50 protein-coding genes and 2 pseudogenes (1 of these 52 only partly in view) are annotated in these 57,333 nt (G+C 64.3%); 21 read left to right on the forward strand and 31 right to left on the reverse strand.

Annotated elements, in window-relative coordinates; translation table 11 throughout:
• Positions 1-1,657, reverse strand: a pseudogene (locus tag FJ426_RS24680) (autotransporter outer membrane beta-barrel domain-containing protein); the annotation flags it as partial.
• Positions 1,658-2,112: 455 nt separating this feature from the next.
• Between FJ426_RS24680 and xylB the strand changes: the two are divergent.
• Positions 2,113-3,567, forward strand: coding sequence for a xylulokinase (gene xylB, locus FJ426_RS24685; RefSeq protein ID WP_140561831.1), 1,455 nt, complete (start codon positions 2,113-2,115; stop codon positions 3,565-3,567).
• 197 nt (positions 3,568-3,764) lie between these two features.
• Here the strand turns inward: xylB and FJ426_RS24695 are convergent, their stop codons facing one another.
• Positions 3,765-4,127: a nuclear transport factor 2 family protein gene (locus FJ426_RS24695; protein WP_140517777.1), complete on the reverse strand. Its 363-nt coding sequence runs from the start codon at positions 4,125-4,127 to the stop codon at positions 3,765-3,767.
• A gap of 110 nt (positions 4,128-4,237) precedes the next feature.
• Between FJ426_RS24695 and xylA the strand changes: the two genes are divergently transcribed.
• Together xylA and FJ426_RS24705 are read left to right on the forward strand one after the other, a co-directional pair.
• A complete protein-coding gene (gene xylA / locus FJ426_RS24700; protein ID WP_140561821.1) occupies positions 4,238-5,563 on the forward strand; it encodes a xylose isomerase in 1,326 nt (441 codons plus the stop codon).
• Positions 5,564-5,871: 308 nt separating this feature from the next.
• Positions 5,872-6,081, forward strand: a complete 210-nt coding sequence (locus tag FJ426_RS24705) for a hypothetical protein (RefSeq protein WP_140491096.1) — start codon at positions 5,872-5,874, stop codon at positions 6,079-6,081.
• A gap of 32 nt (positions 6,082-6,113) precedes the next feature.
• Here FJ426_RS24705 and FJ426_RS24710 read toward each other — a convergent pair whose 3' ends face one another.
• Positions 6,114-7,094 (reverse strand): GlxA family transcriptional regulator, encoded by a 981-nt coding sequence (locus tag FJ426_RS24710; protein ID WP_140554542.1) that lies wholly within the window; start codon positions 7,092-7,094, stop codon positions 6,114-6,116.
• A gap of 79 nt (positions 7,095-7,173) precedes the next feature.
• Between FJ426_RS24710 and FJ426_RS24715 the strand changes: the two genes are divergently transcribed.
• The 7 genes from FJ426_RS24715 to FJ426_RS24750 all read left to right on the forward strand — a co-directional run bounded on the left by FJ426_RS24715 (position 7,174) and on the right by FJ426_RS24750 (position 15,007).
• Positions 7,174-8,091 (forward strand): 3-keto-5-aminohexanoate cleavage protein, encoded by a 918-nt coding sequence (locus FJ426_RS24715; RefSeq protein WP_140491102.1) that lies wholly within the window; start codon positions 7,174-7,176, stop codon positions 8,089-8,091.
• A 15-nt stretch (positions 8,092-8,106) separates the two neighbouring features.
• Positions 8,107-8,730: an HD domain-containing protein gene (locus FJ426_RS24720; RefSeq protein WP_140676580.1), complete on the forward strand. Its 624-nt coding sequence runs from the start codon at positions 8,107-8,109 to the stop codon at positions 8,728-8,730.
• Between the two features lie 2 nt (positions 8,731-8,732).
• Positions 8,733-9,827, forward strand: a complete 1,095-nt coding sequence (locus FJ426_RS24725) for a carnitine 3-dehydrogenase (RefSeq protein ID WP_140676577.1) — start codon at positions 8,733-8,735, stop codon at positions 9,825-9,827.
• 4 nt (positions 9,828-9,831) lie between these two features.
• Positions 9,832-10,995 (forward strand): acyl-CoA dehydrogenase, encoded by a 1,164-nt coding sequence (locus FJ426_RS24730; protein WP_140662300.1) that lies wholly within the window; start codon positions 9,832-9,834, stop codon positions 10,993-10,995.
• 3 nt (positions 10,996-10,998) lie between these two features.
• Positions 10,999-13,077: an acetate--CoA ligase family protein gene (locus FJ426_RS24735; protein WP_140676574.1), complete on the forward strand. Its 2,079-nt coding sequence runs from the start codon at positions 10,999-11,001 to the stop codon at positions 13,075-13,077.
• Complete coding sequence (locus tag FJ426_RS24740; RefSeq protein WP_140517770.1) at positions 13,070-13,852, forward strand: carnitinyl-CoA dehydratase; 783 nt, start codon at positions 13,070-13,072, stop codon at positions 13,850-13,852. The genes FJ426_RS24735 and FJ426_RS24740 overlap by 8 nt, the downstream gene beginning before the upstream one ends.
• Positions 13,853-14,068: 216 nt before the next feature.
• Positions 14,069-15,007: an alpha/beta hydrolase gene (locus FJ426_RS24750; protein WP_140561809.1), complete on the forward strand. Its 939-nt coding sequence runs from the start codon at positions 14,069-14,071 to the stop codon at positions 15,005-15,007.
• Between the two features lie 64 nt (positions 15,008-15,071).
• Here the strand turns inward: FJ426_RS24750 and FJ426_RS24755 are convergent, their stop codons facing one another.
• The 5 genes from FJ426_RS24755 to FJ426_RS24775 form a co-directional block, all read right to left on the reverse strand.
• Positions 15,072-16,730, reverse strand: coding sequence for an FAD-binding dehydrogenase (locus FJ426_RS24755; RefSeq protein ID WP_140491118.1), 1,659 nt, complete (start codon positions 16,728-16,730; stop codon positions 15,072-15,074).
• 59 nt (positions 16,731-16,789) lie between these two features.
• Entirely contained in the window at positions 16,790-17,776 is a 987-nt protein-coding gene (locus FJ426_RS24760) for a Gfo/Idh/MocA family oxidoreductase (RefSeq protein ID WP_140561808.1), read from the reverse strand.
• 102 nt (positions 17,777-17,878) lie between these two features.
• Positions 17,879-18,454 carry a YceI family protein gene (locus tag FJ426_RS24765; RefSeq protein WP_140491123.1) on the reverse strand — a complete coding sequence of 192 codons (576 nt, stop codon included), beginning with the start codon at positions 18,452-18,454 and terminating at the stop codon, positions 17,879-17,881.
• A gap of 68 nt (positions 18,455-18,522) precedes the next feature.
• Entirely contained in the window at positions 18,523-19,095 is a 573-nt protein-coding gene (locus FJ426_RS24770; RefSeq protein WP_140561806.1) for a cytochrome b, read from the reverse strand.
• Between the two features lie 59 nt (positions 19,096-19,154).
• Positions 19,155-20,045 carry a LysR family transcriptional regulator gene (locus tag FJ426_RS24775; RefSeq protein ID WP_140561804.1) on the reverse strand — a complete coding sequence of 297 codons (891 nt, stop codon included), beginning with the start codon at positions 20,043-20,045 and terminating at the stop codon, positions 19,155-19,157.
• Positions 20,046-20,141: 96 nt separating this feature from the next.
• Between FJ426_RS24775 and FJ426_RS24780 the strand changes: the two genes are divergently transcribed.
• Positions 20,142-21,137, forward strand: a complete 996-nt coding sequence (locus FJ426_RS24780; RefSeq protein ID WP_140561802.1) for an aldo/keto reductase — start codon at positions 20,142-20,144, stop codon at positions 21,135-21,137.
• A gap of 136 nt (positions 21,138-21,273) precedes the next feature.
• On the opposite strand, the gene FJ426_RS24785 is transcribed toward FJ426_RS24780, so the two are convergent.
• The 7 genes from FJ426_RS24785 to infC form a co-directional block, all read right to left on the reverse strand.
• Positions 21,274-21,870 carry a nucleotidyltransferase family protein gene (locus FJ426_RS24785; protein ID WP_140561800.1) on the reverse strand — a complete coding sequence of 199 codons (597 nt, stop codon included), beginning with the start codon at positions 21,868-21,870 and terminating at the stop codon, positions 21,274-21,276.
• A gap of 48 nt (positions 21,871-21,918) precedes the next feature.
• On the reverse strand, positions 21,919-24,327 hold the full coding sequence (gene pheT, locus FJ426_RS24790; protein WP_140561799.1) for a phenylalanine--tRNA ligase subunit beta: 2,409 nt from the start codon (positions 24,325-24,327) through the stop codon (positions 21,919-21,921).
• Between the two features lie 43 nt (positions 24,328-24,370).
• Positions 24,371-25,468, reverse strand: a complete 1,098-nt coding sequence (gene pheS / locus FJ426_RS24795) for a phenylalanine--tRNA ligase subunit alpha (RefSeq protein WP_140491135.1) — start codon at positions 25,466-25,468, stop codon at positions 24,371-24,373.
• A gap of 142 nt (positions 25,469-25,610) precedes the next feature.
• Positions 25,611-26,012 (reverse strand): 50S ribosomal protein L20, encoded by a 402-nt coding sequence (gene rplT / locus FJ426_RS24800; RefSeq protein ID WP_006201247.1) that lies wholly within the window; start codon positions 26,010-26,012, stop codon positions 25,611-25,613.
• Between the two features lie 91 nt (positions 26,013-26,103).
• Complete coding sequence (gene rpmI, locus FJ426_RS24805; RefSeq protein WP_006201248.1) at positions 26,104-26,307, reverse strand: 50S ribosomal protein L35; 204 nt, start codon at positions 26,305-26,307, stop codon at positions 26,104-26,106.
• A gap of 206 nt (positions 26,308-26,513) precedes the next feature.
• Positions 26,514-27,140, reverse strand: a complete 627-nt coding sequence (locus tag FJ426_RS24810; RefSeq protein ID WP_140517762.1) for an isoprenylcysteine carboxylmethyltransferase family protein — start codon at positions 27,138-27,140, stop codon at positions 26,514-26,516.
• Positions 27,141-27,280: 140 nt separating this feature from the next.
• Positions 27,281-27,817 (reverse strand): translation initiation factor IF-3, encoded by a 537-nt coding sequence (gene infC / locus FJ426_RS24815; RefSeq protein WP_140491142.1) that lies wholly within the window; start codon positions 27,815-27,817, stop codon positions 27,281-27,283.
• A gap of 217 nt (positions 27,818-28,034) precedes the next feature.
• Here infC and FJ426_RS24820 point away from each other — a divergent pair, with 217 nt between their 5' ends.
• The 4 genes from FJ426_RS24820 to FJ426_RS24835 all read left to right on the forward strand — a co-directional run bounded on the left by FJ426_RS24820 (position 28,035) and on the right by FJ426_RS24835 (position 31,403).
• Entirely contained in the window at positions 28,035-28,799 is a 765-nt protein-coding gene (locus tag FJ426_RS24820; RefSeq protein WP_140561797.1) for an alpha/beta hydrolase, read from the forward strand.
• A gap of 2 nt (positions 28,800-28,801) precedes the next feature.
• Entirely contained in the window at positions 28,802-29,944 is a 1,143-nt protein-coding gene (locus FJ426_RS24825; RefSeq protein ID WP_140561796.1) for a benzoate/H(+) symporter BenE family transporter, read from the forward strand.
• A gap of 117 nt (positions 29,945-30,061) precedes the next feature.
• The gene (locus tag FJ426_RS24830) at positions 30,062-30,544 is read left to right on the forward strand and encodes a DUF2852 domain-containing protein (protein ID WP_140491148.1); all 483 of its coding nucleotides are present in this window, start codon (positions 30,062-30,064) and stop codon (positions 30,542-30,544) included.
• A 100-nt stretch (positions 30,545-30,644) separates the two neighbouring features.
• Positions 30,645-31,403 (forward strand): M48 family metallopeptidase, encoded by a 759-nt coding sequence (locus tag FJ426_RS24835; protein ID WP_140561794.1) that lies wholly within the window; start codon positions 30,645-30,647, stop codon positions 31,401-31,403.
• A 103-nt stretch (positions 31,404-31,506) separates the two neighbouring features.
• Here FJ426_RS24835 and FJ426_RS24840 read toward each other — a convergent pair whose 3' ends face one another.
• The gene (locus tag FJ426_RS24840) at positions 31,507-31,725 is read right to left on the reverse strand and encodes a hypothetical protein (protein WP_140491152.1); all 219 of its coding nucleotides are present in this window, start codon (positions 31,723-31,725) and stop codon (positions 31,507-31,509) included.
• Between the two features lie 111 nt (positions 31,726-31,836).
• Here FJ426_RS24840 and FJ426_RS24845 point away from each other — a divergent pair, with 111 nt between their 5' ends.
• The 5 genes from FJ426_RS24845 (at position 31,837) to FJ426_RS24865 (ending at position 37,174) form a co-directional block, all read left to right on the forward strand.
• A complete protein-coding gene (locus FJ426_RS24845) occupies positions 31,837-32,496 on the forward strand; it encodes a phosphoribosylanthranilate isomerase (RefSeq protein ID WP_140825552.1) in 660 nt (219 codons plus the stop codon).
• Between the two features lie 89 nt (positions 32,497-32,585).
• Positions 32,586-33,836, forward strand: a complete 1,251-nt coding sequence (trpB, locus tag FJ426_RS24850) for a tryptophan synthase subunit beta (RefSeq protein WP_140554554.1) — start codon at positions 32,586-32,588, stop codon at positions 33,834-33,836.
• Between the two features lie 2 nt (positions 33,837-33,838).
• Entirely contained in the window at positions 33,839-34,678 is an 840-nt protein-coding gene (gene trpA, locus FJ426_RS24855) for a tryptophan synthase subunit alpha (protein WP_140561789.1), read from the forward strand.
• Between the two features lie 181 nt (positions 34,679-34,859).
• Positions 34,860-35,786 (forward strand): acetyl-CoA carboxylase, carboxyltransferase subunit beta, encoded by a 927-nt coding sequence (accD, locus tag FJ426_RS24860; RefSeq protein WP_140491161.1) that lies wholly within the window; start codon positions 34,860-34,862, stop codon positions 35,784-35,786.
• Positions 35,787-35,848: 62 nt separating this feature from the next.
• Positions 35,849-37,174, forward strand: coding sequence for a folylpolyglutamate synthase/dihydrofolate synthase family protein (locus FJ426_RS24865; protein ID WP_140561788.1), 1,326 nt, complete (start codon positions 35,849-35,851; stop codon positions 37,172-37,174).
• A gap of 109 nt (positions 37,175-37,283) precedes the next feature.
• Here FJ426_RS24865 and FJ426_RS24870 read toward each other — a convergent pair.
• The 15 genes and pseudogenes from FJ426_RS24870 to FJ426_RS24945 all read right to left on the reverse strand — a co-directional run bounded on the left by FJ426_RS24870 (position 37,284) and on the right by FJ426_RS24945 (position 56,207).
• Positions 37,284-37,707: pseudogene (locus FJ426_RS24870) on the reverse strand (PIN domain-containing protein).
• Complete coding sequence (locus FJ426_RS24875; protein WP_140524091.1) at positions 37,688-37,936, reverse strand: type II toxin-antitoxin system VapB family antitoxin; 249 nt, start codon at positions 37,934-37,936, stop codon at positions 37,688-37,690. The pseudogene FJ426_RS24870 and the gene FJ426_RS24875 overlap by 20 nt, the downstream one beginning before the upstream one ends.
• A 64-nt stretch (positions 37,937-38,000) precedes the next feature.
• The gene (locus FJ426_RS24880) at positions 38,001-38,282 is read right to left on the reverse strand and encodes a cupin domain-containing protein (protein WP_140491165.1); all 282 of its coding nucleotides are present in this window, start codon (positions 38,280-38,282) and stop codon (positions 38,001-38,003) included.
• Between the two features lie 134 nt (positions 38,283-38,416).
• On the reverse strand, positions 38,417-38,740 hold the full coding sequence (trxA, locus tag FJ426_RS24885) for a thioredoxin (protein ID WP_140491167.1): 324 nt from the start codon (positions 38,738-38,740) through the stop codon (positions 38,417-38,419).
• A 74-nt stretch (positions 38,741-38,814) separates the two neighbouring features.
• Complete coding sequence (addA, locus tag FJ426_RS24890) at positions 38,815-42,336, reverse strand: double-strand break repair helicase AddA (protein WP_140561785.1); 3,522 nt, start codon at positions 42,334-42,336, stop codon at positions 38,815-38,817.
• The gene (gene addB, locus FJ426_RS24895) at positions 42,333-45,467 is read right to left on the reverse strand and encodes a double-strand break repair protein AddB (protein WP_140561783.1); all 3,135 of its coding nucleotides are present in this window, start codon (positions 45,465-45,467) and stop codon (positions 42,333-42,335) included. Before addB ends, addA begins: the two co-directional genes overlap by 4 nt.
• On the reverse strand, positions 45,464-46,228 hold the full coding sequence (locus FJ426_RS24900; RefSeq protein ID WP_281405500.1) for a nucleotidyltransferase family protein: 765 nt from the start codon (positions 46,226-46,228) through the stop codon (positions 45,464-45,466). The genes addB and FJ426_RS24900 overlap by 4 nt, the downstream gene beginning before the upstream one ends.
• Positions 46,225-47,736, reverse strand: coding sequence for a tRNA (adenosine(37)-N6)-threonylcarbamoyltransferase complex ATPase subunit type 1 TsaE (gene tsaE, locus FJ426_RS24905; protein WP_140561780.1), 1,512 nt, complete (start codon positions 47,734-47,736; stop codon positions 46,225-46,227). The genes FJ426_RS24900 and tsaE overlap by 4 nt, the downstream gene beginning before the upstream one ends.
• A gap of 8 nt (positions 47,737-47,744) precedes the next feature.
• Positions 47,745-50,300 (reverse strand): PAS domain-containing sensor histidine kinase, encoded by a 2,556-nt coding sequence (locus FJ426_RS24910; RefSeq protein WP_140561778.1) that lies wholly within the window; start codon positions 50,298-50,300, stop codon positions 47,745-47,747.
• A 187-nt stretch (positions 50,301-50,487) separates the two neighbouring features.
• On the reverse strand, positions 50,488-51,888 hold the full coding sequence (ahcY, locus tag FJ426_RS24915; RefSeq protein ID WP_140517752.1) for an adenosylhomocysteinase: 1,401 nt from the start codon (positions 51,886-51,888) through the stop codon (positions 50,488-50,490).
• Between the two features lie 173 nt (positions 51,889-52,061).
• Entirely contained in the window at positions 52,062-52,358 is a 297-nt protein-coding gene (locus FJ426_RS24920) for an HPr family phosphocarrier protein (RefSeq protein ID WP_140491179.1), read from the reverse strand.
• Complete coding sequence (locus FJ426_RS24925) at positions 52,355-52,756, reverse strand: PTS sugar transporter subunit IIA (protein WP_027032585.1); 402 nt, start codon at positions 52,754-52,756, stop codon at positions 52,355-52,357. The genes FJ426_RS24920 and FJ426_RS24925 overlap by 4 nt, the downstream gene beginning before the upstream one ends.
• Before the next feature lie 164 nt (positions 52,757-52,920).
• On the reverse strand, positions 52,921-53,367 hold the full coding sequence (locus tag FJ426_RS24935; protein ID WP_140491183.1) for an HPr kinase/phosphorylase: 447 nt from the start codon (positions 53,365-53,367) through the stop codon (positions 52,921-52,923).
• 210 nt (positions 53,368-53,577) lie between these two features.
• Positions 53,578-55,362, reverse strand: a complete 1,785-nt coding sequence (locus FJ426_RS24940) for a sensor histidine kinase (RefSeq protein ID WP_140491185.1) — start codon at positions 55,360-55,362, stop codon at positions 53,578-53,580.
• A gap of 143 nt (positions 55,363-55,505) precedes the next feature.
• Positions 55,506-56,207 (reverse strand): response regulator transcription factor, encoded by a 702-nt coding sequence (locus FJ426_RS24945; protein WP_010912942.1) that lies wholly within the window; start codon positions 56,205-56,207, stop codon positions 55,506-55,508.
• Positions 56,208-56,549: 342 nt separating this feature from the next.
• Here FJ426_RS24945 and FJ426_RS24950 point away from each other — a divergent pair, with 342 nt between their 5' ends.
• Positions 56,550-57,333 carry the 5' end (the start) of a phosphoenolpyruvate carboxykinase gene (locus FJ426_RS24950; protein WP_140561776.1) on the forward strand. It continues 827 nt past the right edge of the window, so 784 of the gene's 1,611 nt are visible here — the first part of the coding sequence; it begins with the start codon at positions 56,550-56,552; its stop codon lies off the right edge, out of view.

Genomic DNA, 57,333 nt, shown 5'->3' on the forward strand with positions numbered 1-57,333 from the left:
CCGCCGGTGCCGCCGGCGGGGGTGGCGGGGGCTGGAGCTCCGGATCGCCGGCCTGCACCGGCGGCGTCGGATAGACCGGCGGATTGTTGACGTCGCCTTCGGACGGCACGGGCACGTGCGGCAGTTGGGAAGGCGGCGGCGGCGGCTCGGTTGCCGGAGGTTCGGGCTCGGGCGCCGCCGTCGGTCCGATCCCCGGCGGCGCCGCGGCCGGCGATGTCGGCGTTATCAACGACGAGCGCAGATACCAGTTCTCCGCGCTGCCTGCGGTGACGCCACCCTTGAACAGATAATATTCGAAGGCGCCCGCCGCGACCGGCGCGTCGAGCGCGAAGGCGCTGGCGCTGGAGGTGGCGCCATTGACCGCCTGGACGACCATGATGCCGTCCTGCGTCGTCTCGGCACCCGTGCCGCCGACATTGACCACCCCGATGCCGGTCGAGCCGGAAGCCGTGCCGCCCGACAGCACCAGCCTGTCCGAGGCCGAGGAATCATCGCCGAGTTCCGTCTGGATGAGCAGCAGGCCGCCAAGCCCGGTGTAATTGCCCGAAATCGTCAGCCGATCCGTCGCGCCTGTACTGCCATTGGTCAGGTCGATGCGGCCGGCATTGACGACGTCCGCAAGCTGGCCCGCCGTAAAGGCCTGTATCGACGCGTTGAAGCCGCCGCCATAGAGCGTGCTTGCCGCATCGACGCTGAGCGAGCCCGTGCCGGTGCCGCTGTCTCCCAGCACCAGATTGCCGTCCAGCGTGAGTTCGGTGTCATTGGTGGCGTCGATGCTCTCCCAGTTCTGCACCCGGCTGATGCCTTTGAGCTTGACATTGTCGAAACTCAGCGTGTCGGTGCCGAGGCCGCCATTCAGCGCGTCGGCGCCGCCCAGATTGGAATTGGTCAGGTTGCTCAGCTTTGCCGTGTCGTTGTCGGCGCCGAGGTCGACGGCGCCATAGATGATGCCGCCGCTATCCCAGACGAAACTGTCGGCGCCGAAGCTCATCAGCACGTCGCCGCCGACCGTGCCGCCGGTAATCGTCACGCTGTCATTGCCGCCGCTGACACTGATGTTGCCGCCGATCGTGCCGCCCGAAAGAATGATCGTGTCCTTGTCGAAGCCGGTGACCAGGTTGCGGTCGATGGTGCCGCCGGACATGTTGAAGTAGTTCTGGTCGAGCTTCATGTTGACGCGGCCGATGCGGCCGCCGGTCATCACCGCATGGTCGCCGTCGTCGAAGAAATCGACGATGCGTCCGTCCGTCATGGTGAAGGTGTCGAGGCCATCACCCTGGTTAAGTGAACCGATCTGGCCGCCGCTCATGTTGAAGTCGTCGATGCCCGAGCCTTGCTGCACATTGCCGACGACGGTGCCAGCGCCGGTGGTGAAATCGGCGCCACCGCCCTGGTCGACCGTGCCGGTGATGGTACCGGACCGCATGTCGATGCGGTCCGAACCGGCGCCGAAGGTGACATTGCCGCTCACCTGGCCGGTGCCGCCGGAGGGAAAGGTGAGCGTGTTGTCGCCGTTCAGATCGTTGAGGCTGCCGCCCGAATCGCCGCTGTCGCAGATGAAGGTGTCGTTTCCGGCGGTCGGAACGAGCAGGCATGCGGCGAAGGCCGCGGAATTGGGCAGCAACGCCAGCGACGTCGCGGCAAGAACGCCAAGCATCCGAGGATGAAACATCAACGGCATATGCCGTTTCAGAACAACTAATTTAGCGATGTCTTCCGAACCGCCATTCGAAAGTCTGTTTTCAAAGCGCCGCACCGCGTCCCTCCAAGATTCGCGATTGCAAGCCCCCACCCTACGCCGCAATGAAGACACAATTCGTTCCGTTTTACAAAACCTAATCTGCCCGTCATGGTTGATGAACTGGAAAACGGGCCGGACAGAGCTGTGCTTTGATTGAGCCAGAATTGGTGCTTGGCGTGCGTCTCGCCAACCCTCCAAAGCGTGTTGGTGGCGGCGCGTACGCTGGCGCGGCCACACAGTCCGCCGTCGGCGTTGTTTTCGTGATGCGCGGCCGATTGTCAGAGAATTGACCCGCAGCGGATCTTGGCTTAAAAACGGCCTCGGCCAGATTTTTTCGAGATCCGAAAAAAATAATGGCAGGGGAGGAAAACATGTATCTCGGCCTCGACCTGGGCACGTCGGGCGTCAAGGCGCTGCTGATCGATGCCGAACAGACCGTCATCGGTTCCGGCCATGGCGCGCTCGACGTTTCGCGGCCGCATCCCGGCTGGTCCGAACAGGATCCAGCCCACTGGCTACGCGCCTGCGAAGACGCGATTGCCGAACTGAAGGCCTCCCATCCCCGGCAGTTCGCGGCGGTGAAAGGCATTGGCCTATCCGGTCAGATGCATGGCGCCACCTTGCTCGATGCCTCTGACAAGGTGCTGCGCCCCTGCATTCTGTGGAACGATACGCGCAGCCATGCCGAGGCAGCCGCGCTCGACGCCGATCCGCGGTTTCGCGAGCTGACCGGCAACATCGTCTTTCCCGGTTTCACCGCGCCGAAGCTCGCCTGGGTGAAGAACAACGAACCCGCCATTTTCGCCAAAGTGGCCAAGGTGCTGCTGCCCAAGGATTTCCTGCGGCTGTGGCTGACCGGCGAACATATTTCGGAAATGTCGGACTCGGCGGGCACTTCCTGGCTCGACGTTGGGAAGCGGCGCTGGTCCGCCGACCTGCTCGCGGCCACGTCGCTCGACGAAAAGCACATGCCATCCCTGGTCGAGGGTACGCAGAAGGCCGGTGGGCTGCGCGGCGAGCTGGCGTCAAAATGGGGCGTCGAAGCCGGCATCCCGATTGCCGGCGGCGCCGGCGACAATGCGGCTTCCGCCTGCGGCATGGGCACGGTCCGTGCCGGCCATGCGTTCGTGTCTCTGGGCACGTCGGGCGTGCTGTTTGCCGCCAATGCCTCCTATCTGCCCAACCCGGCAAGCGCGGTCCACACTTTCTGCCATGCGCTGCCCAACACCTGGCACCAGATGGGCGTCATCCTGTCGGCCACCGATTCGCTCAATTGGCTGTCCGAGATCACCGGCAAGGGCGCAGGCGAGTTGACATCGGAACTGGGCGATACACTGAAGGCGCCGACCGGCATGTCCTTCCTGCCCTATCTCTCGGGCGAGCGCACGCCGCACAATGATTCCGTCATTCGCGGCTCCTTTACCGGACTGGCGCATGAATCGAGCCGCGCCGTCCTGACCCAGGCCGTGCTGGAAGGCGTGGCCTTCGCCTTTCGCGACAGCCTCGAGGCGTTGAAGACTGCGGGCACGAGCTTGATGCGTGTGACGGCGATCGGCGGCGGCTCGCGCTCGCGCTACTGGCTGAAGGCCATCGCCACCGCGCTTCAGCTGCCTGTCGACATTCCCGCCGACGGCGATTTCGGCGCCGCCTTCGGCGCCGCCCGGCTCGGCCTGATCGCAGCGACGGACACTGATCCGCTCGATGTCTGCACGGCGCCGAGGACCGATGCAACGATCGAACCGGATGCCGGCTTGGATGGTGCGTTTGCCGATGCCTACCAGCGCTACCGCGGGCTTTATCCGGCGATCAGGGCGGCAACGGCGTGAGCAGGCGCCATGCGCCCCCCTCTGCCCTGCCGGGCATCTCCCCCTCTAGGGGGAAGATCGGCAGCTTTGGCGGCTACGCCAGCCTTGCAAGGCCGGAGGTTGGCGAAGGTATAAAAATCAGCCAATCTCCCCCCTTGAGGGGGAGATGGCCGGCAGGCCAGAGGGGGGCGCCTGGCGCCCACCTTAGCCGTGAAGCCTCACTGCGCCGGCACCTTGTCGAGGAAGCCGGTGATGCTCTTCAGGCGGCCGTTCTCGATGACGCCGATATCGGTGCCTTCGATGACGGACGGTGTGCCCTCCGGGCCGAGGTTCCAGGAAAAGCGGATTTTGTCGGCAAACCCGTCCGGTGTGCCTTTCAGCGAGAAGCGGAAGCCGGCAAAGCGCTGCTGCACGCCGTCGATCAGCGCCGCGACGCCTTCATGGCCGTCGCCCTGCATGATGGGATCGCGATAGCTGACGTCTTCGGTGAAAGTCGCCTTGAGCAGCGCCTGACGGCGCGCGGCGTCGCTCTCGTTCCAGGCGGTGATGTAGCTTTCGGCGATCTTGTTGAGATCGGTCATGATCTGTCTCCTTCGTTGGCTTTGACATGACCCTTTTCATCCAACGGACGAACGGAACCAATTACGCCTGAGGTAATCAGGCGGAGCCATTTCGGAGAGGAAGGAAATCCATGAGCAGCGGCTTTTTCGGCGACATCAAGAAGATCAAATATGAGGGGCCGGATTCGGCCAATCCGCTGGCTTACCGGTTCTACAACCCGGACGAGCTGGTGGCCGGCAAGCGGCTGGAAGACCATCTGCGCTTCGCCGTCGCCTACTGGCATTCCTTCGCCTGGCCGGGCGGCGATCCGTTCGGCGGCCAGACCTTCGATCGGCCGTGGTTCCCCAAGGCCGGCGGCATCGACACGATGGAACTGGCAAAACTGAAAGCAGACGTCGCCTTCGAGATGTTCTCGCTGCTCGGCGCGCCCTATTTCTGCTTCCACGATGCCGACGTGCGGCCCGAAGGCAAGGATTTTTCGGAAAGTTCCGCGCGCCTCGACGAGATCGCGGACTATTTCGCCACCAAGATGAAGCAGACTGGCGTCAAGCTCTTGTGGGGCACGGCGAACCTGTTCTCGCACCGCCGTTTCATGTCGGGTGCCGCGACAAACCCCGATCCGGATGTGTTTGCCTATGCGGCGGCGACGGTGAAGAGCTGCATCGACGTCACCAAGCGGCTGAAGGGCGAGAATTACGTGCTTTGGGGCGGACGCGAGGGCTATGAGACGCTGCTCAACACCGACCTTGCCCGCGAGCAGGAGCAGGCCGGCCGTTTCCTCAACCTCGTCGTCGACTACAAGCACAAAATCGGCTTCAAAGGCACGATCCTGATCGAGCCGAAGCCGCAGGAACCCACAAAACACCAGTACGACTACGATGTCGCGACCGTCTATGGCTTCCTCAAGCGCTTCGGACTGGAGAAGGAGGTCAAGCTCAACATCGAGCAGGGCCACGCCATCCTCGCCGGCCATTCCTTCGAGCACGAGCTGGCGTTGGCCAATGCGCTCGGCGTCTTCGGCTCGATCGACATGAACCGCAACGACTACCAGTCGGGCTGGGACACCGACCAGTTCCCCAACAACGTGCCGGAGATGGCACTGGCCTACTACCAGGTTCTGCAGGCGGGCGGCTTCAAGACCGGCGGCACCAATTTCGACGCCAAGCTGCGCCGCCAGTCGCTAGATTCGCAGGACCTGCTGATCGGCCATATCGGCGGCATGGATGCCTGCGCGCGCGGCCTGAAAGCGGCCGCCAAGATGGTCGAAGACAAGGCGCTGTCGGCTCCGCTCGCCGAGCGCTACGCGGGCTGGAACAGCGCCGAGGCCAAAGCGATGCTTGCCGGCAAGCGTACGCTGGAGGACATCGCCGAGCGCGTGGTGAAGAAGAAGATCGAACCGCAGCCGCGCTCCGGCCGCCAGGAACTGCTGGAAAACATCGTCAACCGCTACGTGTAAGGGATGAAAGGCGGGCGGCGGCTCGTTCAGCCGCCGCTCCGCTTACCCACGCCGCTTCGCGGGGAGAAGTTCCCGGCGTCGCGCTTATTTGCCTGCCGCCCTGTTCGCCATTGAACGGAAAAGGTGCCGGCGGGCGGACGAGGGTGGCGCCGAGACCGGGTGAAAGGGCTTTGCGCCAGTGCGGAATCGACGACAAGGTTTTGCCCACTGACGCCCCTCAATCGCCTCTCTCTTGCCTTCAAACTGCCGTCACGAATCTCCTATAAGAAGGTGCTCGTGGCGGGAGAGGAAGAAGGAGGCGAACCGATATGCAGAACGAACGTGAAATCGACGCCCTGCTCTCAAATGGCGAGGCCGGGTCGATCATCGACCGGCTGATGGCAATGCCGCATCCGAAGGATGGTGCGCGCCGCTCCAACGAATGGGACCGCGCCGTTGCCAGCCGTTTCGAGACCCATCTGGCAAGACAGATGCGCTCGCAGATCGATAGTGGCGGCGACCGGCAGAACGCTGCCTGATCAACCGCTTTCCACTTTGGACGACATGTACATCAACCCCGGCGTAGCCTGACCGGGGCTTCACCGAAAGTTCTTGAAAACGCCCTCGAAAATGCCGCGGCGGATGAAAATCCGGTCCGCCCGGCAATGTCGGCCATGGCCACTCTGGTGTCGATCACCAGCCGCCGCGCAGCGCCCAGGCGCAGCCTGAGATAGTAGGCGCCGGGCGTCTCGCCGATCGACTTGCGGAAGATGCTCTCCAGTGTCCGTGCCGTAACCCCGGCGCGCTTTGCCACGGCGGCGACCGTCAACGGCTGGTCCACATGCGCTTCCATCAGCCGGATGGCTTGCGCCAGGCGCGGATCATAGCCGTCTAGCCGGCCAAGCGAGACCAGGGGCTGAGCGTCGGTGGCCGCACGGGCCTGATCGTAGATGAAGACGCTGGCCACATCGAGCGCCACGGCCATGCCGAGGCGGGTGCGAACGAGGTGCAGCATCAGGTCGAAGGTGGGCGAGGCGCCACCGGAGGTGAAGACCGGCCCGTCGATGACGTAACGGTCCGGGCGGACGTCGACGCCCGGAAAGGCCGACGAGAAATCCTCCATGTCTTCCCAGTGGGTGGTGGCGCTGCGGCCTTCGAGCAAGCCGGCCCGCGCGACCAGCCATGTACCGGCCTCGACGCCGCCGCAGGCGCGCGCCGAACGGGCGGCGCGGCGCAGGCCCGAGAGCAGAGCCGACGTCGCATAATTCTGCGTGCCGAAACCGGCGACGACGACAAGAACGTCGGTCGGTTCGGCCGCGTCGAAGCGGCCGCTGACCGCCACTGGCAGGCCGCAAGTAGTGACCGGCGCCTCGCCGGTTACGGAAACCAGCTTGAAATCGAACAATGTCTCGCCGGAGATGCGGTTGGCGGCGCGCAGCGGGTCGACCGCCGAGGCCACGCACATGATGGACGAGCCGGAAAACACCAGCATCGTCACCTTGAGCGGCAGACGCTCGGCGCGAAAGATCGTCAGTTTTTCGCCTTTAGTCATGGAAGCTTCGTAAAACGCAAAGCAGTTTTCGGCAAGTCGGTCGATGCTTGGCGCCTGTTTCGACTGGGAGGAGAGTTCCATGCCGCTTGCGATGAACCGTGAGGTTTTCATTACCTGTGCCGTGACCGGGTCCGGCGGCACGCAGGACCGCAGCCCGCATGTGCCGCGCTCGCCCAAAGAGATCGCTGATTCGGCCATCGACGCGGCCAAGGCGGGGGCGGCGATCGTGCATTGCCATGTGCGCGATCCCGAGACCGGCAAGCCCAGGCGCGACGTTCATCTCTACCGCGAGGTGACCGAGCGCATCCGCGAGGCAGACGTCGACGTGGTGCTGAACCTCACCGCCGGTATGGGTGGCGACATGGTGTTCGGCTCGCCCGAAGCGCCGCTGCCGCTGAATGAAAAGGGCACCGACATGGGCGGCGCCACCAACCGCATGGAGCATGTGCGCCAGTGCCTGCCGGAGATCTGCACGCTCGACTGCGGCACCATGAACTTCGCCGAGGCCGACTATGTCATGACCAACACGCCCGGCATGCTGCGTGCCATGGGCGGCATGATGACCGCGCTCGGCGTCAAGCCGGAGATCGAGGCCTTCGACACAGGCCATCTGTGGTTCGCCAAGCAGTTGGTCGAGGAACAGGTTCTGAAGCCGGATGCGCTTGTGCAGCTTTGCATGGGCGTGCCATGGGGGGCGCCTGACGACCTCAACACCTTCATGGCCATGGTCAACAACGTGCCGTCGACCTGGAGCTGGTCGGCCTTTTCGATCGGCCGCAACCAGATGGCCTATGCCGCCGCCGCAGTGCTGGCCGGCGGCAATGTCCGCGTCGGTCTCGAAGACAATCTCTGGCTCGACAAGGGCGTGCTTGCCACCAACGCGCAGCTGGTCGAACGTGCCGCCAGCATCGTCACCAATCTCGGCGCCAGGATTCTGGGGCCGGAGGAAGTGCGCAGGAAGCTCAACCTCACCAAGCGGCCGCCGATCGCGGCATAGAGAGGGGAGCTTCAGATGGCCACCGTCAAATTCACCGCAATGAAGGATGGCGACAAGGACGACTACGAATTCCTGATCGCCCATGAAATCGATTATGCCGCCAAAACCGGTGATCGGTTGCTGGAAGCCCTGGTTCAACTCGACGAGGGCCTTTCCGGCTACAAGATCACCCGGCTCGGCCATTCGCTGCAGGCGGCAACACGCGCCTGGCGCGACGGCGCCGACACCGACTGGATCGCCTGCGCGTTGCTGCACGACATCGGCGACATCTACGCACCCTACAACCACGACGAATACGCCGCGTCGATCCTGAAGCCTTTCGTGCGCGAACAATGCACCTGGGTGGTGGAGAAGCACGGCGATTTCCAGCGCCTCTACTATGCCCATCATCTTGGCGGCAACCGCCATGCGCGCGACCGCTTCGCCGGTCATGCCTATTTCGACGATTGCGACCAGTTCTGCGAGCGCTGGGACCAGTCGAGCTTCGACCCCGACTACGAGACGCTGCCGATCGAGTTCTTCAGGCCATTCGCGCTCGAAGTCTTTGCCCGCAGGGCCTACGACCCCGCCATTATCCGCGCCGGCGAGCGCGTGCCGCTCACCGATCCCGAAACAGCCAAGACAAGAACCGGAGCCTGACCATGAGCATCATCAACAAGGCGGCCGCCATCGGCGGCGGTGTCATCGGCGCAGGCTGGGTGGCGCGCCTGCTCTTGAATGGCATCGACGTGTCGATCTTCGATCCCGATCCCGAGGCCTCGCGCAAGGTCTCAGAAGTGATGAAGGGCGCGCGCCGCGCCTACAAGCAGATGGTTCCGGGCGGCCTGCCGAAAGAAGGCAGGCTGACCTTCGCCAAGACCATCGCCGAGGCGGTGGCCGATGCCGATTTCATCCAGGAGAGCGTGCCGGAACGGCTCGACCTCAAGCATAAGGTCCTGTCCGAGATCGACACTCACGCGCCGGCCAACGCCATCGTCGGCTCGTCCACATCAGGCATCAAGCCGACCGACATGCAGGTGGCGATGAAAAAACACCCGGAGCGGCTTGTCGTCGGTCACCCGTTCAACCCGGTCTATCTCCTGCCGCTGGTGGAAATCGTCGGCGGCGACCAGACATTCCCCGAGGCGGTCGAGGTCGCCAAGGAGATCTATGCCTCGATCGGCATGAAGCCTGTCGTCATCCGCAAGGAGATTGAAGCCTTCGTCGGCGACCGCCTGCTGGAAGCCGCCTGGCGCGAGGCGCTGTGGCTGATCAAGGACGGCATCTGCACCGTCGAGGAACTGGACGACATCATGCGCTATGGCTTCGGCCTGCGCTGGGCACAGATGGGCATGTTCCAGGTCTATCGCGTCGCCGGCGGCGAAGCCGGCATGCGCCACTTCATGGCGCAGTTCGGCCCCTGCCTGAAATGGCCGTGGACCAAGCTGATGGACGTACCGGAGTTCAACGACGAACTGGTCGACCTGATCGCCACGCAGTCGGACGACCAGGCGCATGGCCTGTCGATCCGCGAACTGGAAAAGATCCGCGACGACAATCTGGTCGCCATCATGGATGCGCTCTCGAAGCAGAACAAGGGCAAGGGCTGGGGAGCCGGCGCCCTGCACAGGGACTATACGAAGCAGTTGGCCAAGCTGGCGGCGAAAAAGCCGGCCGCCTCCAAGGCGGCCGAGAAGGCGAAGGCATCGAAGCCGGTGAAGAAAGCCGAAAAACCGAAGAAAAAGAAGAAAGGCTGAGACCATGGATTTCGGTCTGTCAGAGGAACAGAAGCTCATTGTCGAGACGACGCGCGCCTTCGTCGAGAATGAGCTTTACCCCCATGAGCGCGAGGTCGAGCGCACCGGCGTGCTGCGCCGCGAACTGATCGAGGAGCTAAAGGCCAAGGCGATCGAAGCCGGTCTCTATGCCGCCAACATGCCGGCCGATGTCGGCGGCGCGGGGCTCGATACGGTGACCTGGCTGCTCTACGAGAAGGAACTCGGCCGCGCCAACTACGCGCTGCACTGGACCTGCGTCGCGCGCCCCTCCAACATCCTTTTGGCCGGCACGCCGGAGCAGCGCGAAAAATATCTGTTCCCGTGCATCCGTGGCGAGAAATGGGATTGCTTGGCGATGACCGAGCCGGGCGCCGGCTCCGATCTGCGCGGCATGAAGGCGACCGCCGTGCAGGACGGCGACGACTGGGTATTGAACGGCACCAAGCACTTTATCTCCCACGCCGACCTCGCCGACTTTGCCATCGTCTTCATGGCCTCGGGCGAAGAGGATTCGCCGCGCGGCAAACGCAAGAAGATCACCGCCTTCTTCGTCGACAAGGGCACCAAGGGTTTCACTGTGCGCGAGGGCTATCGCAACGTCTCGCATCGCGGTTACACCAACGCCATCCTCGAATTCGACGATTGCCGCCTTCCGGCAAGCCAGGTGTTGGGTGAAGTCCACAAGGGTTTCGACGTTGCCAATTCCTGGCTCGGCGCCACCCGCCTGCAGGTCGGCGCCACCTGTCTCGGCCGCGCGGAACGCGCGCTCGGTCACGCGGTCGAGTACGCCGCGCAGCGGCAGCAGTTCGGCCAGCAGATCGGCAAGTTTCAAGGCGTGTCGTTCAAGCTCGCCGACATGGCGACGGAGCTCAAGGCCGCCGACCTGATGGTGTTCGAAGCCGGCTGGAAGTACGATCAGGGCACCGTCACCGACCAGGACATGGCCATGGCCAAGCTGAAGGCCACCGAAATGCTCGCCTTCGTCGCCGATGAGGCGATCCAGATCCATGGCGGCATGGGGCTGATGGACGACCTGCCGCTGGAGCGCATCTGGCGCGATGCGCGCGTCGAGCGCATCTGGGAAGGCACGTCGGAAATCCAGCGCCACATCATTTCGCGGGCGCTGCTGCGCCCGTTCGGGGCCTGATCCATGCACAAACTTGAACGCCTTCTGCGCCCTAAATCGATCGCCGTGTTCGGCGGCGCGCAGGCCGCCGCGGTCGTGGCACAGTCGATCAAGATGGGCTTTGCCGGCGAGATCTGGCCGGTGCACCCGAGCAAGGAAGAGGTCGCCGGCCGCAAGGCCTATCGTTCGATCGCCGATCTGCCCGGCGCGCCGGACGCCGCCTTTGTCGGCGTCAACCGACACCTGACCATCGACGTGATCAAGGCCCTGGCCGAACGCGGCGCCGGCGGGGCCGTCTGCTTTGCCGCCGGTTTCCTCGAAACCGAAGCCTATGACGCGGATGGCGAGCGCCTGCAGGCCGAACTCGTCGCCGCCGCCGGCGAGATGCCGATCATCGGCCCGAACTGTTACGGCCTGATCAACTATGCCGACGGCGCGCTTTTGTGGCCCGACCAGCATGGCGGCATAAGATTGGCCGACGGCGGCAAAGGGGTGGCCATCATTACCCAGTCGTCCAACATCGCCATCAACATGACGATGCAGAAGCGCGGCCTGCCGATCGCCTTCCTGATGACCGCCGGCAACCAGGCGCAGACCGGCCTCTCCGAAATGGCGCTCGGCCTGATCGAGGACGAGCGCGTCACCTCGCTCGGCCTGCACATCGAGGCTTTCGATTCGGTAGCCGGCTTCGAGCGGCTGGCGGCACGGGCGAGGGAATTGAAAAAGCCGATCATCGCCATGAAGGTCGGCCGCTCCGAACAGGCCAGGCAAGCGACCGTCTCGCACACCGCGTCGCTCGCCGGCTCGGACGCAGCGTCCGGGGCCTTCCTGAAACGGCTCGGCATCGCGCGCGTCGATTCCATCCCCGCCTTCATCGAGGCGCTGAAGCTGCTGCATGTCACCGGTCCGCTGCCCGGCTACAGCCTGTCATCGATGAGCTGTTCGGGCGGCGAGGCTTCGGTCATGGCCGACAGCGCCGAAGGCCGCTGGGTCAACTTCCCGGTGCTGACGGAAGAACACCGTGCCCACGTCAAGTCGACGCTCGGGCCGCTGGTCGCGGTCGCCAATCCATTGGACTACCACACCTTCATCTGGAACAACGAGCCGGCGATGACCGCCACCTTCACCGCCATGGTGTCGGGCGGCTTCGACCTCAACATGCTGGTGCTCGACTTCCCGCGCCCGGACCGCTGCTCGGTGACCGACTGGTGGGCGACGCTGCGCGCCTTCGAATCGGCGCTCAAGACCAACAAGGCGCATGGCGCGATCGTCTCGTCGCTGCCCGAGAACCTGCCCGAGGAATACACCGCCGAGCTGATGGCGCGGGGCATGGTGCCGCTGTTCGGCATTTCCGAAGCGATGGATGCCGCCCAGGCGGCCGCCTTCATCGGCTGGGCCTGGCGCGAGCCGCAGGCGCAGCCGGTCGACACCTCCGCTTCCGGCGCTGCCGGCGGCGAGCATGTCACGCCTGACGAGGCGCAAGCCAAGGCGCGGCTGATCAAGGCCGGGCTGCCGGTGCCCAAGGGCGAGCGCGCCGACAGTGCCGTCGAGGCGGTGATCTCGTCCATGGCGCTCGGCTTCCCGGTGGCGCTGAAGGCCCTGGGTGTCACCCACAAATCCGAGGTCGGCGCTGTCAGGCTCAACCTCAGGGACGCCGAATCCGTCAGCACCGCCGCGCACGACCTTTTGCCGCTCGGCACCGGCCTTTATGTCGAGCGCATGGTGCGCGACGGCGTCGCCGAGCTGATCGTCGGCTTCACCCGCGATCCGATGTTCGGCGCTGTCATGACGCTGGGCACCGGCGGCGTGCTGGTCGAATTGCTGCGCGACAGCGTCACCTTGATGCTGCCGGCGACCCGCGACGACATCGAGGCAGCACTTCGCGGTCTCAAACTGTTCCCGCTGCTCGAAGGCTATCGCGGTCGGCCGAAGGCCGACGTCCAAGCTGCCATCGACGCCATCGCGGGCATTGCTGCCTTCGTGCAGACGAATGCCGGCGAGATCGAGGAACTCGACATCAATCCGCTGATCGTCTGCAGCGAGGGCAAGGGCGCCTGGATCGCCGATGCGCTTTTGGTGCTGGGAGAGAACAAGAATGCCTGACGTCGTTTCGACCCGCCGTGAAGGCTCGATCCTCGAGGTCACGCTCGATCGGCCCAAGGCCAACGCCATCGACCTGAAGACCTCTCGGCTGATGGGCGAGACCTTCAAGGCGTTTCGCGACGACCCCGGCTTGCGCGTCGCCATCGTCAAGACCGCCGGCGACAAGTTCTTCTGCGCCGGCTGGGACCTGAAGGCCGCCGCCGGCGGCGACGCCGTCGACGGCGACTATGGCGTCGGCGGCTTTGCCGGGCTGCAGGAACTGCGCGACTTGAACAAGCCTGTCATCGCGTGCGTAAACGGCATGGCGGTGGGGGGCGGCTTCGAGCTGGCGCTGTCCTGCGATCTCATCTACGCCTCCGATCACTCCTCCTTCGCATTGCCCGAGATCCGCGCCGGCACGCTTGCCGACGCCGCGACCATCAAGCTGCCGAAGCGCATTCCCTATCATGTCGCCATGGACCTTTTGCTCACTGGCCGCTGGATGGACGTTGCCGAGGCGCATCGCTGGGGCCTGGTCAACGAGGTGCTGCCGAAGGAGAAGCTGGAGGACCGCGTCTGGGAGATCGCCCGCCTGCTCGCCAGCGGCCCGCCGCTTGTCTTCGCCGCGATCAAGGAAACCGCGCGGGTGGCCGAAGCGCTGACTTTCCAGGACGCGATGAACAGGGTGACGCGCCGGCAGTTGCCGACGGTCGATGCGCTGTACGGTTCCGAGGACAATATGGAAGGGTTCCGGGCTTTTGCGGAGAAGCGGGAACCGGTGTGGAAGGGGAAGTAAAGCAATGCCAGAGATGACGGCGCGAGGCACCCCCCTCTGGCCTGCCGGCCATCTCCCCCGCAAGGGGGGAGATTGGATGTCATTTCCGCTTTCGCCAATCGTCAACGCTGCAATAAGGGCGATGTCGATTGAACTGCCAATCTCCCCCCTTGCGGGGGAGATGTCCGGCAGGACAGAGGGGGGTGCCTGGGCTCGCCGTTCACAGTCGGCGCGGCCATGACCGACTACAGCAAACTCATTGATGCCGAGACCCGGGCCTTCATCGAGCGGACCAATTCCTATTACCCGCCGGATACGATCGACTACACGATTGCCGAGCAGCGCGAGATCTACGCCCGCATGTGCCGGGAGTTCTTTGCCGGCTATCCCGAGGGGGTGACAGCGGAAACCACCGCTATTGCCGCACAGGCGTGCAATATCCCGATCCGCATCTATCGCAGCGCCCCGCAGGCAGTGGCAACGGTGCTCTATTACCACGGCGGCGGGTTCATCCTTGGCGGGCTCGACAGCCATGACGACGTTTGCGCCGAGCTTTGCGGCCGCACCGGCTATGACGTCGTCTCGGTCGACTACCGGCTGGCGCCGGAGCATCTGCATCCGGCTGCGTTTGACGATGCGATGAACGCCTTCGAGTGGGCGGCAGCCACCCGCGATCATCCCATCCTGCTCTGCGGCGACAGCGCCGGTGGCAATCTCTGCGCCGCAGTCAGCCATGCGACGCGCGGCCATGCGAAGAAACCGATCGGGCAGGTGCTGATCTATCCCGGGCTCGGCGGCGACCGTTCGCGTGGCTCCTATCTGAAGCATGCCGAAGCGCCTATGCTGACCACGCGCGACCTCGAATTCTACAAGCACATCCGTACCGGCGGCGTGGATCAGACCGGCGACATCACGCTTCAGCCGCTGGCCGACGCCGATTTCGCCAACCTGCCGCCGACCGTGCTGATCACCGCCGAGTGCGATCCGCTGTCGTCGGACGGCGAGGCCTATCGCGACCGCATCGTGGCGGGCGGCGGGCGAGCCACTTGGTTCGAGGAAAAAGGGCTTGTGCACGGCTATCTCAGGGCGAGGCACACGGTCGGCCGCGCCCGCGCCAGCTTTACCCGCATCGTCGAGGCGGTGTCGGCGCTCGGCAAAAGCGAGTGGATCTGGTGAGGGCCTCCTCGCATGACAATCGACAGACGATGATCAACCCAGCGACTGCCAAGCCGTTCGGCGCTCAGCCTACCGAACGAGCCGCCGCCCGGCCGGCGCTGCGGCCGGAGAAGATACAGCCGCCCAGGAACGTGCCTTCGAGCGCCGCATAGCCATGCACGCCGCCGCCGCCGAAACCGGCGGCTTCGCCGACCGCATAGAGGCCCTGAACCGGCTCGCCATCGCTCCCCAGCACGCGGCTTTCGAGATCGGTCTGCAGGCCACCCAGCGTCTTGCGGGTCAGGATGTTGAGGCGAACCGCGATCAGCGGGCCGTTCGCGGGATCGAGCATCTTGTGCGGCCTGGCCGTGCGGATCAGCCGGTCGCCGAGATAGGCCCGCGCTCCGCGCAGCGCGGTGACCTGCATGTCCTTGGAGAAGGGATTGTCGAGTTGCCGGTCACGGGCGCGGATCTCGCGCTCGACATGGGCGACGTCGAGCAGCGGTTCGCCGCCGGCCAGCTTGTTCATGCGCGCCACCAGATCGGGCAGTTCGGCCTCGATGATGAAATCCTCGCCCTTCTCCATGAACGCCTTGACCGGGCCCGGAATGCCCGACGTGGCGCGGCCGAGCACCTGGCGCCAGCTCTTGCCGGTCAGGTCCGGGTTCTGCTCGGAGCCCGAGAGCGCGAACTCCTTCTGGATGATTTTTTTGGTCAGGATGAACCAGGAATAATCGAACCCGGTGCTCGTGATGTGGCTGAGCGTGCCGAGCGTGTCGAAACCGGGGTAAAGCGGCACCGGCAGGCGCTTGCCCCTGGCGTCGAGCCACAGCGACGACGGACCGGGCAGGATGCGGATGGCATGATCGGTCCAGATCGGCGCCCAGTTCCTGATGCCCTCGACATAGTGCCACATGCGGTCGCGATTGATGACGCTGCCGCCGGCCTGTTCCGTGATCGCCAGCATGCGGCCGTCGACATGGTCGGGCACGCCGGTGATCATGCACTTCGGCGCCGCGCCCAGACGCTTCGGCCAGTTTTCCCGGACCAGCTGGTGGTTGCCGCCGATGCCGCCGGAGGCGACGATCACGGCCTGCGCATGAACCTCGAAATCACCTGATATCTCACGCGAACTCTTGTGGCCGCGCTCGACGGTGCTTGGTTGCAGGATGTCGCCGCGCACCCCGTCGATCCTCGTGCCGGTGCGGATCAATTCGTTGACGCGGTGGCGGAACTTGAAGCGGATCAGTCCCTTCTTCTCGGCTTCGCGGACGCGCAGCACGAAGGGCTCGAGCACGCCGGGACCGGTGCCCCAGGTGATGTGAAAGCGGGGCACGGAATTGCCATGGCCAATGGCATTGCCGCCGCCGCGCTCGGCCCATCCGACCACGGGAAAGAATTTCATCCCGCGCTCCAGCAGCCAGGAGCGCTTCTCGCCGGCGGCGAAGCCGACATAGGCCTCGGCCCATTTGCGCGGCCAGTGATCCTCCGGCCGGTCGAAAGCGGCGGTGCCCAGCCAGTCCTCGAGCGCCAGCTCGTGCGAATCGCGGATGCGCATGCGCCGCTGCTCGGGCGAATCGACGAGGAACAGACCGCCGAACGACCAGAAGGCCTGGCCGCCCAGCGACTGCTCCGGTTCCTGGTCGACGATGACGATCTTCTTGCCGGCCTCGGCCAGTTCGGCGGCGGCGACCAGCCCGGCAAGGCCGGCGCCGACAATGATGACATCCGCGTCGTCAGCCAATTTCCCCTCCCGTTAGCTGGCTACCGTATGAATCTCGAACCGGAATATATCAATGATGGTCAGACCGCCTCCCAGCCATCCTTGCCGCCGGCGCGGAAGATGGCGTCGATGACCTTCTGGTTGAGCACGGATTCCTCCAGCGTGAAGACGCGCTCCTTGCCGCCCTGGGCCGCCCGCGCGAAGGTCTCGACCTCGAGCCGGTACTGCTGCGTACCGGGAAAGCGGAACACCTGCGCCTCCGTGTGGTTCTGGTTGTGCAACTCGACGCGGTGGTGATCGTAGAGCCCGGCATTGAACGGCGAAAACACCTCGATGAACCCGTTCTCGCCATGGAACACCATCACCTGGCGCGCGGCCATCTGGGTCGAGAGATAGAAGGACAGTTCGAAGTCGCCGAAATCGGCGCGGATCGAGGAATAGATGTCGGTGCCGAATTTTTTGTCGCGCTCGATCGTCGCCTGCACGCGCAGCGGCTCCTTGCCGGTGGAAAAGCGCGTCGACACGGTCGGGTAGACGCCGATGTCGGGCAGCGCGCCGCCGCCAAGGTCGAGCTGGTTGCGCATGTTGTTGGGATCGACATTGTAATAGGAGAACGCGCCCTGCACATGGCGCAGCCGGCCGATGACGCCGCTGGCGATGAGGTCGCGCACCTTGATCCATTGCGGATGGTAGACGACCATGAAGGCTTCGCAGACCAACACCTTGCTGGCATCGCGCAGCTTGATCAGCGGCGGAATGTCCTTGGCGTCGAGCGCCAACGGCTTTTCGACCAGCACATGTTTTCCCGCCTGAATGGCCTTGGCCGTCCATTCGACATGCTGCGATGTCGGCAGCGGGATATAGACGCCGTCGACCTCGTTCGAGGCGAGCAACTCCTCATAGGAACCGAAAGCATGCGGCGCGCCGAAGCGATCGGCCAGCGCACGGGCCTTCGACTGATCGCGGCTGGCGATTGCCGACAGCACGCCATTTTCCGCCTCCACGATCGCAGGCAAAAGCTGCTCGCGACCGATCTTGGCCGTCGATAACACACCCCATCGGAACATCAGGCTTCTCCTCTCGATTACAGGCGAGGAGGTTTGCCTGAAATCGGGGCAAAAGCCAATGCGGGGGCCAAGTTCCTCGCCCCACGAGCGGGGAGCGATGGCTCAACCCCTCTTCCCCGTCAGCCTCATGTCGAAACCGACGACGTTGGAATAGATCGGCGTGCCGACATCCATTCCGTAGCGCGACCGCAGCACCTTGCCGGTGACGTGGAACCCGATCGTGCCGGACTTCAGGCCATCGAGCTCGGCGGTGAACTTTTCCGCAAACGTCTTGCCGCGCGCCGTCAGCCGGCCGGTGACAAGCGCCGTCGTATCGCCGGTGCGGGTCACGCTGGTCGAGCGGAACTGGATTTCGGGGCTGTTGGCCGCATCGAACACGGCGTCTGAACGCAGGAAAGCGTCGATGCGGCCCTGGCCGGTGCCGACGCTTTCGGGAAAAATGGTAAGGTTGACCTTCGAGCGGCTGACGTCGTCATTGTCGATGCGGATCGTGCCCTTGAAGTGAGCAAACGCACCATCGAAACCGCCGCCGCCGGCCTTGCCGATGGTGAAGCGGATCGAGGAGTCAGCCTGGCTGATCGTGTAACTGCCGGCGGCATCATCGAGGACAACTGCTGCCCAGACAGGCACGGCAAGGCAAGCGGCAAGGGCCGCCGATCCGAGGAGTCGCGCATACATGAGATTATTTCCTTCTTCGGAGGCAACGCTCTTCGCGTCCTCGCTTACAAACGAGGCCGAACCCCGTTCTATTCCCCGCCTGAGGAAGGCGTGACGATGCGTGTAAGCACATTGTCCCTCAGTCGGAAATGATGGCGCAGTGCCGCCGTGACATGCAGCGCCACAAGTGCTGCGCCGGCATAGGCAAGGTACCAGTGCGCTGCCGCCCAAAAACTCTCGGCGGCATCGGATTCCGCGAGCGGCAGGTTGGGCATCACGAACAGGTTGAACGGCATGCTTGGAATTTCCAGCGTCGAGACCGAAACCAGCGCCCAGCCGGACAGAGGCAAAGCGATCTGGAAGGCATAGAGCGCCAGGTGAGCGAGCGGCGCCGCCAGGCGCTCCAGGGATCCGACCGAGGATGGCAAGGCCGGCGCGGCATTGCCGAGCCGCCAGGCGATGCGCAGGATGATCAGGCCGAGCAGCAGGAAGCCCAGCGATTTGTGCAGCTGGATGAGCTCGAAAGCCGTGCGCTGGCTGCTGATGCGGACCATCGCGAAACCGAGCGCGAACTGGCCGATGAAGGCAAGGCCGATCAGCCAATGAAGCAGGATTGCCGCCCAACCGTAGCGGGTCGGGGTATTTATGATCGAAGCTCGCATGGAAGGCGAACGAATGTCGCGTCGGCTTTCTTCCACCCTCCCACAAGGGAGAGGGCAGCCTATCCGCTCACCCTGAAGAAATCGATGAAGGCCCTGAGCGCAGGCCGCATCTGGCGGCGACTCGGATAGTAGACGAAGAAACCCTCGAAGGACGGACACCAATCCTCCAGCACGCGAACCAGCCGGCCATCGCGGAGCGGCTCGCGGACATAATCCTCGAAGACGAAGGCAAGCCCGGCCCCGTCGACCGCCGCCTGAGCGATCAGATGGTCTTCGTCGAGAATCAATGGTCCTTGCGCGGCAATCTCGATCTCCTCGCCATCCTTGGCGAATTCCCAGCGGTAGAGAATGCCGCTGGAGAAGCGGAAGCGGATGCAGCGATGATCGGACAGGTCACGCGGATGGCGAGGCCTGGGCATGGTGTCGAAATAGGAGGGCGCGCCCACCACGGCGCCGCGTATATCGGGCCCGATGCGCACCGCGATCATGTCGCGTTGCAGGCTTTCGCCAAGCCGCACGCCTGCATCGAAACCGCCTTCCACCACGTCCGTGAAGCGGTCCTCGATAACGATCTCCAGCACGATATCGGGATAAGCCGCGGCAAAGGCGCCGAGCCGCGGGTTCAGCACCAGATGGGCTGCCGTGCGCGGCACGCTCAGCCGCAGATTGCCGGCCGGCCGGTCGCGCGCCTCGACCGCCGCCTCCAGTGCCAGGTCGATCTCCGACAGCGCCGGCCGCAATCGTTCCAGCAACCGCGCGCCCTCTTCGGTCGGGGCAACGCTGCGGGTGCTGCGTGCCAACAGCCGCACGCCAAGCCGCGCCTCAAGGCTGGACACGGCATGGCTGACCGCCGACGGGGCGATCGCCAGTTCCCTGGCCGCGCCGCGAAAGCTGCCGCATTGGGCAACAGTTGCCAGCACCGCAAGCTGTGAAAGATGTGCCCGGTTCATTGATCTATTTTCGAGAACGCCCCGTGCACAGATGAGCCGATTATCGAACATAAGGCAAGGCGCTATTTCCTGGGCATCGCAACAAGGAGACGCGTGATGAAAACCCGCAAACTCGGTACTGAACTCGAAGTTTTCCCGATCGGCCTCGGCTGCATGGGCATGAGCTTCGGCTATGGCGGCCAGCCGGAAGCCGAGGCGATCGCCACCTTGCGCCGCGCCGTCGAGATCGGCGTCAATTTCTTCGACACGGCAGAGGTCTACGGGCCCTACGAGAACGAGATCCTGCTCGGCAAGGCGCTGAAGCCGGTGCGCGATCAGGTGACGATCGCAACCAAGTTCGGCTTCAATATCCTGGAGGAAGGCACCGGCACCGATCGCATGGCGGGCGTCGACAGCCGCCCCAAACACGTCAAGGCCGTCGCAGAGGCGTCACTGAAGCGGCTGGGCACCGACGTGATCGATCTCTATTACCAGCACCGCGTCGACCCGAACGTGCCGATCGAGGACACGGTCGGCGCCATGGCCGAGCTGGTGCGCGAGGGCAAGGTGCGCGCGCTCGGCCTTTCGGAAGCGAGTGCCGCCACCATCCGCCGGGCGCATGCCGTGCATCCGATCGCGGCCGTCCAGAGCGAATATTCGCTGTGGAGCCGTGACCCGGAAGACGAGGTGTTCGCCGTCTGCCGCGAACTCGGCATCGGTTTCGTTCCCTATAGCCCGCTCGGCCGTGGCCTCTTGACCGGCACGATCGCCAAGCCCGAAACGCTTGATGACGACGACTGGCGCCGCACCTTGCCGCGCTTTCAGGCCGACGCCATGGAAGCCAATGCCAAAGTCGTGGCCACGCTGGAAAAACTGGCGACCGAAAAGGGAGTGACCTCGGCACAGCTGGCGCTCGCCTGGGTACTGCACCAGGACGATTTCATCGTCCCCATCCCGGGCGCCCGAAAGATCCGCCATCTCGAGCAGAACACGGCGGCGGCTGATATCGAGCTGAGTGCCGCAGAGGTACAGACCATCGGCGATGCACTGTCGCCTGATAAGGTCATGGGCAAGCGCTACACAGAGGAGCTGCTGGCGCTGGTGAATGGGTGAGCTTTCACCCTCCCCCCTGTGCGGAGGTCGGCTCGCTGTCGCAGCGAAGCGAAGACAGGGGTGGGGTGGCGATGCGCGATACAGAAGATCACGGATGTCCGCGCGAGGCACCCCCCTCTGTCCTGCCGGACATTTCCTACCATGGCACGACCGTAATCTCCGGCCAGTAATCCCGCGCCCGCTGGCCCTTCGCCTCATGCGTCCGCTGATTGTCCATCGCCCGGTTCGGCGTGACGCGGAATGAGAAGACGTCGTCGAGACCGAACGGCGCCAGCAGTTCCAGTTGACAATCCGCGTCGTATCGCACCCCGACCGCATGTGTCTTCGACGCAAAAAACCGGACCGACTCGCTCGAACTCGTGTAGCGCGGACAGGGCCGCCCGAACTTCTGCGGGTACCACAAATGCACCCGCGCTTGGTTGCGCACCTCGACGGGCAGCCCCTGGAAATGCTTCGCCGCCCGGCGGATGACGGCGTCCTCGGCCTCGTAGGACAGGTCGCTATCGTCGAAATAGAACAGGTCGACATCCTTGATGCCATAACCCGACGGCTTCCCCGTCAGATGGTTCCAGACCGAGTTATAGAGCACGCCGGAGACCACCAGCCAGTCCGGAAGATCGAGCGTGCGGGCACATACCAGCGCCTGGCGCACGAGCGCATCCGACAGCAGGATGTCGAGAAACGCAGCGCGTTGTGCTTCGAACGGGAGCCCGGAATAGTGCAAATGGTCCATCGCTCTTTGGAGGGCGATTCGCCGTGCTCCCGCAATCCCGGAAAGAGGCTATGCCCTGAGCACGCCTCCAGTCTGCTTGCCGACATTCTCGACGATGCGCCTGGCCAACGCCTCGAAATCCTCGTCGGTCAGCGTCTTCTCGACCGGCTGGATCGACACTTCGATGGCGATGGACTTCTTGCCCTCGCCGAGCGCCGCACCTTCGAAAACATCAAAGACCGAGACGCCGGTGACCAGCTTCTTGTCCGCGGCGAGCGCCGCGCGTACCAGCGTGCCGGCCTCGACCGCCTTGTCGACGACGAAGGCGAAGTCGCGCTTCACCGCCTGGAAGGCGGAGAGATCCAGCCTGGGCTTGGTTTTCGTCGGCTTTGCCTTGGGCTCGGGCACGGCATCGACATACACTTCGAAGCCGCAGAGCGGGCCGGAGACGTCGAGCCCTTCCAGCGTTTTTGGATGAAATTCACCGAACGTGCCGAGCACCGTCTTCGGTCCGAGCTTGATCGTTCCGGAACGACCAGGATGGTACCAGGACGGGCCGCCGGCCTCGATCTGCAGCCGCTCGACCGGCGCGCCGCAGGCTTCGAGTGCGGCGATGGCATCAGCCTTGGCGTCGAACACGCCGACCGGACCGGAATTGCCAGCCCAGTTGCGGCCGGAACCGTCGAGCTTGGCGGTGCCGCGCCGCACGCCGGCGGCAACGCGCCGTTGCTGGTCGGCGCCGTCGCCCTCATAGGTGCCGGAGACCTCGAACAACGCCACGTCGCCAATGCCCTTGTCGGCATTGCGCTGGGCGGCTGCGATCAGGCCGGGCAGCAGCGAGGGCCGCATGTCGGACATGTCGGCGGCGATCGGGTTGGCGAGCTTGAGCGAAGCCTGCCCGCCGCCGAATAGTTCGGCGTGCCTGGCGGGGATGAACGACCAGGTGACTGCCTCCATCATGCCGCGCACGGCCAGCGCCCGCTTGGCCGCGCGGGTGCGGATCTGCAGCGTCGTCAGGATCTTGCCGTTGACCGCGTCATGCGCGCCGAGCGGCTGCGAAGCGATGTTGTCGACGCCGTGGATGCGCATCACCTCCTCGACCAGGTCGGCCTTGCCGTCGACATCGGGACGCCAGGACGGCACGGCGATTTCGACGACATCGCCCGAACCCTCAGGCTTGAAGCCGAGGCGCGTGAGAATATCGAGGCTTTCCGCCGTCGGCACTTCTATGCCGGTCAGCCGCTTCACTTCCGACAGCGGGAAGGAGACGATCTTGGGCTGATGGCCGGCATAGCCGGCCACCTCGATTTCCGTCGGCGTGCCGCCGCAGAAATCAAGCACCAGCCGGGTCGCAAGCTCAACGCCCGGCACCATGAATTCGGGGTCGACCCCGCGCTCGAAACGATAGCGGGCATCGGTGATGATGCCGAGCGCGCGCCCGGTGCGGGCCGTGGTGATCGGGTCCCAGAGTGCGGATTCGATCAGCACGTCGGTCGTGTTCTCGTCGCAGCCGGAACGCTCGCCGCCCATGATGCCGGCGATCGATTCCACGCCATTGTCATCGGCGATGACGCACATCTCCGGCGTCAACGTGTATTCGCGGCCGTCGAGCGCCAGTACCTTTTCGCCATCCCTGGCGCGACGCACGACAAGATTGCCGGCGACCTTGCCGGCATCGAAGACATGCAGCGGCCTGCCACGATCGAAGGTGACGTAGTTGGTGATATCGACCAGCGCGCTGATGGGCCTCAGCCCAATGGCGATCAGCCGCTGCTGGAGCCATTTCGGGGACGGGCCGTTCCTGACGCCGCTGACCAGATTGAGCGCGAAGCCGGGGCAGAGTTCCGGCGCTTCGATCGTCACCTTGACGGGGCACATTCCATTGCCGACATGCGGCATGATCGCGCCGCCGACGAGGCGGCCGAGACCGCTCGCCGCGAGATCCCGGGCGATGCCGTAAACGCTGGTGGCATCAGGCCGGTTTGGCGTCAGATTGATCTCGATGACCGGATCGTCGAGATGCGCGTAAGCGGCGAAGCTGGTGCCGACCGGCGCATCTTCGGGCAGGTCGATGATGCCGTTGTGCTCGTCGGAAAGTTCCAGCTCGCGCTCGGAACACATCATGCCGTGGCTTTCGACGCCCCTGATCTTGCCAACCGTCAGCGTCACATCGATGCCGGGCACATAAGTGCCGGGCGCGGCGAAGGCGCCGATCATGCCCGCCCGCGCATTGGGTGCGCCACAGACGACCTGCACGGGCGGCTTGCCGTCGCCGGTGTCGACGGTCAGCACCCGCAGCCGGTCGGCGTCGGGATGCTGCACCGCCGTCAGCACCCTGGCGATGACGAAGGGCTTCAGGCTCGCCTTGTCGTCGACATGCTCGACCTCGAGGCCGATCGAGGTCAGCCGCTCGACGATCTCGCCGAGCGAGGCGTCGGTCTCGAGATGGTCCTTGAGCCAGGAGAGGGTGAATTTCATGATGCTGTTCCGTAATGTATCGCAGCAGGAATCGTCTTGACCGTCACGCGCTCAGGCCCCCGAACAAAGTCGGCATGTCGAGCGGCCGGAAGCCGTAATGCGACAGCCAGCGCACATCGGCATCGAAGAAGGCGCGCAGATCCGGCATGCCGTATTTCAGCATGGCGATGCGGTCGATGCCCATGCCCCAGGCAAAGCCCTGATATTCATCGGGATCGAGCCCGCCAGCGCGCAGAACGTTGGGGTGCACCATGCCGCAGCCAAGGATCTCCATCCAGTCGGAGCCTTCGCCGAAGCGCACCTCGCCTGGCCGCGAGCGGTCGCACTGGATATCGACCTCGAGGCTTGGCTCGGTGAACGGGAAGAAGGACGGCCGGAAGCGCATCTTGACCGACGGCACCTCGAAGAAGGCCTTGCAGAACTCTTCCAGCACCCACTTCATGTTGGCGACGTTGGCCGATTTGTCGATCACCAGCCCTTCGACCTGATGGAACATCGGCGAGTGGGTGGCGTCGGAATCCTGCCGGTAGGTCTTGCCCGGAATGACGATGCGGATCGGCGGCTTCTGCTTCTCCATGGTGCGGATCTGCACCGGCGAGGTGTGGGTGCGCAGAAGCTTGCGCTCGCCCTTCTCGTCCGGCTGGAAGAAGAAGGTGTCATGCATCTCGCGCGCCGGATGGCCTTCCGGGAAATTCAGCGCGGTGAAATTGTAATAGTCGGTCTCGATGTCGGGCCCTTCGGCGATGGCGAAGCCGAGATCGCCGAAGATCGCCGCGATCTCGTCGATGACCTGGCTGATCGGATGAATGCGGCCGCGCTCGGCCGGCGACTGCCGCACCGGCAGCGTCACGTCGACCTTCTCCGCGGCGAGGCGGGCAGTGATGGCAACATCCCTGAGTTCCGCCTTGCGCGCGGTGAGCGCATCGGTGACGCGGTTCTTGAGGCCGTTGATGGCGGGGCCTTTGACCTGGCGCTCCTCAGCGCTCATCGAGCCGAGCGTCTTCAGCATTTCCGAGATCGACCCCTTCTTGCCAAGGGCTGCCACGCGCACGGCTTCTATCGCGGCCTCGTCAGCAGCCGACGCTATGTCGGCGAGCAGCGAAGCTTCCAGGCTTTCAAGATTTCCAGCGGTGGCGTTCACGGCGAAACTCTCTCGATCGGGCAACCCACCATCACCGGGCGTGTCACCAATTTGGTTACATCAGGCATAAGAAAAACCCGCGCCAGCCGTGCCAGCGCGGGTTCCCCAAATCAGAATTTCGAATGTTTGGGAAGCGCTGGTCTTAGGCGACAGCGCTTTCAAAAGCATTCGGGGTGGTGTTCTTGAGGTACTCAAGAGCAACCTTGGCCTTGGCCACGAGCGCGGCGAAAGCCTGCGGCTCGTGGATGGCCATATCCGACAGGATCTTGCGATCGATCTCGATGCCAGCCTTGTTGAGGCCGTCGATGAAACGGCCATAGGTCAGGCCGTGCTCGTGCGTCGCGGCGTTGATGCGCTGGATCCACAGCGCGCGGAACGAGCGCTTGCGGTTCTTGCGGTCGCGATAGGCGTATTGCAGCGACTTTTCCACCGCCTGCTTGGCGATGCGGATGGTGTTCTTGCGGCGGCCGTAGAAGCCTTTCGCGGCTTTCAGGACCTTCTTGTGCTTGGCGTGCGAGGTGACGCCTCTTTTTACGCGTGCCATGTCATGATCTCCTTAAAAGCAATTCCAGGAAAAGTGCCTTGCGGCTTTCCGTTCGGAATTGCGTAAAACAAATTCGTGTTCGGCCGAATGCTCAGAGGCCGTTCGGCAGAAAATTCTTGATGACCTTCTTGCCGTCCGGTTCAGCCAGAACCATCGTGCCGCGGGCATTTCGAATGAACTTGTTGGAACGCTTGATCATGCCGTGACGCTTGCCGGCCGCAGCCGACAGGACTTTACCCGTACCGGTGATCTTGAACCGCTTTTTGGCGGCCGATTTGGTCTTCATCTTGGGCATTTTGCTACTCCGTATTGTGGCGCACCATCGCGCTTCTTGTTCGCTTCGGGCCGACCAAAGCCCGAAAAGCAAATGAAACCGCCACGGCATGCCCTGCCGGGCGGTTTTCTTGGAACGGCGGTCCTATACGTCAAAGCAGGCGACTGTGCAACACCCACCGCGCCGCGCGTTTCCCCGAACGCCCGGATGCGGCGCCCGGTCCTTCATCAGGGGAGCGTAAACAACACCGGCAACATACCCGACTGCTGGGCGCCGTCGATCAGTTCGAAGGCCGGCAGCGCGATGAGGAACACCAGGCCGTCGAGAAGCGTGGTCAACAGCAGGCGCGGCTTGAAGCTGCCGGTGTCGCCTTCCTGGTAGAGTGAAAGCTTCGGAAAGAAGCGCGGCACTCTTGCCAGATAGGCCTGATAGGGCTCGCCGAGCGTTTCCTTAAGGAATTTCTCCTCGCGCAGGATGACGATATGGAAGGCGCCCGCACACAGGACAGCGAACAGAATGATGCCGGAGAACGAGCCGATCTGCGCGCCGACGCCGGCCGCGGCCACAGTCGAGAACACATAGAGCGGGTTGCGGGTGATCGAATAAGGCCCGCCCGTCACAACTTCGGAAGATTTGCGCCCACCTATGTAGAGCGTCGACCAAAGGCGACCGCAGATACCTAGGAAAATCAGCAGCACGCCGAACATCTCGATCGTTTCATGCATCGCCGTATCAGGCGGAAAGCTCGATTGCCCGAACAGCAGGGCTGCGAACAGCACCACCACAAGCACGGCAAGCACCAGCCTGCGCGTGCGCTGGTAGCTACCCAGCCCGTATTTGAGTTTTTTGTCCAAGGGAGGAATCCGATCGTCGAGAGCTTAGCCGGCGACCGCAGCTATGGCCGAGAAATGGGCGTCCCGCCGATCGCCGGGACGCCCTGTAGCACAATTCAGGCGGAATTGGAGCGCGTCGGTCGCGCTAACCTTATCGTGATCTAGCGCGGCGCCAGCACCATCATCATCTGGCGGCCTTCCAGCTTCGGCTCCGCCTCGACCTTGGCGATGGTAGCCACTTCCTCACGCACCTTGTTCAGAAGCTGCATGCCGAGCTCCATATGCGCCATCTCGCGGCCACGGAAGCGCAATGTCAGCTTGACCTTGTCGCCTTCCTCGAAGAAGCGGCGCACCGCCTTCATCTTGGTCTCGTAGTCGTGGCTGTCGATGTTCGGGCGCATCTTGATCTCCTTGATCTCGATGACCTTCTGGTTCTTGCGCGCCTCGGCCGCCTTCTTCTGGTTGGCGTATTTCAACTTGCCGAGATCGAGGATTTTTACGACGGGCGGCTGCGCGTTGGGCGATATCTCGACGAGATCGAGCCCTGCCTCTTCGGCGAGCAGCAATGCGTCGTTGATGGAAACATCGCCACGGTTCTGGCCTTCGGCGTCGATAAGCTGGACCCGGGGAACCCGGATGTCACGATTGGAGCGCGGCCCATCCTTGGTCGGCGCCGCTGCTTTGAAAGGTCTGCGAATGGTCGTGGTCTCCTTGGCCGTTTCGTTCTGGATTTGCAGGTCTTGATATGTGGACGCGCCAATGTGGGGAGCGCGCGGGCGGAGTCAATAGCACAGCATTGACAGAAAATCACCTGATCGCTGCCTGCACCAAACAAAGAAAGATGGCGAGCACTTTTCGCCACGCCACTGGCTGTGTCACAAGACCCTGCGCCGAAGACGGCGCGAGGAAAAAGCCATGACTGCCCCTGTCTTTCTGGATGTCGACGGATCGAGCATCGCGGTGCGCCATATTGCGGGCGCGACGCCTGGCGTCGTCTGGCTCGGCGGCTACAAGTCGGACATGCTGGGCACGAAGGCTGAAACGCTTTCGGACTGGGCGGCAAAAGACGGCCGCGCCTTCCTGCGTCATGACTATTCCGGACACGGCGAATCCGGCGGCGCCTTTGCCGACGGCACGATCTCGAAATGGCTTTCGCAAAGCCTGGCCGTGTTCCGGCATTTCACCAGCGGCAGCCAGATCCTGGTCGGCTCGTCGATGGGCGCCTGGATCGCCCTGCGCATGGTGCAGGAATTGCGCAAGGCAGGCGACGCAAGCGTCGTCGGTCTGGTGCTTCTAGCACCGGCGCCGGATTTTACCGCAGAACTGGTCGAACCGGTGCTGACCAAAGCGCAGAAGCGCGACCTTGCCAAAAAAGGCTTCTTCGAGGAGCCGTCGGACTATTCCACCGAGCCCTACATCTACACGCGCGCGCTGATCGAGGATGGGCGCGACAACCTGGTCATGACAGGCCCGCTCGACACGCACTGCCCCGTACACGTCTTGCAGGGCCTAGCCGATCGGGACGTGCCGTCGAGCCATGCGCTGAAGCTGGTCAGCCTGCTGCCGGCCGACGATGTCACGCTGTCGCTGATCCCGGACGGCGACCACCGGCTGTCGCGGCCGCAGGATCTCGACATGCTGGTGCGGGCGGTCGGCGACATGGCTGCGCGGGGCAAGTGACGATGCGCCTTTCCATCCCGATCTCAGCCTTCGTCGCGGCCATCGTCGGCTTCGGCGGCACGCTGGCCATCGTCATTGCCGCCGCCCACGCGGTCGAGGCCACGCAAATTCAGACCGCGAGTTGGGTGACCACGATCTGCCTGGCCATGGCGGTCGAAAGCCTGTGGCTGTCCTGGCGAACGAAAATGCCAGTCATCACCGCCTGGTCGACGCCGGGCCTGGCGCTGATGGCGGCGTCGAGTGGTTTTTCGATCGGCGAGGCCGTCGCCGCCTTCATCGTTACCGGCATTCTTTTGGTCGCCACCGGGCTGTTCCGGCCGCTGACGAAACTGATCTCGGGGATACCGCCCTCGGTCGCTTCAGGAATGCTGGCCGGCATTGTCGTCACCTTCGCGCTCAATGCGGTCAAAACTGTTTCCGCCGATCCCTGGCTGATCCTGCCGTTGATCGCCGCCTTCTTCGTCATCCGCCTGTTCAATCCGGCGCTGTCGGTGCTGGCAGTGCTGGTCGGCGGCGGTCTCGCCGCGTTTCTCACCGGCCGCGTCGGCGGTTTGCCCACTCCTGAACTATCGACGCTCACTGTGATTGCGCCTGTGTTCACCGCCAAGGCGATAATCGGCCTGGCAGTACCGCTCTACCTGGTCACCATGGCTTCGCAGAACCTGTCGGGCCTCGCCGTGCTACGTGCCGCCGGCTACCATCCGGAACCCGGTCCGCTGATCGGCATCACCGGCCTGTTTTCGCTGCTTTCGGCGCCGTTCGGCGGCTCGACCACCAATCTGGCGGCAATTTCGGCGGCTATCTGCACCGGGCCCGACGTTCATCCAGACCCAACGGAGCGCTGGAAGACAGGGCCGTTCTATGCCCTTGCCTATCTGATCTTCGCGATTTTCGGCGCCTCCCTGGTGGCGATCTTCGCCGTCCTGCCGCAGAGCCTCATCGTGCTGGTTGCGGGTCTTGCGCTGATGGCCTCGCTGGCCAACGCGCTGGCGATCGCGCTCAAGGACGAAAGCGAGCGCATGGCCGCCACCGTCACTTTTGTCGTCACCGCCTCCGGGCTGACCTTGTTCGGCGTCGGCGCCGCATTCTGGGGACTGATTGCCGGGCTGGTCGTGCTTTTCCTCGATATGCTCAAAAAGCGATAATCATTTCAGCAGCTTGTCCGGTTTTAGCCGACATTGTCTTGAATCGCCGTTTTTGCCTTCCCATTTCGATTCCACGCAGCCGGTCCTGGCTGTCTCCAACCGAAGGAATGGGAGAAAATGAACACATCTGCATTGATCCGCCCGGCCTGGACGCCGGCAACCATCGCGTTGATGGTGATCGGCTTCATGGTGTTCTGGCCGCTCGGCTTCGCCATGCTCGCCTACATCATCTGGGGCGACCGGCTCGAGGGCTTCAAGCGTGATGTCAACCGCGCGACCGACGGCATCTTCGCCGGCTGCCGCCGCGGTTCCGACAAAGCCGCGCGCTGGGGCCACGGCTCCGCCCGGACCGGCAACGTCGCGTTTGACGACTGGCGCGAAAAGGAGCTTGAACGCCTGGCCGAGGAACGCCGCAAGCTCGACGACATGTTGACCGAGTTCGACGACTACGCCCGCGAATTGCGTCGCGCCAAGGACCAGGACGAGTTCGATCGCTTCATGGCGAACCGCAACAAGTCGACCGCTCCGGCAAAGAGCGACCCGAGCACAGGCACGACCCCCACCAAGCGTGGCAAAGGCTCGAACCTGCTTGACGACTGAGGCCGAGCGACAGGCCCGATCGTGAAAAAACGGCGTCGCGCGAGCGGCGCCGTTTCTTTTTTGTTCTATTCGTTTTTCTCGAATCGCGTATCGTCCGGCCATGACCCTCGGATTCTTCCGCAATCTGACGAAGCCCAAGCCCACGCCTGTCGTGGAGCGAGAATACTGCGTTGCCGGCCGCACGCTGCCGCTCAAGATCGTCGAGAGCGCCAGGGCGCGGCGTCTGACGCTGCGCATCGATTCCGGCGGCCAGGGCCTGCGTATCACCGTGCCGCCGGGCCTGCGCCGCGGCGAGGTGGAGCGGTTCCTCGATCGTCATCAGGACTGGCTGGAGCAGCGGCTGGCCAAGGTGCCAACGCGGCCGCAGGTACGGCCCGGCATCAAGATCCCCATACGCGGCGTGCCGCACCGCATCGTGCATGAGCCGTCAAGGCGCGGCACCGTCACCGTGTCGCGCGACGAACGCGGCCCGCTGCTGATCGTGCATGGCGAGCGCATCCACCTGCCGCGCCGCATCGCCGATTTTTTGAAGCGCGAGGCCAAGAAGGAGATCGAGAAGCTGGTGGCCAGGCACACCGAGGCGCTTGGCAAGCGCGCCAAGGCGATCCGCTACAAGGACACGTCCAGCCGCTGGGGCTCGTGCACTTCCGAAGGCAATTTGTCCTTTTCCTGGCGCATCATGATGGCGCCGCCACCCGTCATCAACTACCTCGTCGCGCATGAAGTAGCGCATCTGAAAGAGATGAACCACGGCCCGAAATTCTGGAAATTGTGCGAAAAGCTCTGTCCCGACACCGACCGCTGCAAGGACTGGCTGAAGCGCAATGGCGGCGCCCTGCAGGCGATCGTTTTCGAGTAGCGCAATCGCGAAGCGTCGCACGGTGCCTGAGGATAGCTGTTGCGTGGTGATCCTTCACACCTCCTGTCGCGCCAGCGTTTACGTTCTTACTGGCCGCACGAACTCAATCGTCATTCGCGGCGTTCAGCTCTTCAGGCCGCAGCCCCTCTTCGCTATGATGCGGCCACGGTAAAAAATTCCGATCGAAGGCGTCGGTGTCGAAATAATCGAGCGCCCGATGCGCCTCGGCGCCGTTGAAGGCGGCCTTGTCCATCAAATGCGCGATCACCTCGCGCGCTTGCGCGATCTTCTGCCTGAGTTCGGCAACGGTTCTGTCAGTCATGATGTTCTCCCGCCTTGCATGCTTTCCCATGATAGGTAGCGCCTTTGGCCCTGCCGGCAAACAACATGCTTTTTCTCGACTCTGCCTCGATTTCATGTCAATTCCCGCGCCATGGCACTCGACGTCAAAATCTGCGGCTTGAAGACCGACCAGGCAATGGCCGCGGCGCTGGCCGGCGGCGCCAGCCATGTCGGCTTCATTTTCTTTGCCAAGAGCCCGCGTTACATCGAACCGGCTGCAGCCGGGCGGTTGCGCGAAGCGGCGCGCGGCAAGGCTTTGGCGGTTGCCGTTACCGTCGACGCCAACGACACCTTCCTGGACGACATCATCGACAACATGCGCCCGGACATGCTGCAGCTGCACGGCTCGGAAACGCCCGAACGGGTGGCCGAACTGAAAGCCCGCTATGACCTGCCGGTCATGAAGGCGCTGCCGCTCAGCGAAGCCGCCGATCTCGAGCGCATCAAACCGTTCGTCGGGGTCGCGGACCGGGTCCTGTTCGACGCCAAGCCGCCGAAGGGCTCCGAGTTGCCGGGCGGCAATGGCGTTGCGTTCGACTGGCGCATCCTGACCGGCCTTGACGCCGGGCTCGATTACATGCTTTCCGGTGGGCTCAACGCCGCCAATATCGGCGATGCCCTTCGGCTTGCCAGCCCGCCCGGAATTGATATTTCCTCCGGCGTGGAAAGCGCGCCGGGCGTCAAGGATCCGGCGCTGATCGAGCAGTTTTTCCGGGCCGTCAAGGCAGTGCGAGACGACCGCGCCGCCTGACCGCCTCAAACCCGAGCATGTCCCGGAAAAGTGGAAACCGGTTTTCGACAGGACATGCTCAAGAAAATCGAGATGCCAGGAGATCGGCGATGAACAAGCCGGCGACACCCAATTCCTTCCGCACCGGACCCGACGAACAGGGCATGTTTGGCATTTTCGGCGGTCGTTTCGTGGCCGAAACGCTGATGCCGCTGATCCTCGACCTCGAACGGCACTGGAACGAGGTCAAGAACGATCCGGATTTCAGGGCCGAGCTCACCGATCTTTCGACCCATTATGCGGGGCGGCCGTCGAAGCTTTATTTCGCCGAAGGACTGACCAGGCATCTTCGTGAGGTTTCCTTGGCGAAGGGCATCGGGGGCGGCGCAAAGGTTTATTTCAAGCGCGAGGACCTGAACCATACCGGTTCGCACAAGATCAACAATTGCCTCGGCCAGATCCTGCTGGCCAAGCGCATGGGCAAGACGCGCATCATCGCCGAGACCGGGGCCGGCCAGCACGGCGTGGCGTCGGCCACCGTCGCGGCCCGTTTCGGCTTTCCCTGCGTCGTCTACATGGGTGCCACGGACGTTGCCCGCCAAAGCCCCAATGTCTTCCGCATGAAACTGCTCGGCGCCGAAGTGCGGCCGGTGACCGCTGGCCACGGCACGCTGAAGGACGCCATGAACGAGGCGCTGCGCGACTGGGTGACCAATGTCGAGGACACTTATTACCTGATCGGCACCGCCGCCGGCCCGCACCCCTATCCGGAGCTGGTGCGCGACTTCCAGTCGGTGATCGGTTCGGAGGCGCGCGCGCAGATCCTCGAGCAGGAGGGCCGGCTGCCCGACACCATTATTGCCGCCGTCGGCGGCGGCTCCAACGCCATCGGCCTGTTCCATCCGTTCCTCGACGACAAGGATGTCCGCATCATCGGCATCGAGGCTGGCGGGCGTGGCCTCGACGGCATCGAGCACTGCGCCTCGATGAACGCCGGCGCGCCGGGCGTGCTGCATGGCAACCGCACCTATCTCCTGCAAAATGCCGACGGCCAGATCATGGACGGCCATTCGATCTCGGCCGGCCTCGATTACCCCGGCGTCGGCCCGGAGCATTCCTGGCTGCGCGACTCTGGCCGCGTCGAATATGTGCCGATCCTCGACGACGAGGCGCTGGAGGCCTTCAAGCTGACCACACGCGTCGAAGGCATCATCCCGGCGCTCGAATCGGCGCACGCCATCGCACATGCGGTGAAGATCGTGCCCGCCATGGACAAGGACCAGATCGTCATCGTCAACCTGTCCGGCCGCGGCGACAAGGACGTGCATACGGTGGCTTCGATGCTGGGCATGGAGATCTGATCATGGTGACCCGCATCGATCGCCGCATGGCAAAGCTCAAGAACGAAGGCCGCCCGGCGCTCGTCACCTATTTCATGGGCGGCGACCCGGACTATCAGACCTCGCTGTCGATCATGAAGGCGCTGCCAACGGCCGGCGCGGACATCATCGAACTCGGCATGCCGTTCTCCGATCCGATGGCCGATGGCCCGGCGATCCAGGCCGCGGGCTTGCGGGCGCTTAGAGGTGGCCAGACGCTGGTTAAGACGCTCAAGATGGCGGCTGACTTCCGCACCGGCGACAATGAGACGCCGATCGTTCTGATGGGCTACTACAACCCGATCTACATCTACGGCGTCGATCGCTTTCTCAAGGACGCATTGGCCAGCGGCATCGACGGGCTGATCGTCGTCGACCTGCCGCCTGAGATGGACGAGGAGCTGTGCATCCCGGCGCTGAAAGCCGGCATCAACTTCATCCGGCTGGCGACGCCGACCACCGACGACAAGCGCCTACCCAAGGTGCTGCAGAACACGTCCGGCTTCGTCTATTACGTGTCGATGACCGGCATCACCGGTTCCGCGCTGGCCGACACCGGCAAGGTGGCTGCGGCGGTCAAGCGCATCAAGGGCCATACCGATCTGCCGGTCTGCGTCGGCTTCGGCGTCAAGACCGCCGAACAGGCGCGCGTCATCGGCGCCAATGCCGACGGCGTCGTCGTCGGCACCGCGATCGTCAATGCGGTCGCGAATGTGCTGGGGCCGAAGGGCGAAAAGACCGCCGACCCGGCCGAGGCCGTCGCCACGCTGGTCAGCGGCCTCGCGCAGGGCGTGCGGTCGGCCCGCCTTGCTGCCGCCGAATAGTTTTCCTACCTCAGGTCTTGTGCACGTCGCCATCCCGGGCGGCATGCGCTGGATCGGTTTGCCGTTTCACGGAAACGCCGAACCGCTCTATCTTTTTGCTTTATCGCAATTCCGGTCGGAAAACCGGTTCACACTTTTCCTGGAATTGCTCTAACTCTTCGTCAGGACAGGAGCCGAAGCGATGAACTGGATCACCAACTACGTTCGCCCGAAGATCAATTCGATGCTCGGCCGGCGCACCGACATGCCCGAGAACCTGTGGATCAAGGATCCCGAGACCGGGGAGATGGTGTTCCACAAGGATCTGGAATCCAACCAGTTCGTCATCCCGTCTTCGGGCCATCACATGAAGATCTCGGCCAAGGAGCGGCTGAAATACTTCCTCGACGACGGCAAATACGAACAGCTCGAAAATCCCAAGGTCATGCTGGACCCGCTGAAGTTCCGCGACGAGAAGCGCTACACCGACCGGTTGAAGGACGCCAAGGCCAAGACCGGCCTGGAAGATGCCATCGTCAACGCGCTGGGCACCGTAGAAGGCCTGCCGGTGGTGGTGACGGTGCAGGATTTTGCCTTCATGGGCGGTTCGCTCGGCATGGCCGCGGGCGACGCCATCGTTCATGCCTTCGAGGTGGCCGTGCAGCGCAAGCGGCCGCTGATCCTGTTTGCCGCTTCCGGCGGCGCGCGCATGCAGGAAGGCATCCTGTCGCTGATGCAATTGCCGCGCACCACGGTCGGCGTCGACCGGCTGAAGGAAGCCGGCCTTCCCTACATCGTCGTGCTGACCAATCCGACGACCGGCGGCGTCACTGCCTCCTACGCCATGCTGGGCGACGTGCATATAGCCGAGCCCGGCGCACTGATCGGCTTCGCCGGACCGCGTGTCATCGAGCAGACCATCCGGGAAAAACTGCCGGACGGCTTCCAGCGCTCCGAATATCTGATGGAGCACGGCATGGTCGACATGGTGGTGTCGCGACTGGAGATGCGCCGGACCATCGCGCGGCTCTTGAAGATGCTGCTCAAGATGCCGGAAGAGCACAAGCCCCTAGAGCCGGAAATCCTGCCGCCGGCGGTGGTCGCGACGGAAGCACGGCCGCAGGCCTGACGCGACACTCTTTGCCGCGAACCGCGATTGCGCGCGATCCATCGCGCGCTTAGGACTCTTACATGACCACGCTTGCCGCCGACCGTGAAATCGAAGCGCTGATGGCGCTTCACCCGAAAGGCTTCGATCTTTCGCTCGACCGCATTTCACGGCTGCTGGAGCGGCTGGGCAATCCTCAGGACTTGCTGCCGCCGGTGATCCATATCGCCGGCACCAACGGCAAGGGCTCTTGCGCCGCCTTCTCGCGGGCGCTTCTGGAAGCGTCCGGCCGGCTCGTGCACGTGCACACCTCGCCGCATCTGGTCAGCTGGCACGAGCGCTACCGGCTGGCGGCCGATGGCGGCGGCAGGCTGGTCGAGGACGATATCTTCGCAGAGGCCATCGCCCGCGTCGCCAAGGCCAATGGCGGCGAGAAGATCACCGTTTTCGAGATCCTCACCGCCGTCACCTTCATCCTGTTTTCGGAGCATCCGGCCGATGCCGCCATCGTCGAGGTCGGCCTCGGCGGCCGCTTCGACGCCACCAATGTCATCGCCAGACCGGCTGTCTCGGTGATCATGCCGGTGTCGATGGACCACGAAGCCTATCTCGGCGACCGCGTCGAACTGATCGCCGCCGAGAAGGCCGGCATCATCAAGCGCGGTTGCCCGGTGGTCATCGGCGCGCAGGAAACCGAGGCGGCGCAGCAGGTGCTGATCGAAACCGCCGAGCGGCTCGGCTGCCCGACCCTGGTCTATGGACAGGATTTCCTCGCCTTCGAGGAGAACGGCCGCATGGTCTATCAGGACGATGATGGCTTGATGGATCTGTCGCCGCCGCGGCTGCCCGGGCGCCACCAGTTCGCCAACGCGGCCGCCGCGATCGCCGCCGTCAAGGCAGCCGGCTTCGAGATCAGCCACCGTGCCGCCGAGAAGGCGATGACCACTGTCGCCTGGCCGGGGCGGATGCAGAAGCTGTCGCAAGGCAGGCTGACGGAACTGGCGCCCAATGGCGCCGACATCTGGCTCGACGGCGGCCACAATCCGGGCGCCGGCGTGGTCGTCGCCGAGGCGCTGGCCGAGCAGGAAGAGAAGAACCCCAGGCCGCTTTTTCTCATCTCCGGCATGATCAACACCAAGGACCAGAGCGGCTATTTCCGCGCCTTCAATGGCCTCGCCCGGCACGTCTATACGGTGCCGGTGAGCCTGAGCGACGCCAGCGTGCCGAACGACGAACTGGCGGCCCGTGCCACCGAGGCCGGGCTGACGGCCGAGCCGGTGAGTTCCGTCGCCAGCGCGCTGATGTTGCTGCGGGACACCTGGGACGGCCCGCCGCCGCGCATCCTGATCGGCGGTTCGCTCTATCTGGCTGGAGCGGTGTTGGCGGAGAACGGCACGCCGCCGACGTGACATGGCGATAATCGGAAATCTATCCTACCCGCCCCCGGAAAACGATCTCAGCTTGGGAAAACGTCATGGCACAACATACCAAAGACGCTTCGCGTGATCCGTTCCAACGCTAGAAATCCCACGGTGAGATCAGGTCGAGGTTGGCGGTGGCAAAGTCGTTGAGGTTGCGCATCGCCAGCCGACCACCATTTACACGCACGATCGCGGCGATCATGCCATCGGGAGCCGACATTCCACGGCCCAGGCGGCTGGCGGTTCCCATGATCTCCCCGTAAACCAGCGCAGCCTCTTTCGTCAGCCCAGAAATCCGGTCGGCGAAGCGACGGCGCCATTGAGAAAGCCCCTGCTCCAGGCGATCCGCACGCTCATCAGGTCGGATTTTGTGAATGCCGAAAGCGACTTCAGCAATCGTCACCGTGGGCCAATTCAGCATCGTTGCGGACAAGCCAGGCGAGAACGGCTTCGTCCGGTGCCTTCTTGAGTGTTTCTGAAATCACATCGGTGTCGACGAAATCAAAGCTCGGGTCCAGCATGAACCAGGCGGCCGTCGCGGATGATTTCCTTCAGATCGATATCGACGCCACAACTGGCCGTGAGGCGGGCGTAGAAGGTGGTGGCGGGCTCGCGTCCCGCCTCACGGATCTCGTACGATTCAAGCGCTCGCTCGACGACATCTGCTATCGAGCGATTTTCGCGACGAGCAAGTCTATGAGCCAGGTCGCGTGCTTTTGCGCTACGGACCGAGAGCTGAGGTTCGGCCATCTCAAACTCCGTTGTTGGAAGACATATATACCGATTTCCGCTGCGGTATTCGAGGCGAACGCCGCTATTTCAGCTCGATCTCAATGAAGGCATATTCGCCGTCATTGGCGCTGATGACGTCGTGCTCGACGCCTTCCCTGCGGAAATAGGGCGCGCCTTTCTTCATTTCGGCGAAGGATTCGCCGTCCTTGGTCAGAAGCTTTACCTTGCCGTCCATCAGCGGCACGACAACATAGTCGTGGCCATGGCGGTGCCAGCCGGTGTTGTCGCCCGGCTGAAAGCGGTATTCCGTGACGATGACGCGCTCATTGTCGATGAAGACGGTGGCCTTGGCGGATCCGGTCATTTTTCCTCTCCCTGCATCTGCTTCCAGCAGAAGACATGGAGGCCCCGGACGTCAGGGCCAGAGCGGGCGACCAATGACGCCAACAAAAAGCCCGGCGCGATCGGCCGGGCTTGATGTCAGGAATTTCGGATTGATCAGGCGAGATTACCGTTGATCCAGTGCGACAGCGCGGTCTTGGGCGCGGCGCCAACCTTCACATCGGCTCTTTCGCCGCCCTTGAAGATCATCAGCGTCGGGATCGAGCGCACGCCGAATTCCGCTGCCAGTTCGGGATTCTCGTCGATGTTGAGCTTGGCGATCTTCACCTTGCTGCCGAGCTCATTGGCGATGTCTTCCAGCGCCGGCGCGATCATCTTGCAGGGACCGCACCATTCCGCCCAGAAATCCACCACGACCGGCTCCTTGGCGTCGAGCACAGCGGTCTGGAAATTGTTCTTGTCGACCTTGACGGTAGCCATGCGGAAATCCTTTCGAAATTTTTCGTCGCACCAAATGTGGTGGTTGCCGCGCCCTTCTTCAAGCAGTTCTTGTGTCACGCTCGCGTGAGTCGGGCAAGAGCGTCATCCATGGCCCGAGCCGGTAGTTCGATCAGCCGCGGCGCCTCCGTGAACAGCAAGGCCGCCGTGACTTCGCGGCCGGGATAGAGCGGCCGCAGCAAGGCGCGATAGAGCGCGAGCTGCAGCAGATAGGCGGGCGGAACCTCGCCCAGCGAGGCGGGCGCCGGCCGATTGGTCTTGTAATCGATGATGGATACGCGGTCCGGCGTCACCGCCAACCTGTCGATCTTGCCGGAAATCGAGCGTTTCGTGCCCTTGACGTCGAGGCTGCCCATGACCGCCACTTCGGCGCGCGAAGAGGGTCCGAAAAGCGGCGCGAAACGCGGATCGGCAAGGATCGCCATCACCGAGGCGACCGCCTTTTCGCACTCGCCGGCCGGCCATTGCGCGCCGGCGCGGGCGAGATAGCGTTCGGCTGCGCCCTGGCGTTCGTTTTGCGCCACGCCGGGCAGCATCTGCAGCAGTTTGTGCAGCGCCAGGCCTCGCATGACGGCGAAGCCGGGTTCGGCGTCGCCATCCAGCACTGGCGAGCCGGTGTCGATGACGCTTTCCTTGCCCTCGTCGATCAGGGCGGAGGCTCCGGATGGCGACAGCGGGCGCGGCAGGTCCTCGTATGGCGGCAGCGGCTTGAACAAGATTTCGGGCGGCGGCCCGAAGTCCCGCGTCTGCCTGGCTTCGCTCTCGGCGACCGGTGCAAACGGCGGCAATCCGGTCACCTGGAAGCGATGCACTGAGACGCCGCCGCCGGCCGGATGCGGATACTCGGCACTCTCCGGCGCCCCGACCAGGGCACGGCTGACGAGCGAATGCCAGGTGCCGGTGTTCGGCGCGCGCTTGCCATGATAACCGCAGACGATCAGCCTGTCCTCGGCCCGGGTCATGCCGACATAGAGCAGCCGCCGATACTCGTCATCGGCGAGATCGCGCGCCCTTGCCGCGGCAGCCTTCGAAATGGCGTTGGCGACGTCGCTGGCCGAACGCCAGAGAAAGCCCTTGCCGCTCCAGTTCAGCCCGGAACCCTCGAACGGCATCAGGCGCGGCAGGTGCTGATCGCTGAACGGAGCCGAACCGCCATCGACCAGGAAGACGACAGGCGCCTCGAGCCCCTTGGCTGCATGCACGGTCATGACGCGGACCTCGTCGCGGGTCTGGTCCATCTCGCGCTTGATTTCTGGGCCGGCGCTCTCCAGCGTCGACAGGAAGGCTTCCAGCCCGGGCAAGCCGGTCCGCTCCTCGGCAAGGCAGAAACTCAGGAATTCGTCGAGAATGTCCCCGGCTTCCGGCCCGAGCCGCGCAACCATCTTGCGGCGCACGCCACCGCGTGCCAGCAGGCCGGCATAGAATTCGAACACCGGCTTGAAGACGGCCTCGTTGGCCCAGATGTCGAGTTGAGCGGCGACCGCCGCGAGCGCTTCGCTTTGGCTGGCATGCTGGCGCAGGGACTCGGCCAGCGACAGGCCGGATGGTCTTTGCGCGGCCAGTGTGAAAAGCGTCTCTTCCGACAGATCGAAGATCGGGCTCCGCAGCACGGCGGCGAGCGACAGATCGTCCTGCGGCTGGATCAGGAAATGGCCGAGCGCGATCAGGTCCTTGACCGCGATGTGGCCGGGCAGGCTCAACCGGTCCGCGCCGGCGACCGGGATGTCACGACGTTTCAGGGCACGCGTCAGTGCATGGACGAAGCGATCGCGCTTGCGCACCAGCACCAGCACGTCGCCAGGGCGCAGCCTCTTGCCGCGGCCTTCGATGACCTCGCCATTGCCGATCCAGCCGGCAAGGGTGGCGGCGACGTTTTCGGCAACCCGAACCGCCGGCGCGCGGGCATGGTCGACTGCCTGCGTCCAGTCGTCCGGCTCGTCGACGACGTCGGCGCCGATGGATGGCCAGACCTCGACATAGCCCGGTGCATCGGTGCGTATCGCCTTGTGGCTCAGCGGGTCGGGGTCATGGCTGATGCCACGCCGCACGACCGGATCGGCGAAGACACGGTCGACAGCGGCCAGAACATCGTCGGTCGAGCGGAACGACCAGGTGAGCTTCAGATCGGCGAAGGGCGCATCGGCGTCGCGCACCTTGCTTGCAAACAGGAGCCTGCTGTCGGCGAAGGAATCCGGCGCCGCTCCCTGGAAGGAATAGATCGACTGTTTTTCGTCGCCGACAGCGAAGATCGTCCGATGCGCGGTGTCGCGGGCGCCGATGCCGGCGAAGAATTCCTCGGCCAGCCGCTTCACCACCTCCCATTGGTCGGGGCTGGTGTCCTGCGCCTCGTCGAGCAGGATGTGGTCGATGCCCTGGTCGAGCTTGTATTGCACCCACGGGCCGGCATCGGGCCTGGCCAGGAGACTGACGGTGCGGGTGATCAGGTCGTTGAAGTCGAGGAACCCGCGGCCACGCTTCAACTGCTCGTAGCGGGCGATCAGCCAGTCGGCCAACGTCAGCGCGGCGCGCGTGCCCTCCAGCATCCGGAACAGGGCGAGCCGGTCGACCGTCTCGACGATTGCGGTGGTCGCCGAGAGATAGCGCTCCGCCAGGTCCGGCAGCCGGTCGAGCAGCGCCTTCTTGAAGGCCTTGGCTGGATCGTAGACGTCGCCGTCGGCCTTCAGGAAAGCCCGCGAAAGCAGCTGCAGGCGGCGCACGGGGTCGGTTTCCGCGAAAGCCAGGCGCGCATGAGGCAAGATGTTGTTGAGCACCGTCCTGGCGTCGGCGGCCTCCGCCGCCTGGGCGAAGCCGGCAAAATAATCCGGCAGGAAGCCGGGCAGCGGCCAGATGGCGGCCGCTATGCCTTCGGCGGTCTGGCCGGGACGGAATTGGAATTCGTCGAACAGCGTCTGGAAGTTCGGGCCGCCTCGATCGATTTCACCGATGAAGGCGCCCAGTTCGTCGCGCTTGCGGACGATCTCACCCAGCAAAGCGTCGAGCCCGGCCTCGCCACCGCGCTCGAGCACGGCGGCGAAAGCTCCGGCGAGGTCCGGCCGATCCGCCGCGCTGCCCGAAATCATTTCACGGCGCGCGGCGGCGAACAACGATGCCTCCATCTGCGGGTCGAGCATCTCGAAATGCGCGGGGATGTTGGCTTCCAGCGGGAACTGGTGCAGCACCGATTCGCAGAAGGCATGAATGGTCTGGATCTTCAGCCCGCCGGGCGTTTCCAGCGCCTCCGCAAACAGGCGGCGGGCGCGGCGCATGGTTTCGCGGTTGGGCCGGCGGCCATCGAGCGCCTCGACCCTCACCGCCAGTTCGGCATCGCCGAGCGCGGTCCATTCCGACAGGGTCGAGAACACCCGGTTCGACATGTTGGCGGCGGCGGCACGCGTATAGGTCAGGCACAGTATCTTCGACGGATCGGTGCCGCGAAGCAGGAGCCGGATGACGCGCTGGGCCAGCACATGGGTCTTGCCGGACCCGGCATTGGCCGACACCCAGGCGGAATTCCTCGGATCCGAGGCGCTGGCCTGCCTGGAGGCGGTTTCGCCGGGGGTGGGATAGGCTTTCTTCATGCCTCCCCTCCCTCGTCATCCGCATCGCCGCCCGCCGACCATTCGAGCACGCGGGCGAGATGGTCGTAGTTGCCGTCGGTCTCGCCTTCGCGGAACGGCAATGCCCGCGACAGATAGCCGGCCGCCGGATCGGCATAGTGGATGAGCAATTTCTCCAGCCGCGCCCAGGCCTCCTCGGCGAGGTCCGTGGCGGTGCGTGGCTGCCGGTTGTATTCGAGGATCGATTCCTCGAAAACCTCGCCATTCGGCTTCAGCCTGACAAAAGCCAATTGCGAGGGCTCGCGCGCGCCGAGTTCCTGGAAAGCGCCGCGCCTGAGCAACGCGCCCTCCAGGGCCAGTTGCGGCGACAGCAGCGTGTGAGCCTGCGCCTTGGAAGGCGAGGAGCCGGTCTTGTAGTCCAATATGTCGGCCATGCCGCCATGGAGAAGATCGACCCGGTCGGCATAGCCCGACAGGGTGATCCCGGATTGGCCGACCATGGTCTTGCCCGCTCGCGCCTCGGCGTGGCGCCGGGCCACGGCCCCAGCGCGGCCGCGTTCCCATTCGATGATGCTGGCGGCGAGTTTTTCGAAACGCGGCCACCAGACCGCCTCGACATCGGTGGGAAGTGCTGCCTCGGCGAAGCAGGTCCGGCCGGCGGCGAGCAGGCCGGCCAGCGCATCGGGAGCACGCGGATCGGCCACGCTGCCCGAGAACAGATGCAGGATGGCGTGGAACAGCGTGCCGCGCTCGGCCGCACCCGGGTCGCGGATGACCGGGTCGAGCGGCAGCAGGCCGAGGATGCGCCTGGCATAGACGGCGTAGGGATCGCGACGCAGCGTCTCGATCTCGGTGATCGAGAAATGGGTTGGACGCAGCGCGACCGGCGGCTTCGGCTGCGGGCGCGGCGCGAAGTCCCGCCGCGGGCCGGAATCGAGCGCGCGCGCCCAGGCGATGAGTTCGTCGCCGCGTTCGGCAAGCCTGGCTGCCTGGTCCTTGCCGATATAAGTGAGAATGCGCTGCAGCCAGCGCGAGGGCACGGCGGGCGCGTCACCGGCGCGTGCGGAGCGCGACAGCACCACCTTCGCCGCCCCCATGGCCATCTGGAAATCATGCGCGGCAAGCCCAATGCGCCGTTCGGGCGGCTCCAGGTCGATGCCGGTCTTCATCAGCCGCGACATGAAGCGATCGCTTTCGGGTTTGCGCGGCCACACGCCTTCGTTCATGCCGCCGATGACCAGCGTGTCGACATTCTGCAAGCGGGCTTCCAGCGCCCCCCAGATGGCGATGTTCCTGTCTGTGCCCTGCGCCGGCTTGACCGTCTCGGGCGCGATCAGCGCCGCCATGACATCTGGCCATTCGTCGGCGGCAAACGACAGCGGCACGGACGCCGCGACCAGTCCACGCAACAGGTCGGCCAGTTTCTCTCCGGCATCGCCGGCATAGAGTGCGCCAAGCCCGCCATCGGCCGCACGGCCTAGATTTTCCAGCACCACGACGCTGGCCTCGACCAGCGCCACAAGACCGGCGTCGGCCTGGCCGCGAAAGGCGGCAAGCGGCGCCAGCGCTTCGTTGAGACGTCCAAGCAAATTCCGCGCGCCTTCGATAGCGCGCACGGTCAGCCGGGTAAACCAGAAAGGCCGCCTGCTGTCGGCGCCGAGGTCAACCAGGCGGGCTTCGAACAGGTCCGGCAGCGACGCGATGTCGGGGCGGCCGGTGCCGCCGCGCAGCGCCACCAGTTCGATCAGTTCCGCCGCATGGCGAACGCTCGTCCGGTCCAGGCCAAGGGCAAGCAGGGGATGCTTGAGCAACGACAACAGGCCGACCGGGTCACCGGGACGGAACACCGCCTGCAACGCCAGGCCAAGCAGGCCGGCGGCGGGCGTGTTGGAAAGCGGCACACCACCGGAATCGTCGGCGACGACGCCGAAGCGGGCGAGTTCGACCGAGACGCGGCGCGCCAGCGCACGGTCGCCGGTAACGAGGGCCGCCCTTTGGCCGGGCTGCTCGACCGCGCGCTTGAGCGCGACGGCGATCGCCACGGCTTCATCGCGTTCGCCGGCCGCTTCCAGCAGGCTCACGCCGGAGAACGCCTGCTCAATGTCGGAGGCGGAAAAGCCGCTGCGCGTCTCGGCCCACAATTCGGTGGTCTCGGCCGGCCGCAGCGCTTCGCCCACGAGGGCGGCGCGAAGCGCGAGCGCACGCTCGGCCGCGCCGATCTCCTCGACATCCCCGCGCAGCACACCGATGGTGCCGATCAGCTTGGCGAGGCCGTATTGCGGATGGCCGAGCACGGCCGGACGTGCGCCCGGCGCCGTGATGGCCTGGAAAGACGGCTCATCCATCGTCCGGTCGAGGCCCGGCAGCACGATGGCTCCGCCTGCCAAGCGGGCGATGGCGGCCAGCAGCTCTGCCGTGGCGGGGATGGAGCCGGTGGAACCGGCGGCGATAACCGGCCCGGCGGGCGGATTGCGCCGCAACCGCGCCGCTTCCAGCCGGATCAGGGCGCTGCGATGCGCGGCCGGGTTGGAGAGGTTCCGTTCCCCAAGGAATTTCGGCCAGGCGTCGGTGACGATGCCGAGAAAATCAAGCGTGACCTGCCACCATCCCGCGAGATTGCCGCTCACCAGGTCAGCGAGCCGCGTCCAGTCCGTGCCTTCCGTCTCGATCTCATCCATAAGCCGGGCGAGATCGCGTGCCAGCCAGATCGCATCGGCGGTGGAGGCCGGAATGACGATCTCCTCATCGAAAAGCGCCGCCACATGCGCCGGCAGCCGGCGTTTCCAGGCGCGCACCAGCGGCGCCAGCAGCAGCAGGCGTTCGGTTGCCGCGATCGGCGGAGCGAGGTCGATGGCCGACGACGCTTCCGTCTCGAACGCTGCCTCGTCCTCGTCGAATTCGCCGAGCGGCCGGATGACCGGCAGAATCGCCGAACCGCCGCCGCCCCTGGCCGACAGGCTGTCGACGAAGACGCCGCGCAAGGCGCGCGCGGCGCGCCGCGTCGGCACATAGATGGTGACATCGGCCAAGGCGAGCGGGTCGCCATCGAAGCGAAAGCCCGGAACAAGACGCCCGGCCAGCAGCGCCTCGGCAAGCGTCGGCAGAAACGGCGCACCGGGGGAAATGGAGAAAACGCGGTCCGGGCCGCTCATTGCGACTCGGCTAGCGCGCCCGCGACCGCCGCTTCCGCGCTGGCAATGGCGTCAGGCGTGCCGACGGTGATCCAATGGCCGTGCATCGGCATGCCGAACAGCCGGCCGGCGGCGATCGCCTTGTCGAAGTAGGCGTTAAGCGAATGAGGTTCCGGCAGGGCACCCTTGAAGATGCGCGGATGGACGATCGCCGCCCCGGCATAGATCAGGCCCGCCGGATCGCCCTTGGAACGCCGCAGGGTGCCGTCCGGCGCCACCAGGAAATCGGTGCTGCCGCAGTGTCCGGTCGCCTGATGGAGATCCGCCAGCATCAGCAGAATATCCATTTTCGCGGCGTCCCATGCAAGGGCGAGACGGTTGAGATTGAGCGTTCCTTGGTCGATCCAGAAGGTGTCGGCGTTGAGGATGTAGAAGGGCTGTTGGCCGAGCTCCGGCAGCGCCTTGACGATGCCGCCGGCGGAATCGAGCAACCGCTCGCTCTCGTCCGAAATGACGATCCGCGGCGCATGGCGCGCGCCGAGATGGGCGACGATCTGTTCGGGAAGATAGTGCACGTTGACGACGGCCTTGCCGATGCCGGCCGCGGCGAGACTGTCGAGGCCCCAGTCGAGCAGCGTCTTGCCGGCGATCCTGACCAGCGGCTTGGGGATCGTGTCGGTGATCGGCCGCATGCGCTTGCCGAGCCCTGCGGCAAGCACTATCGCAGTTTTGGGCACGATCGCAGTTTTGGGCACGCTCGCTGCGTCCGGTATCGATGTCACGGCGTTTGCTCCTCCAGCAGACCGTGAGCGGTATAGAACTCGCGAAGGCCGGCCAAGGCAGGATGAGACAGCGCCCGGCGCAGATAGTCGCGGATACGCGGCAAGTGCTTCAGATAATAGGGCTTGCCGTCGCGTTTTTCGAGCCGGACGAAGATGCCGAGGATCTTGGAATTGCGCTGCGCCGCCATGATCGCATAGGCCTCGAGGAATGCCGCCTCGTCAAATGGGCCGGCCGCGTGGCGGGCGGCGACATAGGCATCGAGCGTGCGTTTCTCGATGCCTGGCGGGATGGTGACGCGCGCGTCCATGGCCAGCGAGGCGACGTCGTAAGCGGCGGGGCCGATCAACGCATCCTGGATATCGACGATACCGAGCCGGTCATGGCCGGAGCGCTCAGCGCGCCAGATGATGTTCGGCGAATGAAAGTCACGCAGCATCAGCGTGTATTGGCTGTCAGCGGGCCGGTCGAGAACCGCGTTCCACTCCTTGTGGTAGCCGACGCGCAAGGCATCGCCCGCCGGAGCGCCCGTCAGCATCGGCACGTACCAATCGACCAACAGGTCCGCCTCGATCAGCATGGCGTCGCGGTCGAAGGGCGGCACATCGTGAAACACACCCGGTGCGGCCTCCATCCGGTGGGGCCAGGTCTTGCCATGCATCATGGCGAGCAGTTCGGCCGCCGCCTCATAGCGCTCGGCGACCGGCCTGCCATGCCCGTCCAGGAAACCTTCGGAGCCCAGATGTTCGAGCAGCAGGAATCCCTGGTCGAGATCCTGCGCATGGATTTCGGGAACGCTGACCCCGGCGGCGAGCAGCGCGCGGTCGATGGCGGCGAAGGCTGACACCGACTGGGCGGTGTGGGCGATGACGCCATAGGGCTTGCCGTCGCGCACCGGCGGGCCTAGCACCAGCCGCGGCGAGTTCATCAGCACCCTCGCGGCGTGGCCTGGAAGCGAGACAATTTCGTAGGAGCGGGCAGAGGCATCGCCGATGAAATGGCGGCGGCTGGCCTCGCCCCATCCAGCGCCTTCGAGGAAATCACGCATGGCGAGAGAGCGCGCCACCCGATCGTAGGCAGCGCCTTGCCCGGACAGTCTCGCCAATCGGCCATCGCCATGCTGGACGAGTTCGATCAGCACGGCGGTCCCAGGCAAATAACCCTCGGCCCGTTCCGGCCATTCGACAAGGGCCGCGCCTTGCGCCAACGCCTCGTCGAAGCCCAGTTCATCGAGCTCGGCTGCCGAGGACAGGCGGTAGAGGTCGAAATGATGGACCGGAATGCGCGTGTCGTAGCTTTGCACCAGGGTAAAGGTCGGGCTCGGCACATCGAGGCCGGCATCGTCGGCCAAGGTCCTGATCAGCGCCCGCGCCAGCGTCGATTTGCCGGCGCCGAGATCGCCCTTCAGCGCCAGGACGTCGCCGGCGCGCAACGCCAGCGCCAGATCCTCACCCAGCCGCGCTGTCTGTGTTTCGTCGGCGAGTAAACGCTCGAGCATCAATGCGGCCATCGAGTGCGCTACTCGGCCGCGGCGCGGATGCCCGGCATGTCGGGAAAGGTGCAGATGACGGTCGTGCCCTTGTTCTTACCGGTTTCGATGCGGACGCTGCCGCCATGCAGCTCGACGAAGCTCTTGACGATCGACAGTCCGAGCCCGGCGCCGCGCCGGCGGCCGCCATTGGCGCGCGGCTCGAAGCGGCGGAACACCGAGTCAAGCACGTCGGGCGGCATGCCGGGTCCATCGTCATGGACCGAGAATTCCACACCGTCCGCCAACTGACGGCAGGCGAGCCGGATGGCGCTGGCCTCCGGCGCGTAGTTGGCGGCGTTGCTGAGCAGGTTGTAGAGGATCTGGCGGATGCGGATTTCGTCGCCGTGGAAGGTCTTCGGCGCCGCCGCGGCATCGACCTCGAGCCTGATTGAATGCTCTTCCAGCCGGTCGGCAACCAGCTCGGCGGCGGCGGCGATCGTGCGGTCGACATGGACCTCGGAAATGTCGAGCTGCATGATGCCGGCATCGACCGTGGCAAGGTCGAGTATGTCGTTGACGATGGTCAAAAGCACCGAGGACGACGAGCCGACATGCTCGACATATTCGCGCTGCTTCTGCGTCAGCGGACCGGTGACCGGCAGCGACAGCAGTTCGGTGAAGCCGATGATGTTGGTCAGCGGCGAGCGCAGTTCGTAGGACACGTGCTGGACGAATTCGTTCTTGAGCTGGTCGGATTTCTCCAGCGCCTCGTTCTTGTCCTTGAGCGCGCGTTCGACACGGACGCTGTCGGTAACGTCGACGAAGGTCATCATCACCTGCCCGTTGGGCAGGGGGATCACGGCGTAGCGCAGCACGGTGCCGTTGTTGAGCTCGGTCTGACCGTGGCGGTCGCGGCGCTCGTCGTCGAAGCCGGTGATGGCGGCGACGAAGCCGCCCCACGGGCTGTCGATCGCTTGCAGGTCGCAAAGCTCACGGATTGCGGAAACATGGACATTGGGCCGGGCGGTTTCGGCGTCCAGGCCCCACAAAGTAGCAAATGCCGGGTTCGACAGACGCAGCCTGCCGTCGGGACCGAACACCGCCACGCCTTCGGCGAGGTTGTCGAGTGTTTCGCCCTGGACCCGCACCGCGGTGCGGTAGCGGCTTTCGAGGTCCATCTTCTCGGTCAGGTTCTCGAACACCCAGGTGACGCCGCCCTTGGGCTGCGGGTTGGCGACGACGCGGATGGTCTTGCCGTCGGGCAGGTGCCACCAATGCTCCTGCGATTCCACCGCGCGGTAGGCGCCGAGCAGGCCTTCCTTCCAGCGACGCCACTCCGGCTGCTCGGCGATCTTGCCCTCGCTGCGCAGCCGATCCAGCAGCAAAGCGTTATCGGGCGCGCTGTGCAGGAAGCCTGCATCGAGGCCCCAGAGCTTCTGGAAAGCCTGGTTGAAGAAGCGCAGCTTCTCGTCGGTGTCGAAGATCGCGACCGCCGTGTTGAGCTGGTCGAGCGTGTCGGCGTGGCTGCGCACGGTGCGCTCATATTCGCTGCGGATGGTTTCGATGGCGCTGGTGTCGCAGGCAAGTCCCGCCGAACCGTCGGCGCCGGCGAAATCGGTCACCGCGAAAACGCGGCGGTCGCCTTCGATCACCGTGGAAAGCGTCTGTTCGAAGACAGGATGGGACTTGTGCTGGGCAGCGATCGCTTCGCGCGCTTGGCCGCCGAGGAATTCCTTGGCGTCGCGGACAGCCATCTCCGCGCTTTCGGCCTCGACCGCTTCGGCATAGGCCCGGTTCACCCATCTCAGGCGGCCGTCCTCGCCGCGCAGCCATGCCGGCATCTTCAGCGCCTCGAGCAGGCCGATCATCGTATCATGGTCGGCGGCCAGCCGCTGGTTTTCGATCTTCAGCCGGGCCTGGCTGCGTTGCGTCTCGGAAAGGGAAACGAACCGCACCAGCACATGCGCCGCGCTCTTGCGGCCATGCACTTCCAGCGGAGCGCCGGTCTGCGTTTCGATGACGAGGTCGAAGGACACGGCTCTTTCGCGCAGCCCCGCGACGGCATGCTCGAGTGCCGCAGCCGAGCGCGGCATCAGCCAGCGGCCGAAGGCAAGGAAGGCGGCCCGCTCCTCGGGCGCGCCGCTTTCGACCGGCAGCGTGCCGATGAGCTCGGGTTTCTTGTTCTCCGAGGCCCAGACGACGACACGCTGGTCGCGCAAGTTGAGCAGCGCCTCCGAACGGCGCAGCGCCGCGTTGATGTCCGCGATGCGGCTCCTGAGCTCGACATTTTCGGCCGAGGTGCGCGCTCTCTCCCGGATCAGAACGATGGCCGACAGGAATGCCGCTCCCATCACTCCGACAAAGACGGCAAGCTGCACGACCTCGACCGTGCTCACCGATAGGCTTGCGGCCTCCGCACCAGCAGCCTGGGCGTGGGCCACCGTGCCGGCCAAAGGCCAGCCAAGTGCGGAGCCGGCAAGGAAAAGTCCGGCGCGCGCGCGCCATGAAGGGCGCCCGCCTCGCGTGGCGGTGCCGGTAATCCTCGAATCGTCATGGCCGCCGGAAACGGCCCGTCCCGCGCAAAGCGGGTTATCCCCCGGCATGTCTTGGTCCTCTTCGCCGCCTGAATGCAAGACCGCCCTGATGCGTACGCCGGTCCTCGTCCCCGGACCGCGAATCACAACAATAGCGCCTGCTGGAATCGGCGTGAAGAATCATTCGGCGCAAAAATAAAGCCGGGCGAAAAGTCAATCGCCCGGCGTCAATATCTGGTAGTAAATTCAGCTTTGGTTAATAGCGGTAGTGTTCCGGCTTGAACGGACCCTGCGGGGTCACGCCGATATAGGCTGCCTGTTCGCCCGATAGTTCGGTCAGGCGAGCGCCGAGCTTGTCGAGATGCAGGCGCGCGACCTTCTCGTCGAGATGCTTGGGCAGCACGTAGACCTGGTTCTGGTACTGCTCGCCCTTGGTGAATAGCTCGATCTGCGCCAGCACCTGGTTGGTGAAGGACGCCGACATGACGAAGCTCGGATGGCCGGTGGCGTTGCCGAGGTTGAGCAGGCGGCCTTCCGACAGCAAGATCATGCGCTTGCCATCGGGGAAGGTGATCATGTCGACCTGAGGCTTGACGTTGGTCCATTTCAGGTTGCGCAGCGATGCCACCTGGATCTCGTTGTCGAAGTGACCGATGTTGCCGACGATCACCATGTCCTTCATCGAACGCATGTGGTCGAGGGTGACGACATCCTTGTTGCCGGTGGTGGTGATGACGATGTCGGCGGTGGGTGCGGCATCTTCGAGCGTGACGACCTCGAAGCCGTCCATCGCCGCCTGCAGGGCGCAGATCGGATCGACCTCGGTGACCTTGACGCGGGCGCCGGCGCCCTTCAGCGAGGCGGACGAGCCCTTGCCGACGTCGCCATAGCCGCAGACGACGGCGACCTTGCCGGCCATCATGGTGTCGGTGCCGCGGCGGATGCCGTCGACCAGCGATTCCTTACAGCCATATTTATTGTCGAATTTCGACTTGGTGACGGAGTCGTTGACATTGATGGCCGGGAAAGGCAGCAAGCCCTTCTTCTGCAGCTGGTAGAGCCTGTTGACGCCGGTGGTCGTCTCTTCGGTGACGCCCCGGATCGCTTCCTTCTGCTTGGTGAAGAAGCCGGGCGAAGCCTTCATGCGCTTCTTGACCTGGGCATAGAAATATTCCTCCTCCTCGCTGTGCGGATTGGACAGCACGTCCTCGCCGGCCTCGGCGCGCGCGCCGATCAGGATGTACATGGTGGCGTCGCCGCCATCATCGAGGATCATGTTGGAGGTGCCGCCGTCGGCCCACTGGAAAATCCTGTCGGTGTAGTCCCAGTACTGCTCAAGCGTCTCGCCCTTGACGGCGAAGACCGGGATGCCGGCCTCGGCGATGGCAGCAGCCGCATGGTCCTGGGTCGAGAAGATGTTGCAGGAAGCCCAGCGTATATCGGCACCGAGCGCCTTCAGCGTCTCGATCAACACCGCGGTCTGGATGGTCATGTGCAGCGAGCCGGTGATGCGCGCGCCCTTGAGCGGCTTCTTGGAGCCGAATTCCTCGCGGCAGGCCATCAGGCCCGGCATTTCGGTTTCGGCGATCTCGATTTCCTTGCGGCCCCAGCCGGCAAGCGAGATGTCGGCGACCACATAGTCCTTGCTACCCGTCATGGCAGTGCTCCGATGCGAATTGTTACGCTATTGAATTGTTTGCGGATGCGCCCGCGCCGGCAGGCGCGTCGAAGGGCGCGAATTGCCCGCCTGACTAGCAGATCGGCGTCAAGACGACAATGGGATATAAAGAAATCTTTATCCCTGCATGTCTTTCGTATGGAGGTAAAGGATCAGCATTCCTCGCCGAAGCGGGACGCCACCAGCTGCTCCAGCGCATTCATGACCTCAAGCGCTTCGGGACCGCTGGCGGTGACGCGAATCGAATAGCCCGGACTTGCCGCCAGCATCATCAGGCCCATGATCGAGGTGCCGCCGACCTTGACGCCGTCCTTCTCGACGTGGACCGACGCGTTGTAGCCGCTGGCGAGCTGCACGAACTTGGCCGAGGCGCGCGCGTGCAGGCCGCGTTGATTGACGATCGGAAATTCGCGGACGATCTGGTCCTTTTCCGACGACATCGTGCTCATTTGCTGCTCAGGAGCTGGCTGGCGACATTGATGTATTTGCGCCCCGCCGCCTGCGCCTCGTCGAGGGCCGCCGCCATGTTGTCGCCCTTGCGGATCGAGGATAGCTTGATCAGCATCGGCAAATTCATGCCGGCGATGACTTCGGTGCGGCCGGACTCCATCACGGAAATGGCAAGGTTCGAAGGCGTGCCGCCGAACATGTCGGTCAACACGATCACGCCCGTCCCGGTGTCGACACGGGCAACGGCATCGACGATGTCGCGCCGGCGCTGCTCCATATCGTCGTCAGCCCCGATCGCCACGGTTTCGAAATTGTCTTGTGGCCCGACGACATGTTCCACGGCATGTCGGAACTCGGTGGCCAGTTGACCGTGCGTTACAAGCACGAGTCCGATCATTCTTTGGTGGCTCCCGTCATCGCCGCTTCACAGGCGCATTTTATGCTCGCCAGCCATTCCAGGCGGCGGGAGCGCTATCTTGTCGACGCGCGGCTCGTTGACAAGCCCAAAATTGCGCCGGCCCATGCCATTTTGACGCATTGCAGCAAAAAACCCCGGTCGCATCATAGAAAAGGCGCGATCGACAGATGCGCCATCACGGCGGGCAAGGCAGCGGCAATATTGCGTTCCGCCACGTCAATCCGCGGCACCAGGCAGCCGGCGATGTTGTCGTCGGCATCCTCCTGAAAGCGTGCCACTTCGCCGGCCGGCAAAAGCCTGACATGCAGATCGATGACGGCGCCCGCCTCAAACGGCACGGGTCGCGGACCACGCCCGGGCACCTCGACCAGGCCCTCGATCGCGGCGGGCGCGCGGCACACCAGCCGTCCCGCATGTGCCATGACGAAAAGCTGGTCGTCGCCGACGAGCCGTGAAAATAAGCCTCGCGGGTGGCAATGGTCAATGAGCGCCAGCGCCAGTGTCGTCTTGCCCGAACCGGATGCGCCGCTGACGAGAACGCCGCGCTCGCCGATCAGGATGGCCGTTGCGTGGATGTTTTCAGGCTGCATGAGCGTGCCCGCTTATGTATTTCGGAAATCCTGATCCAACCCCGTCATCCCGAGAATCTGCAGGCCTTTCAATAGTGTTCGCACCATAGTCCCGCTGTGCGGCGGATCCACGGGACAAGCCCGAGGATGACGGCCGTAAGGCCGCGATATCCGGGATCATTTTTGCATGAGGCATGATCTGATCCGAAAACCGGTTCCCACTTTTCGGGATCATGCTTCGGCCGGCAGCGTAACCACGAAGCGGGCGCCCTTGATCTCGCCTGGCTTGGTGCCGGGGATGTTCTCGGCGGTCAGCGTGCCGCCATGGGCCTCGACGATCTGCCTGGATATCGACAGGCCAAGGCCTGAATTCTGGCCGAACGCCTCGCCGGCGGGCCGGTCGGTGTAGAAACGTTCGAAGATGCGGTCGATGTTGTCGGCACGGATGCCGGGACCATTGTCATCGACGGTGAGGATGTTGAACTTGCCGGTGCGCGCCAGCGACAGGATGATGTGGCCGCGCTCCTCTGGCACGAAGGAGCGGGCGTTCTCGATCAGGTTGGTGATAACCTGGCCGATGCGCAGGTCGTGGCCGACGACGAAATAGCCCTTGACGCCCTGCGGCAGCTTGGCGACCCTGAGCTCGATCTCGACCGCCTTCTTGTTGCGCGTCGTTTCACGCGAGACGGCGACGAGGTCGGTGATGAACTTCTTCAGGTCCACGGTCCCCGCGTCATCCCGCGCCAGCTCGGCGTCGAGACGGGAGGCGTCCGAAATGTCGGTGATGAGGCGGTCCAGCCGCCTGACGTCGTGCTGGATGATCTCCATCAGCCGGCTGCGCGAATTGTCGTTCTTGGCGAGCGGCAAGGTCTCCACCGCGCTGCGCAGCGAGGTCAGCGGGTTCTTCAATTCATGGGAAACATCGGCGGCGAAGCTCTCGATCGCCTCGATGCGCGCATAGAGCGCGTTCGTCATGTCGCGCACGGCAATCGACAGATTGCCGATCTCGTCCTGCCGGTCGGAGAAATCAGGGATTTCCTCGCGGCTCTTGACGCCGCGCCGCACCCGCACGGCCGCCGCCGACAGCCGGCGCAGCGGATTGGCGATGGTGGAGGCCAGAAGCATCGACAGGATGGCGGTGACGAGCGCCGCGATGCCAAAGACGCGCAGGATCGCCTTGCGTTCGGCGGCGACGATCTTATCGATGTCGCCGCCTTCGGTCGACAGCATCAACACGCCGAGAACGGCGCGGAAGCGCTGGATCGGCACCGCGACGGAAACGATCTGCTCGCCCTGTTCGCTGATCCGGACGATGGTCGACGGGCTGCCGGTCAGCGCCTTGACCACTTCCGGGAAGGCGGCGCCATTGCCGCCCGGCTGCTCGTGATAGACCGGCAGATCGGTGTTGCGGAAGAAGTCGAAGATGAACTTCTGGATGCGTTCGACAAGGTCGGGCTCTTCCTCGTCGACCGGGGGCAGATCGTACCGAAGGATCTGCCCGCGCGAATAGAGATGGCGCGAATCGAGCAGCAAATTGGCGTCGCGGTCGTAGATGCGGGCGCGGGTGCGGGTCGGCGAGATCAGCCGGCGCAGCACCGGGGCGACGCGCTCGGGATTGATCGGGAAATCTAGATTGTCGAGCTGGTCGGAGCCCGGTCCCAGGCTTTCGCCGGCCTGCAGCTCAAGCAGCTTTTCCGGATCGATGCTGATCGAATCGGTCTCGACCGTCGCCGAGGCGGCGATCGCGCCGGCGATGATCTCGCCCTGGGTCATCAGGCTTTCGACGCGGGCGTCGATCAGCCCGTCGCGGAAGGTGTTGAGATAGAGAATGCCGGTGACCAGGACTGCGAGGCCGGCGAGATTGAGGAAGAGGATACGCCGCGTCAGGCTGGAAAAGATGTGATGGCCGAGGAAGCGGCGCATGGGCACGGTGAGCTTCGACAGGAACGCGGGCATGATGCGCGCCGGCCGCCTTGCAACGCCCGCCGATCTGCTCCGCTGTGCTTCCACTGCCATCGAACAGCAGTTCCCTGCTTAGTATTAGTGAGTAGCGGGTAGCGAATAGAGAAATGGTTGGCTGAGATCACGGCGATGCACGGGTGGCCGCTCGCACCATTCAAAACTGACTACCGACTATTCTCTATTGCCTACCCGCCTATTCACGCCTCGCGGAACCGGTATCCGACTCCGTAAAGGGTTTCGATCATCTCGAAGTCGTCGTCGACGGCCTTGAACTTCTTGCGCAGCCGCTTGATGTGGCTGTCGATGGTACGGTCGTCAACATAGACCTGCTCATCATAAGCCGAATCCATCAGCGCATCACGACTTTTTACGACGCCGGGGCGCTGTGCCAGCGAATGCAGGATCAGGAATTCGGTGACGGTGAGCGTCACCGGTTCGCCTTTCCAGGTGCAGGTGTGGCGTTCCTGGTCCATGACGAGCTGGCCGCGCTCGAGCGAGCGCGCCTGCTGGCTGGGCGCTTTTGCCGCGGCCTCACGGGCGCTGGCACGACGCAACACCGCGCGCACCCGCTCGACCAGCAAACGCTGCGAGAAGGGTTTGCGGATGAAGTCGTCGGCGCCCATCTTGAGGCCGAACAGCTCGTCGATCTCGTCGTCCTTGGAGGTCAGGAAGATGACCGGCAGGTCGGATTTCTGGCGCATCCGGCGCAAGAGTTCCATGCCGTCCATGCGCGGCATCTTGATGTCGAGGATGGCGAGATTCGGCGGGCGCGCCGCCAGGCCTTCCAGCGCGGACGCACCATCCGTGTAGGTTTCGACGCGATAGCCTTCCGATTCGAGGGCGATCGACACCGAGGTCAGAATGTTGCGGTCGTCATCGACAAGCGCGATTGTTGCCATTTCAAGCGGCTCCCTCATGAGCTGTCCCTTCTTTGGTAGAGAAGGGGCTTTTGCAGGACAAATTAGGTACAAAATGTGGCATAGGCCTTCGCCGCTGTCACGGGCGGCATGCCGGCGGCCACGATCGCACCTCGATATGGATTGGACGAACCAGCGCCGCCAATCCTTTGGCAACCACGAAACTTTTTGCACATATAAACGATTTAAACAACTTTCAAAATATTTAAATCGATTAATGATTTGATATCATTCGGCTTTTCTGGTTCTGACCATCTAAGCTCGCGTAGTGGGCGTGCCGGAAAGGCGCCGGCAAAGATGCGGCAAATCGGAGAAGGGTCACCTATGTCGGAAGTCGGCAAACGCAATCCTGCCTGCGCGATCGATCGTATCGGTCTCAGAACCTCTGGCCTGGTGCGCTACAATTTCGGGGCGGCCGCCCTCTACGAGGAATCGATCAGGCGCGGCGAAGCGCGGCTGACCGCGCACGGCGCGCTGGTCGCCGAAACAGGTCAGCACACCGGCCGTTCGCCCAAGGACAAGTTCGTCGTCCGCGACGGCGCCACCGAGAATGACATCTGGTGGGACAACAACAAGGCGATCTCGCCGGACCAGTTCGAGACGCTGCTCGAAGAGTTCCGGGCGCATGCCGCGGACAAGGATCTTTACGTGCAGGACCTGGTGGGCGGCGCAGACCATGAGCTGAAGCTGCCCACCAGGGTCATCACCGAGTTTGCCTGGCATTCGCTGTTCATCCGCAACCTGCTGATCCGTCCGAAAGCCGCGGAGCTCGACCATTTCGTGCCCGAGATGACGATCATCGACCTGCCCTCCTTCCGCGCCGACCCCGCCCGCCACGGCACCCGCACCGAAACCGTGATCGCCGTCGACCTCACCCGCAAGATCGTGCTGATCGGCGGCACCTCCTATGCCGGCGAGATGAAGAAATCGGTGTTCACGATGCTGAACTACCTGCTGCCGGCCAAGGGCGTGATGCCGATGCACTGCTCGGCCAATGAGGGCCCTGGCGGCGACGCCGCGATTTTCTTCGGCCTGTCGGGCACCGGCAAGACGACGCTGTCGGCCGATCCGTCGCGCACGCTGATCGGCGACGACGAGCACGGCTGGG

The sequence above is a fragment of the Mesorhizobium sp. B2-6-4 genome (assembly GCF_006441495.1).
In the GTDB taxonomy this organism is placed as follows: Bacteria; Pseudomonadota; Alphaproteobacteria; order Rhizobiales; family Rhizobiaceae; genus Mesorhizobium.

Bases quoted from the DNA above. Each gene is read 5' to 3' on its own strand.
- addA (WP_140561785.1), bottom strand. From the start codon at position 42,336: ATGAAGAAAGCCTATCCCACCCCCGGCGAAACCGCCTCCAGGCAGGCC.
- rpmI (WP_006201248.1), bottom strand. From the start codon at position 26,307: ATGCCCAAGATGAAGACCAAATCGGCCGCCAAAAAGCGGTTCAAGATC.
- FJ426_RS24705 (WP_140491096.1), top strand. From the start codon at position 5,872: ATGCAGAACGAACGTGAAATCGACGCCCTGCTCTCAAATGGCGAGGCC.
- FJ426_RS24835 (WP_140561794.1), top strand. From the start codon at position 30,645: ATGACCCTCGGATTCTTCCGCAATCTGACGAAGCCCAAGCCCACGCCT.
- FJ426_RS24715 (WP_140491102.1), top strand. From the start codon at position 7,174: ATGCCGCTTGCGATGAACCGTGAGGTTTTCATTACCTGTGCCGTGACC.
- FJ426_RS24740 (WP_140517770.1), top strand. From the start codon at position 13,070: ATGCCTGACGTCGTTTCGACCCGCCGTGAAGGCTCGATCCTCGAGGTC.
- FJ426_RS24880 (WP_140491165.1), bottom strand. From the start codon at position 38,282: ATGACCGGATCCGCCAAGGCCACCGTCTTCATCGACAATGAGCGCGTC.
- FJ426_RS24825 (WP_140561796.1), top strand. From the start codon at position 28,802: ATGCGCCTTTCCATCCCGATCTCAGCCTTCGTCGCGGCCATCGTCGGC.
- FJ426_RS24720 (WP_140676580.1), top strand. From the start codon at position 8,107: ATGGCCACCGTCAAATTCACCGCAATGAAGGATGGCGACAAGGACGAC.
- rplT (WP_006201247.1), bottom strand. From the start codon at position 26,012: ATGGCACGCGTAAAAAGAGGCGTCACCTCGCACGCCAAGCACAAGAAG.
- trxA (WP_140491167.1), bottom strand. From the start codon at position 38,740: ATGGCTACCGTCAAGGTCGACAAGAACAATTTCCAGACCGCTGTGCTC.
- FJ426_RS24820 (WP_140561797.1), top strand. From the start codon at position 28,035: ATGACTGCCCCTGTCTTTCTGGATGTCGACGGATCGAGCATCGCGGTG.
- FJ426_RS24945 (WP_010912942.1), bottom strand. From the start codon at position 56,207: ATGGCAACAATCGCGCTTGTCGATGACGACCGCAACATTCTGACCTCG.
- accD (WP_140491161.1), top strand. From the start codon at position 34,860: ATGAACTGGATCACCAACTACGTTCGCCCGAAGATCAATTCGATGCTC.
- FJ426_RS24780 (WP_140561802.1), top strand. From the start codon at position 20,142: ATGAAAACCCGCAAACTCGGTACTGAACTCGAAGTTTTCCCGATCGGC.
- FJ426_RS24830 (WP_140491148.1), top strand. From the start codon at position 30,062: ATGAACACATCTGCATTGATCCGCCCGGCCTGGACGCCGGCAACCATC.
- FJ426_RS24750 (WP_140561809.1), top strand. From the start codon at position 14,069: ATGACCGACTACAGCAAACTCATTGATGCCGAGACCCGGGCCTTCATC.
- FJ426_RS24845 (WP_140825552.1), top strand. From the start codon at position 31,837: ATGGCACTCGACGTCAAAATCTGCGGCTTGAAGACCGACCAGGCAATG.
- FJ426_RS24735 (WP_140676574.1), top strand. From the start codon at position 10,999: ATGCACAAACTTGAACGCCTTCTGCGCCCTAAATCGATCGCCGTGTTC.
- tsaE (WP_140561780.1), bottom strand. From the start codon at position 47,736: ATGGCCGCATTGATGCTCGAGCGTTTACTCGCCGACGAAACACAGACA.
- FJ426_RS24925 (WP_027032585.1), bottom strand. From the start codon at position 52,756: ATGATCGGACTCGTGCTTGTAACGCACGGTCAACTGGCCACCGAGTTC.
- FJ426_RS24785 (WP_140561800.1), bottom strand. From the start codon at position 21,870: ATGGACCATTTGCACTATTCCGGGCTCCCGTTCGAAGCACAACGCGCT.
- ahcY (WP_140517752.1), bottom strand. From the start codon at position 51,888: ATGACGGGTAGCAAGGACTATGTGGTCGCCGACATCTCGCTTGCCGGC.
- FJ426_RS24775 (WP_140561804.1), bottom strand. From the start codon at position 20,045: ATGAACCGGGCACATCTTTCACAGCTTGCGGTGCTGGCAACTGTTGCC.
- trpA (WP_140561789.1), top strand. From the start codon at position 33,839: ATGGTGACCCGCATCGATCGCCGCATGGCAAAGCTCAAGAACGAAGGC.
- FJ426_RS24760 (WP_140561808.1), bottom strand. From the start codon at position 17,776: ATGTTCCGATGGGGTGTGTTATCGACGGCCAAGATCGGTCGCGAGCAG.
- FJ426_RS24940 (WP_140491185.1), bottom strand. From the start codon at position 55,362: ATGGCAGTGGAAGCACAGCGGAGCAGATCGGCGGGCGTTGCAAGGCGG.
- xylB (WP_140561831.1), top strand. From the start codon at position 2,113: ATGTATCTCGGCCTCGACCTGGGCACGTCGGGCGTCAAGGCGCTGCTG.
- FJ426_RS24725 (WP_140676577.1), top strand. From the start codon at position 8,733: ATGAGCATCATCAACAAGGCGGCCGCCATCGGCGGCGGTGTCATCGGC.
- FJ426_RS24920 (WP_140491179.1), bottom strand. From the start codon at position 52,358: ATGAGCACGATGTCGTCGGAAAAGGACCAGATCGTCCGCGAATTTCCG.
- pheT (WP_140561799.1), bottom strand. From the start codon at position 24,327: ATGAAATTCACCCTCTCCTGGCTCAAGGACCATCTCGAGACCGACGCC.
- FJ426_RS24695 (WP_140517777.1), bottom strand. From the start codon at position 4,127: ATGACCGATCTCAACAAGATCGCCGAAAGCTACATCACCGCCTGGAAC.
- FJ426_RS24935 (WP_140491183.1), bottom strand. From the start codon at position 53,367: ATGCAGCCTGAAAACATCCACGCAACGGCCATCCTGATCGGCGAGCGC.
- FJ426_RS24730 (WP_140662300.1), top strand. From the start codon at position 9,832: ATGGATTTCGGTCTGTCAGAGGAACAGAAGCTCATTGTCGAGACGACG.
- FJ426_RS24875 (WP_140524091.1), bottom strand. From the start codon at position 37,936: ATGGCCGAACCTCAGCTCTCGGTCCGTAGCGCAAAAGCACGCGACCTG.
- FJ426_RS24765 (WP_140491123.1), bottom strand. From the start codon at position 18,454: ATGTATGCGCGACTCCTCGGATCGGCGGCCCTTGCCGCTTGCCTTGCC.
- addB (WP_140561783.1), bottom strand. From the start codon at position 45,467: ATGAGCGGCCCGGACCGCGTTTTCTCCATTTCCCCCGGTGCGCCGTTT.
- FJ426_RS24770 (WP_140561806.1), bottom strand. From the start codon at position 19,095: ATGCGAGCTTCGATCATAAATACCCCGACCCGCTACGGTTGGGCGGCA.
- FJ426_RS24710 (WP_140554542.1), bottom strand. From the start codon at position 7,094: ATGACTAAAGGCGAAAAACTGACGATCTTTCGCGCCGAGCGTCTGCCG.
- trpB (WP_140554554.1), top strand. From the start codon at position 32,586: ATGAACAAGCCGGCGACACCCAATTCCTTCCGCACCGGACCCGACGAA.
- FJ426_RS24865 (WP_140561788.1), top strand. From the start codon at position 35,849: ATGACCACGCTTGCCGCCGACCGTGAAATCGAAGCGCTGATGGCGCTT.
- xylA (WP_140561821.1), top strand. From the start codon at position 4,238: ATGAGCAGCGGCTTTTTCGGCGACATCAAGAAGATCAAATATGAGGGG.
- FJ426_RS24840 (WP_140491152.1), bottom strand. From the start codon at position 31,725: ATGACTGACAGAACCGTTGCCGAACTCAGGCAGAAGATCGCGCAAGCG.
- FJ426_RS24910 (WP_140561778.1), bottom strand. From the start codon at position 50,300: ATGCCGGGGGATAACCCGCTTTGCGCGGGACGGGCCGTTTCCGGCGGC.